38 protein-coding genes and 1 pseudogene are annotated in these 41,942 nt (G+C 66.5%); 14 read left to right on the forward strand and 25 right to left on the reverse strand.

Annotated elements, in window-relative coordinates; genetic code table 11:
- Both AC1DT6_RS35000 and AC1DT6_RS35005 read right to left on the reverse strand, forming a co-directional pair.
- The coding region (locus tag AC1DT6_RS35000; protein WP_477115344.1) for a class I adenylate-forming enzyme family protein at positions 1–1,438 on the reverse strand (1,438 nt) is incomplete at its 3' end.
- Between the two features lie 259 nt (positions 1,439–1,697).
- On the reverse strand, positions 1,698–2,156 hold the full coding sequence (locus tag AC1DT6_RS35005) for a PRC-barrel domain-containing protein (protein WP_428179531.1): 459 nt from the start codon (positions 2,154–2,156) through the stop codon (positions 1,698–1,700).
- Between the two features lie 342 nt (positions 2,157–2,498).
- Between AC1DT6_RS35005 and AC1DT6_RS35010 the strand changes: the two genes are divergently transcribed.
- A complete protein-coding gene (locus AC1DT6_RS35010; RefSeq protein ID WP_441633126.1) occupies positions 2,499–2,924 on the forward strand; it encodes an ElaB/YgaM/YqjD family protein in 426 nt (141 codons plus the stop codon).
- Between the two features lie 52 nt (positions 2,925–2,976).
- Here the strand turns inward: AC1DT6_RS35010 and AC1DT6_RS35015 are convergent, their stop codons facing one another.
- From AC1DT6_RS35015 to AC1DT6_RS35050, 8 genes are all read right to left on the reverse strand, one after another.
- Positions 2,977–3,288 carry a Dabb family protein gene (locus AC1DT6_RS35015; protein WP_045236571.1) on the reverse strand — a complete coding sequence of 104 codons (312 nt, stop codon included), beginning with the start codon at positions 3,286–3,288 and terminating at the stop codon, positions 2,977–2,979.
- Between the two features lie 19 nt (positions 3,289–3,307).
- Positions 3,308–3,610: a YciI family protein gene (locus tag AC1DT6_RS35020; protein ID WP_441633128.1), complete on the reverse strand. Its 303-nt coding sequence runs from the start codon at positions 3,608–3,610 to the stop codon at positions 3,308–3,310.
- 6 nt (positions 3,611–3,616) lie between these two features.
- Complete coding sequence (locus AC1DT6_RS35025) at positions 3,617–4,522, reverse strand: intradiol ring-cleavage dioxygenase (RefSeq protein WP_441633130.1); 906 nt, start codon at positions 4,520–4,522, stop codon at positions 3,617–3,619.
- Between the two features lie 56 nt (positions 4,523–4,578).
- Positions 4,579–5,544, reverse strand: a complete 966-nt coding sequence (locus tag AC1DT6_RS35030) for a sugar ABC transporter substrate-binding protein (protein WP_441633132.1) — start codon at positions 5,542–5,544, stop codon at positions 4,579–4,581.
- Positions 5,545–5,619: 75 nt separating this feature from the next.
- Complete coding sequence (locus AC1DT6_RS35035; protein ID WP_477104294.1) at positions 5,620–6,588, reverse strand: ABC transporter permease; 969 nt, start codon at positions 6,586–6,588, stop codon at positions 5,620–5,622.
- The gene (locus AC1DT6_RS35040; RefSeq protein ID WP_035870454.1) at positions 6,585–7,541 is read right to left on the reverse strand and encodes an ABC transporter permease; all 957 of its coding nucleotides are present in this window, start codon (positions 7,539–7,541) and stop codon (positions 6,585–6,587) included. Before AC1DT6_RS35040 ends, AC1DT6_RS35035 begins: the two co-directional genes overlap by 4 nt.
- A complete protein-coding gene (locus AC1DT6_RS35045; protein WP_441633137.1) occupies positions 7,534–9,042 on the reverse strand; it encodes a sugar ABC transporter ATP-binding protein in 1,509 nt (502 codons plus the stop codon). The genes AC1DT6_RS35040 and AC1DT6_RS35045 overlap by 8 nt, the downstream gene beginning before the upstream one ends.
- 151 nt (positions 9,043–9,193) lie before the next feature.
- Positions 9,194–10,525 (reverse strand): amidohydrolase family protein, encoded by a 1,332-nt coding sequence (locus tag AC1DT6_RS35050; RefSeq protein WP_441633139.1) that lies wholly within the window; start codon positions 10,523–10,525, stop codon positions 9,194–9,196.
- A 313-nt stretch (positions 10,526–10,838) separates the two neighbouring features.
- Here AC1DT6_RS35050 and AC1DT6_RS35055 point away from each other — a divergent pair, with 313 nt between their 5' ends.
- A complete protein-coding gene (locus tag AC1DT6_RS35055) occupies positions 10,839–11,753 on the forward strand; it encodes a LysR family transcriptional regulator (protein WP_045236578.1) in 915 nt (304 codons plus the stop codon).
- Positions 11,754–11,765: 12 nt separating this feature from the next.
- On the opposite strand, the gene AC1DT6_RS35060 is transcribed toward AC1DT6_RS35055, so the two are convergent.
- The 3 genes and pseudogenes from AC1DT6_RS35060 to AC1DT6_RS35070 form a co-directional block, all read right to left on the reverse strand.
- Positions 11,766–12,149 (reverse strand): NAD-binding protein, encoded by a 384-nt coding sequence (locus tag AC1DT6_RS35060; protein WP_441633177.1) that lies wholly within the window; start codon positions 12,147–12,149, stop codon positions 11,766–11,768.
- Between the two features lie 33 nt (positions 12,150–12,182).
- Positions 12,183–12,656: pseudogene (locus AC1DT6_RS35065) on the reverse strand (NAD(P)-dependent oxidoreductase); the annotation flags it as partial.
- A gap of 51 nt (positions 12,657–12,707) precedes the next feature.
- Complete coding sequence (locus AC1DT6_RS35070; protein WP_441633141.1) at positions 12,708–13,775, reverse strand: maleylacetate reductase; 1,068 nt, start codon at positions 13,773–13,775, stop codon at positions 12,708–12,710.
- A gap of 433 nt (positions 13,776–14,208) precedes the next feature.
- Here AC1DT6_RS35070 and AC1DT6_RS35075 point away from each other — a divergent pair, with 433 nt between their 5' ends.
- Both AC1DT6_RS35075 and AC1DT6_RS35080 read left to right on the forward strand, forming a co-directional pair.
- Complete coding sequence (locus AC1DT6_RS35075; protein WP_441633143.1) at positions 14,209–15,948, forward strand: nitrite/sulfite reductase; 1,740 nt, start codon at positions 14,209–14,211, stop codon at positions 15,946–15,948.
- Positions 15,941–16,492 (forward strand): DUF934 domain-containing protein, encoded by a 552-nt coding sequence (locus AC1DT6_RS35080; protein ID WP_441633145.1) that lies wholly within the window; start codon positions 15,941–15,943, stop codon positions 16,490–16,492. Before AC1DT6_RS35075 ends, AC1DT6_RS35080 begins: the two co-directional genes overlap by 8 nt.
- 10 nt (positions 16,493–16,502) lie before the next feature.
- Here AC1DT6_RS35080 and AC1DT6_RS35085 read toward each other — a convergent pair whose 3' ends face one another.
- The 5 genes from AC1DT6_RS35085 to mdlC form a co-directional block, all read right to left on the reverse strand.
- Entirely contained in the window at positions 16,503–17,357 is an 855-nt protein-coding gene (locus tag AC1DT6_RS35085; RefSeq protein ID WP_477104300.1) for an alpha/beta fold hydrolase, read from the reverse strand.
- A gap of 179 nt (positions 17,358–17,536) precedes the next feature.
- On the reverse strand, positions 17,537–18,910 hold the full coding sequence (locus AC1DT6_RS35090; RefSeq protein WP_441633149.1) for an MFS transporter: 1,374 nt from the start codon (positions 18,908–18,910) through the stop codon (positions 17,537–17,539).
- A gap of 83 nt (positions 18,911–18,993) precedes the next feature.
- Complete coding sequence (locus AC1DT6_RS35095; protein WP_441633179.1) at positions 18,994–19,947, reverse strand: ketopantoate reductase family protein; 954 nt, start codon at positions 19,945–19,947, stop codon at positions 18,994–18,996.
- A 78-nt stretch (positions 19,948–20,025) separates the two neighbouring features.
- Positions 20,026–21,477 (reverse strand): aldehyde dehydrogenase, encoded by a 1,452-nt coding sequence (locus AC1DT6_RS35100; protein WP_441633151.1) that lies wholly within the window; start codon positions 21,475–21,477, stop codon positions 20,026–20,028.
- A 58-nt stretch (positions 21,478–21,535) separates the two neighbouring features.
- On the reverse strand, positions 21,536–23,140 hold the full coding sequence (gene mdlC / locus AC1DT6_RS35105; RefSeq protein WP_441633153.1) for a benzoylformate decarboxylase: 1,605 nt from the start codon (positions 23,138–23,140) through the stop codon (positions 21,536–21,538).
- A 107-nt stretch (positions 23,141–23,247) separates the two neighbouring features.
- On the opposite strand from mdlC, the gene AC1DT6_RS35110 reads away from it, so the two are divergent.
- Together AC1DT6_RS35110 and nadC are read left to right on the forward strand one after the other, a co-directional pair.
- Positions 23,248–24,150: a LysR family transcriptional regulator gene (locus tag AC1DT6_RS35110; protein ID WP_441633155.1), complete on the forward strand. Its 903-nt coding sequence runs from the start codon at positions 23,248–23,250 to the stop codon at positions 24,148–24,150.
- A 302-nt stretch (positions 24,151–24,452) separates the two neighbouring features.
- Positions 24,453–25,286: a carboxylating nicotinate-nucleotide diphosphorylase gene (gene nadC / locus AC1DT6_RS35115; protein ID WP_441633157.1), complete on the forward strand. Its 834-nt coding sequence runs from the start codon at positions 24,453–24,455 to the stop codon at positions 25,284–25,286.
- A 101-nt stretch (positions 25,287–25,387) separates the two neighbouring features.
- Here the strand turns inward: nadC and AC1DT6_RS35120 are convergent, their stop codons facing one another.
- Positions 25,388–25,933: a MarR family winged helix-turn-helix transcriptional regulator gene (locus AC1DT6_RS35120; protein WP_441633181.1), complete on the reverse strand. Its 546-nt coding sequence runs from the start codon at positions 25,931–25,933 to the stop codon at positions 25,388–25,390.
- Between the two features lie 352 nt (positions 25,934–26,285).
- Between AC1DT6_RS35120 and phnN the strand changes: the two genes are divergently transcribed.
- Complete coding sequence (gene phnN, locus AC1DT6_RS35125; RefSeq protein WP_441633159.1) at positions 26,286–28,091, forward strand: phosphonate metabolism protein/1,5-bisphosphokinase (PRPP-forming) PhnN; 1,806 nt, start codon at positions 26,286–26,288, stop codon at positions 28,089–28,091.
- Positions 28,092–28,134: 43 nt separating this feature from the next.
- Positions 28,135–29,127, forward strand: a complete 993-nt coding sequence (locus tag AC1DT6_RS35130; protein WP_441633161.1) for a tripartite tricarboxylate transporter substrate binding protein — start codon at positions 28,135–28,137, stop codon at positions 29,125–29,127.
- Between the two features lie 329 nt (positions 29,128–29,456).
- On the opposite strand, the gene AC1DT6_RS35135 is transcribed toward AC1DT6_RS35130, so the two are convergent.
- Complete coding sequence (locus AC1DT6_RS35135; protein WP_441633163.1) at positions 29,457–30,473, reverse strand: 1-aminocyclopropane-1-carboxylate deaminase; 1,017 nt, start codon at positions 30,471–30,473, stop codon at positions 29,457–29,459.
- Positions 30,474–30,677: 204 nt separating this feature from the next.
- Here AC1DT6_RS35135 and AC1DT6_RS35140 point away from each other — a divergent pair, with 204 nt between their 5' ends.
- Positions 30,678–31,187: an Lrp/AsnC family transcriptional regulator gene (locus AC1DT6_RS35140; protein ID WP_045236588.1), complete on the forward strand. Its 510-nt coding sequence runs from the start codon at positions 30,678–30,680 to the stop codon at positions 31,185–31,187.
- Between the two features lie 16 nt (positions 31,188–31,203).
- Here the strand turns inward: AC1DT6_RS35140 and AC1DT6_RS35145 are convergent, their stop codons facing one another.
- From AC1DT6_RS35145 to AC1DT6_RS35165, 5 genes are all read right to left on the reverse strand, one after another.
- Positions 31,204–32,166 carry a Bug family tripartite tricarboxylate transporter substrate binding protein gene (locus tag AC1DT6_RS35145; protein ID WP_276290955.1) on the reverse strand — a complete coding sequence of 321 codons (963 nt, stop codon included), beginning with the start codon at positions 32,164–32,166 and terminating at the stop codon, positions 31,204–31,206.
- A 141-nt stretch (positions 32,167–32,307) separates the two neighbouring features.
- On the reverse strand, positions 32,308–33,480 hold the full coding sequence (locus AC1DT6_RS35150) for a mandelate racemase/muconate lactonizing enzyme family protein (RefSeq protein WP_441633165.1): 1,173 nt from the start codon (positions 33,478–33,480) through the stop codon (positions 32,308–32,310).
- Between the two features lie 157 nt (positions 33,481–33,637).
- Positions 33,638–34,342, reverse strand: coding sequence for an SDR family NAD(P)-dependent oxidoreductase (locus tag AC1DT6_RS35155; RefSeq protein WP_441633167.1), 705 nt, complete (start codon positions 34,340–34,342; stop codon positions 33,638–33,640).
- An 80-nt stretch (positions 34,343–34,422) separates the two neighbouring features.
- Entirely contained in the window at positions 34,423–35,364 is a 942-nt protein-coding gene (locus tag AC1DT6_RS35160) for a dihydrodipicolinate synthase family protein (RefSeq protein WP_441633169.1), read from the reverse strand.
- Positions 35,365–35,388: 24 nt separating this feature from the next.
- Positions 35,389–36,255 carry an IclR family transcriptional regulator gene (locus tag AC1DT6_RS35165; RefSeq protein WP_051648864.1) on the reverse strand — a complete coding sequence of 289 codons (867 nt, stop codon included), beginning with the start codon at positions 36,253–36,255 and terminating at the stop codon, positions 35,389–35,391.
- Between the two features lie 463 nt (positions 36,256–36,718).
- Between AC1DT6_RS35165 and AC1DT6_RS35170 the strand changes: the two genes are divergently transcribed.
- The 5 genes from AC1DT6_RS35170 (at position 36,719) to AC1DT6_RS35190 (ending at position 41,572) form a co-directional block, all read left to right on the forward strand.
- Positions 36,719–37,036: a hypothetical protein gene (locus tag AC1DT6_RS35170; RefSeq protein WP_441633183.1), complete on the forward strand. Its 318-nt coding sequence runs from the start codon at positions 36,719–36,721 to the stop codon at positions 37,034–37,036.
- A 102-nt stretch (positions 37,037–37,138) separates the two neighbouring features.
- Entirely contained in the window at positions 37,139–38,236 is a 1,098-nt protein-coding gene (gene pdhA / locus AC1DT6_RS35175) for a pyruvate dehydrogenase (acetyl-transferring) E1 component subunit alpha (protein ID WP_441633185.1), read from the forward strand.
- Positions 38,229–39,206: an alpha-ketoacid dehydrogenase subunit beta gene (locus AC1DT6_RS35180; protein ID WP_441633171.1), complete on the forward strand. Its 978-nt coding sequence runs from the start codon at positions 38,229–38,231 to the stop codon at positions 39,204–39,206. The genes pdhA and AC1DT6_RS35180 overlap by 8 nt, the downstream gene beginning before the upstream one ends.
- A 20-nt stretch (positions 39,207–39,226) precedes the next feature.
- Positions 39,227–40,330 (forward strand): dihydrolipoamide acetyltransferase family protein, encoded by a 1,104-nt coding sequence (locus tag AC1DT6_RS35185; protein ID WP_441633173.1) that lies wholly within the window; start codon positions 39,227–39,229, stop codon positions 40,328–40,330.
- A gap of 60 nt (positions 40,331–40,390) precedes the next feature.
- Positions 40,391–41,572: an FIST signal transduction protein gene (locus tag AC1DT6_RS35190; RefSeq protein ID WP_441633175.1), complete on the forward strand. Its 1,182-nt coding sequence runs from the start codon at positions 40,391–40,393 to the stop codon at positions 41,570–41,572.
- The last annotated feature ends 370 nt before the right edge of the window (positions 41,573–41,942 follow it).

Here is a 41,942-nt window from a genome sequence, read left to right on the forward strand (position 1 = left end):
CCCCGGCCCCTTCCCTACGCACCACAAACGCCACCGCCCCGGCCCCTTCCCTACGCACCACAAACGCCACCGGCGTCTCCCCCCATCGCTGCGATGGCACCCCTACCACGGCGCAGTCCACCACTTCGGGATGCTGCAGCAGAATGCCTTCGAGATCGCTGGGGTAGATATTGAAGCCGCCGCTGATGATCATGTCCTTCTTGCGGTCCATCAGCGTGAGGAAGCCATCTTCGTCAAAGCGGCCGACATCGCCGGTGCGGATAAAGAGCTTGCCGGTGGCGTCGCGCCATTCCGCGGCCGTGGTCTTTTCCGGCTGCTTGTGATAGCCCGCCATGATGATGTTGGAATGCCCGACAACCTCCCCGATCTCGCCCACGGCAACCTCGACGCCGTTGTCGTCGATCAGCCGGATGTCGTGCCCTTCCATCGGCTTGCCGACGGTATGGAGCTTGTTCGGGAATTCGTGCGCCGCCAGCACGCAACTGCCGCCGCCTTCGGTCATGCCGTAGTACTCCACCAGGCCGCCCGGCCAGCGCTTGAGGATCTCGCCCTTCAGCGCGGCCGCGAGCGGTGCGCTGGTGGAGAACTTCATCTTGAATGCCGACAGGTCGTATTCGCCGAAATCGCCGCGGGCCATCAGGCGCTGGTATTGCACCGGCACCAGCATGGTGTGCGTGACGCGATGCCGCGCCGCCAGTTCGAGATAGCGTTTCGCATCGAACTTTGGCATCAGCACCGCGGTGCCGCCCAGCGCCAGCGTGGGGATGAAACTCACCAGCGTGGTGTTGGAGTAAAGCGGCGTGGAGATCAGCGTGACCGCCTCGCGCCCGTAGCCGCCGCTTTCCTGGACACGGCGAATCTGGTTCCAGCGCAGGGCGTGGCCGTGCACGATGCCTTTTGGCGTTCCCGTCGTGCCCGACGAGTAGATGATGTTGAACACTTGCTCCGGCCTGACGGGATGCTCCCGCGGGCGGCTGCCTTGCGGCGCCAGCCAGGCTTCGAAGGACAGCCCGGCGGGCGCGCCGCCCAGGCCGACGAGCCGGGCCTGGATGTCGTCCCTGACCGGCGCGATCTCGCGCAGGACATCCGCATCGGCGAAGAGCAGCCGTGCATCGGAGTCCTGCACCATGCCCGCCAGGCTGGCCGGCGTGGAGGACGGCGCGAGCGGCACCAGGGCGACGCCGGCGCGCAGGCCGCCGATCAGGATCGCCGCGTACTCGACGGAAGCTGCCGCGCACACGGCAAGCGCAGCGCCGGGCTCCAGGCCGTCACGCTGCAATGCGGCCGCAACGCGGTCAACCAGTTCGTCGAATTCGGCATAGGTGAGCGAACGGCGGTCGTCGACCACCGCAACATGCCCGGGTTGCTCGGCCGCGTGCAGCCGGACGCAGCCGGCCAGGTTGCCAATCGGCTGCGCCAGAAGTTCTGTGATGCCCATGGGAATTTCCTGTCTCCACTTGACGTCGCGACCGGCCGTTCTGGAAGAGCGGCCGGTCGCGCGCAGATTTATTGTCCTGAACGGCCGGGCACCCGGCGTTCATCCATGTGCCCGCCGGTTTTACGGCTGGCCGGGGAGAATTCTCGCATGGACGCGGCAAGGCTGCCGCGGGTGATGCCCGGCGCGCGGCGGGACTGGGCGCATCCCCCGCACGCTTGCAGGAAAACAGGAACCTGTCGCGGCGCCTGATGCGCGGCGTTTAGAGCGGGCCACTATCCCCGATCCAGTATGGCGCGCGCCCATAGTACTCGTGCAGCGTGGCGCCCCACTGCGGGTCGGCCATGGACGGCCAGTTGTCCTTGTCGAAGCCCGGCGCGTCCTTGATCCGTTGCGCGGTCACGCCGATGCGGAAGCACTTCTCGTCGGCGTCCAGGGTGAGCGCGCCCCAGGGAATGGCGTGGAGGGTGTCGCCCATCCCGAGAAACCCGCCGCTGGTCAGCACCGCGTAGGCAATGCGGCCGCCACGTACGTCGAGCATGATCTCCGAAATCTTGCCGACATGCTCGCCGTCGGAGGAATAGACTTTGTCGCCTTCCAGCGTCGAGGCCGCCATGACGTCCGGGCCGGGGCCGTCGCCGATCCCGCCTCCGACAATGGCCGCGCCACGGCCGGCGGCGGTCGCGCCACGATTGAGTGCATTGCGATCGAGTTCATTCATGTTCGTCTCCTGATAAGGGTCGTGCCGAAGTGCGCGCAACGAACATGCCAGGACGGCGTTGCCGGCGGCATCGCCTTTCCGGCCTCCGGGTCACGGGAAGAATTACAAAGCCGGTAATTTTCCATGCCTTGCGCCGGCCCGGCGGCATGGCTGCCCACCGGCCTTGCCGGCGGCACGCGCGCCGCGTCACCAAGGCTGGCGCATGGCACGGAACATGCGCCGAGCATATGACCTCGCTTGCGCCGACCCAGGACGCGCAGGCGAATGAGCCGCCAGGTCCACGCTGCGTGCAGCGCACGCGGCACCCTCGCCCGAACGCCCCCCCTCTCAGGAGCACCACGAATGGAAACCCAAGGCAATACCCAATTCCCCGCCCAAAACGATTCGCCGGGTTTCGCCGGCAAGGTAGGCGCGGCAACCGCAAACGTCATGGACGCGGCTAAAGACGCCGGCAAACAGGTCGGCACGGTCGCACGGACCGAAGCCTACGGCCTGAAGCGGGAGCTCGATGACCTGATTGCCCGTATCCCCACCTTGTCGGGGGCTGCGCTGGATCAGGCCAAGGAAGAGTTCCTGAACAAGATGAACGCTACCCGGGACGCCGCGAAAGGCATTTCCGATAACGTGCGCCAGCAACTCTCCCAGCGCGCCGAAGACACCGCCGCCTACGTCAAGGCGCAACCCCTGCGCTCGATGGGCATAGCGGTCGGGGCCGGCATCATCCTGGGCCTGTGGATGTCCAACCGGAGCGGCCGCGCCACAGGCTGAAACCCGGACCACGCCCGCTTGCGCCCGGCCGGGCATCCCGTGCCGGGCGCCATCATGCGGACGCTTCGTAGTCCACCTGGTGCCGCGCGATGCGCAGGTCGCCAAGCTCGGCCTTCACGCGCAGGTGCTCCGGATGGCTGGCGTAGCCTTCCAGCGCCGATTGCGACTCGAACTCGGAGTACAGGACCACGTCGCAGGCGTAGTTGACCCTGCTGGCGTCCACGCCGACCTCCAGGTGGCGCAGTCCCGGGATCCGGCCGCGCAGCCCTTCGAAGGCAAGCTTCAGCCGGGCCACGCCGTCCTGCTTGTCCACTTCGGTTTCCCCGCGCAGGTTCCACATCACGATGTGTTTGACAATGGGCACGTCTCCTCCTTTCCGGATCTCAGGCCGGCGGAAAACCGGCCTTCTGCGGCCACAGGTTGGCAAAGGCATGGACGGTCGACTGCCCATACACACCGGCCTTGGTAAAGGGCTCGGCTTCCAGCCACGCCTGCGCTTCCGCCCGCGAGGCAAAGTCGATCACCAGCAGGCTGCCGACCATGGTGGCGCCGTCGTCGCCCAGCAGCGGGCCCGCAAAGGCGACGCTGCCCGCCCTGGCGCCCAGATAGGCCTTGTGCTCCGGGCGCACCCGGGCGCGCAGTTCGCCGGTGCCGGGCTTGTCGAGAAGATGGAATACAAACAACATGCGGGCTTACCTCCGTGTTGACGATGACGTTGACGATGAAGCCGGCGCCGACGGCGCCGGGTTGAGGATGAAATCGAAGTCCAGCGTGTAGAACGGCCTGGCGGATGCCGTACCGTCGGGCGCGATGCCGGGCTCATGCCGCACCCAGTCTCCGATCAGGGAACTGCGCACACCGAAGACCGCATCCGAATCCAGGTACTCGCCGCCCTCGCGGAACACATGGGTGATGAGCGTCTCGTACCCCGGTGCGGTGATCATGAAGTGCAGGTGGGCCGGGCGCCACGGGTGGCGGCCCATGGCGTCGAGCATGCGCCCCACCGGCCCGTCGTGCGGGATCGGATAGCACTCCGCGACGATCGACTTGAAGTGAAAGCCGCCGTTGGCGTCGGCGGTCAGCGCGCCGCGCCCCTGATGGCCGTCGCGCCCGCTCTGCTGCACGTCGTAGAAGCCATCGGAATCCGCCTGCCACACTTCCAGCCTGGCATGGGGCACCGCCTCGCCCGTCACGCTCCTGACCTGGCCGCTGACGTAACACGGCTCGCCGGTCATGCCGTTGCCCACATCGCCGCCCAGTTCATACTCCGGCGCGCCATCCACATAGAAGGGCCCGAACACCGTGGCCTCGGTGCAGCCGCGCGGCTTCTTGTGGTTCTGCGCCGTGACCAGCGTGGACAGGCCCAGCGTGTCGGACAGCAGGATGAACTCCTGCCGGCTGTCGGTGCAGGTATGGCCGATTTCGGTCAGGAACCTGATCCCTTCGGCCCATTCGGCCTCGGTGAGACGCACCTCGCGGGCAAAGGCGTGCAGATGCTGGACCAGGCTGGTCATGATCTCCTTGAGCCGCCCGTCCGGCATATCGGCGTGCCGCGCCAGCACCGCCTGGGTAATGGTTTCTTCGTCTAGATTGCGCATGGTGTCTGTTCTCTGGTTGTCGATCTGTCGATCGTCCGGGCGCCGGGCTGTGAATCTCAGGCCTTGGCCGCATCCTCCCAGCGCGGGCAGCTGCGCTTGCTCGCCGGGACATCGATCGATTGGTAGTTCGTCTTGTCCACCACCGTGGCCGGCAGCACGATGCTCTGGATGACCGGCATGCCGCGCAGCTTGCGAATGGCGGCCATCGTGCCCAGGCAGCCCTGGGCAAATCCATTGTAGTCACCGGTCGCGAGCAAGGTACCCGCCTTGATGGCATCGATCGCCTCCTGGGTGCCGTTGATGCCGGACACCAGTGCCTTGCGGTTGGCGCCCTGCAGCGCCTCGATGGCGCCGATGGCCATGGCGTCGTTGGCGGCGAAGATGCCGTCGATCTGCGGGTACGACTGCATCAGGTTTTCCATCACCTGCAGCGCCTGCAGGCGCTGGTAGTTGGCCGGCTGCGACGCCAGCAGCTTGACGCCGGGGAACGCCTTGAGCGCGTCCTGCATGCCCCTGACGCGGTCGATATTGGTCAGCGAGCCCTTGATGCCCTCGAGCAGGATAACGTTGCCTTTGCCGCCCATGGCCTTGAACAGGTGGGAGGCGGTCTTCAGGCCGAGGTCGTAGTCGCTCGCGCCCACGAAGGAGACGAAGTTGCCGACCTCGCTCTTGTCGGTGACGTTGACCACCGGGATGTTCGCCGCGTTGATCTTCTTCACGCCCGGCCCCATCGCCTTGTAGTCCACCGGAACGAAGACGATGGCGTCGGCCTTCTTGACGATCACGTCTTCGACCTGGCTCATCTGTTCCGGGATGCTGTCCGGCTTGGTCGGGATGTAGTGGGTGACGCGGGCGTTCATGCTCTTGGCCGCCGCGTCCGCGCCCTGGCGCACCACCTGGAAGAACGGATTGGTCTGGTTCTTGGTGAATACCGCGATGCGCTCGCCGTCCGCGTGGGCCGGCGCCGCCAGCATGCCGAGGGCCAGCACGCCTGCCAGTTGTTTCAGGTTACGTAGGTTCATGTTGTCTCCTTGGTTTTTGATGAAGGGCCATGCGCGGCGGCGCCCGCCGCCGCGCCGGCAGGATTGCGGCCTGACTTACGGCCTGACACCCAGCCGCTTGCGCGACAGCGTGTCCAGGAATACCGCCAGCACGACGATCACGCCGGTCACCAGGGGCTGCCAGTTGGCGCTCACGGTCAGCAGGTTCATGCCGTTGAGCACCAGCGTCAGGATGATGGCGCCGACCAGCGTGCCGGATACGCGGCCCACGCCGCCGAACAGCGAGGTGCCGCCGATCAGCACCGCGGCAATGGCGGGCAGCGTCAAGGCCTCGCCGATGTCGCCCTCGGCCGAGTTGAGCCGGGCCAGGAACACCAGGCTGGCGATGCCGGCCATCGCGCCGCTCACCAGATACACCAGCACCAGCCGCCGCTTCACCGGAACGCCCGAAAGCCGGGCTGCCACGGGATTCGCGCCGATGGCGTAGATCTCCTGCCCGTAGACGGTCTTCTGCGACATGGCGGTGCCGGCCACCAGGAACAGCAGCATCAGGTAGACCGGGACCGGCACACCCAGCAAGTAGCCGCTGCCGATGGCGCGGAACGCCGGCGGAAAGCCATGGATGGTCTCGCCCGCCATGAACCAGTAGGTGACGCCGTGCAGCACCCACAACATGCCGTAGGTGGCAATGAAGGGCGGGATGCGCAGCATGGCCACCAGCAGCCCGTTGGCCAGGCCGATCAGCGCGCCGGTGCCAAGCCCCGCGCCCACGCCGAGCGTGGTCGATCCCGTGGCCTTCATCACGGTGGCCGCCACGCAGGCCGACATCGCCACATTGGCGCCCACCGACAGGTCCAGCCCGCCGGTGAGGATCACCAGCGTCACGCCGGATGCCAGCAGGAACAGCAGGCTGGCCTGGCGCAGCACATTGAGGATATTGCTCAGCGTCAGGAATGCGTCGGACGCCACGGCAAGCAGCAGGCACAGCAAACCGAGCGCAAACAGCCGGTAGGCAAACGAGCGGGCATCCGCCGAGAGTGGCGGGAACAGAGTCGCCGTGTTCATGCTTTCCCCTTGAAGGATTCGATCAGCAGCACCACCAGCACCAGCACGCCGATCGCCGCCACCTGCACCGACGACTGCACGCCGACGAGGTTGAGCCCGTTGCGCAGCACGCCCACCGCCAGCACGCCCAGCACCGTGCCGGGCAGCCAGCCGTTGCCGCGGTCGAAGGTGGTGCCGCCCACCGCCACCGCGGCGATGGCATCGAACTCCAGCCCGATGGCCGCCGTGGGATGCCCCGCGTTCATGCGTGCGGTGAGCAGCAGCGCGGCCACGCCGGCCATCAGCCCGCCCAGCACATACACCGCGATGAGACAGACATTGATGCGCACGCCGGAGAACTTGAGCGCCTCGCGGTTGCCGCCCAGCGCGAACACATAGGCGCCGAAGCGGGTGCGGTACAGCAGCCAGTGGAACAGGCCGTAGAACGCCACGGCGATCCAGATGGGAAAGGGAATGCCCAGCAGTTGCCCGGAATAGATCAGCGGGATGGTGTCGCCGATGCCCACCACGCTCTGGCCATCGGTGGCCACCAGCGCCAGGCCCTGCGCGGCGCCGAGCGTGCCGAGCGTCGCCACGAAGGGCGGAATCTCCAGCCACGACACCAGCGCGCCGTTGAGCAGCCCGAACGCCAGCCCGGTCAGGAGCGCCGCGCCCAGCGCGAGCGGCAGCGATCCGGTGGACACCATCACCATGGCCAGCACCACGCCGCACAGCGTCAGCACGGCGCCCATCGACAGGTCCAGGCCTTCGGTCATGATGATCAGCGTCATCGGCAAGGCGATCAGCAGCAGGATGGTGGATTGCGTGCCGATGTTCAGCAGGTTGTCCACGCTCAGGAAGCCCGAGCCCGTGGCGCTGAATACCAGCGAAAGCAGCAGCAGCACCCAGACCGAGCCGGGCAGCTTGCCGAACGGCCGGCCCGGCTGCCGCGGTAGTGCGTTGGTATCAAGCATCGTTCATCCCCAGTTGCAGAATGCGTTCTTCGGTCATCTCGCCATGCGCGACCTCGCCGGCGATACGGCCGCCGCGCATGACGTAGGTGCGGTCGCAGACATTGATGATTTCCGGCAGTTCGGAACTGATCAGCAGCACGCCCGCGCCCTGCCTGACCAGGCTGTCGATCAGCGCAAAGATCTCCGCCTTGGCGCCCACGTCGATGCCGCGCGTGGGCTCGTCGAAGATGAACAGCCTGGCTTGCGCCACCAGCCACTTGCCGATCACGATCTTCTGCTGGTTGCCGCCCGAGAGGAATTGCGCAAGCTGGTCGCCATCGGGCGTGGCGATGCGCAGCCGCGCGATCTCGCGCGCGGCCAGCGCCTCGGCCTTGTCGGCGCGATACCAGCGCGAGGGAAACGCGCGCCGCAGGCCGGCCAGCAGCAGGTTGTCCCGCACCGTGCGGATCAGCGCCAGCCCTTCGGACTTGCGGCTTTCCGGGATCAGCGCGGCGCCCAGTTCGCGGGCGCGGTCCGGCCCCCCGGCGAGCCGCTGGCCGAAAATCCTGATTTCGCCCTGCCGGATCGGGTCGGCGCCAAACACGGCGCGCGCCACTTCGCTGCGCCCCGATCCCACCAGCCCCGCCAGGCCGACGATCTCGCCGGCGCGCACTTGCAGGTTGATCTCCGTGATGCCGCTGTCAGCGCTGACGTTGCGCACATCGAGCGCCACCTCGCCCGGCTGCGCGCCGCGCTCGCGGCTATAGCTCATATCGACCTTGCGGCCCACCATGCGCGCCACCAGCTCGTCCGGCGAGGCGTCGCCGGGCAGGCAGGCGCCCACCTTGCGGCCGTCGCGCAGGATGGTGATGCGGTCGCCGAGTGCGAAGACCTCGGCCATGCGGTGCGAGATGTAGATCATCGAGACGCCATCCGCCTTCAGCCGTGCGATCACCGCGAACAGCTTCTCGGTCTCGCGGTCGGACAGCGCGGCGGTGGGTTCGTCCAGCACCAGGATGCGGGCGTTCTGCGACAGCGCCTTGGCGATCTCCACCATCTGCTGCTGCGCCACGCCCAGTTCATGCACCGGCGTGCGCGTGCTCACCTCCATGCCGAGGATGTCGAGGATGCGGCGCGCTTCGGCGTGCATTGCGGCGGTGTCGACGGAGCCGGGAATGCGGCCTGCGGGCTCGCGGCCGAGGAAGATGTTCTGCGCGATGTCCAGGTAGGGCACCAGCGAGAATTCCTGGAAAATCACCGCAATGCCGAGCCGCATGGTGTCGGCCGGGCTGGCGATCGTCACGGGGTTGCCCTCGTGATAGAACTCGCCGGCATCGGCCACATAGACGCCGCACAGGACTTTCATCAGCGATGACTTGCCGGCGCCGTTCTCGCCCAGCAGCATATGCACTTCGCCGGGATAGATGGTGAACGACACGTCGTCCAGCGCCTTCACGCCCGGAAAGTGCTTGCTGATTCCACGCATCTCGAACAGCGGCGTGATTTCCGTGATGGCGTTCATGATGCGAGCCTGTGGATCGCGCCGGCGCCGATGCCGCGCGTGGCAGGTTGTCGATGCATGGTCTCCTCCTTTTCTGGTTGGTGGTTCTTCAGGCGCTGGTGGCGGATTGATGCGGCCGCCGTCCCTTTCGCCCCGGGACATCCCTTGTTCCCTACCGCCCCGCCGCCAGCCGTTCGCCGGACTCGCGCAGCCTCTCAAGCTTGCCCGCCAGCCCGTCCACCAGCAGCCGCCCGTGGCGCTTGCGCGCCCGGCCCGCCACGAACACGCTGTCGATGTTGGCCAGGCTCGCCTGCATCACGATGGCGCTGACGGGGTCGTGCAGCGGCATCATGTTGAGCTTGCGCGCGTCGATCAGGACCAGGTCGGCCTGCTTGCCCACGGCCAGCGAGCCGATGCGGTCTTCCATGCCGAGCATTCGCGCGCCGGCCAGCGTGATCCAGTCCAGCGCGTCGCGGCAGCTCGCCGCATGGGTGGGGCCGATGTCACCGTGCTGTTGCCGGTAGGCGGCATGGTCCAGCGCACGCTGTACGCCCAGCGCAATCCGCGCGGCAATGAACATCTCGCCGGACAGACCCGATTCCAGGTCCACGCCAAGCGACGGCGCCGCGCCCAGCCGCATCAGCCGGCCGGTGATCGGGAAGCCATGGCCCTGCGTCAGTTCGTTCTCCGGCGTCACGGAGAAACTCATCCCCAGGCCGACGAAACGGGCAAGCTGTTCGTCCGTCAGGTTGTTGCCGTGCACGATATTGATATGCGGCCCGAGCAGCCCCGCCCGCTCCAGCCGCTCCCACCCATCCGGCGTGCGCGCGCTGCCGCCGCCCTGGTGCAGGCTGGCCAGCAGGCCGAACTCGCGCGCCAGGGCAAAGTCGTGCAGCGCCACGTCCAGCGTCGAGTAGTGCGGGCCCAGGATGGCCAGGCCGAGGCTAAGCAAGGACGAGCCTTGCAGCCGCTTTGACAAGCGCTCCACCTCGCTGCGCGGGTGCGGCATTTCCCAGAACGGCATGGCGCCGGGCTTGGGGTCGGGCTTGGGCGAGCCGTGCAGGAAGGCCGCGCGGATGCCGGACTGCGCCAGCGCGTCCAGCGCGGCATCGCTATGCGCCGGGGTGGGATTGTTATGGCACCAGTCCACCAGCGTGGTGGTGCCGCAGTCCAGCTGGTTCCAGGCGCCGGCGAGCGTGGCGATGCCAATGTCTTCCGGTGTGAAGCGCGTGGCCAGCCCCGCGTGCATCTGCCGGAAATACCCGGTCAGCGTCCAGCCGGAAGCCACCCCGCGCAGCGCGGTCTGCCAGGTGTGCATATGCGCGTTGACGAAGCCGGGCGCCGCGATAAAGCCGCGCGCGTCGATCCGTTCCGCGTCACCCGCGTCGATGCGCGGCGCGATCGCGGCGATGCGCTCGCCTTCGATCAGCAGGTCGCCGGTGAACTCGCCAAGGGTGGGCTCCATCGTGACCAGGGTCGCCCCGCTTACCAGGATGCGTGACATGAGCGCTGTCCTCCTTAACGCGAAAGGCAAACAAGACGCGGGGGACAAGCGAAGCGGAATGCGAGCATGGAATGGTCTCCTTGGCGCGGCGGCGCTGCCGGTATCCGGCGCGCCACTCTGGCTTTCTTCGGGTGGGCTGTCGTGCCGTGCGCATTCGCCGCCAGCGGCGGAATCAAGCACCTGACATCCGTTGGAACAAACTCTATACTCCCGGAAAACGGAAAAAAACGACGGATCAGGAAATCTTCTTTCCACCTGGCGAGGGAATCCGGCCAGGACAAGGGAGGAGAAGCCGCACACGGGGAGACGCAAGATGGACCGCTGGACCGAATTCGAACTGTTCGTTCAGATCGCCGAACTGGGCAGCATCACCAAGGCTGCCGAGAGCCTGGACATTTCCAATGCGGCGGCAAGCCGCTACCTCGCTTCGCTTGAGGAGCGCCTCTCGGCGCGGCTGATCGAGCGCAACACGCGGCGGCTGTACCTGACCGACGTGGGGCACGAGTTTTTCCGGCGCTGCAAGGGTGTGCTGGCGGAAATGAAAGAAGCGGAGGCGGCCGTGAACGCCAATGTGCTGGAGCCGGGCGGCACGCTGACCATCACCGCCTCGCTGTCGTTTTCCATGAAACACCTGGCGCCGCTGCTGCCCGACTTCACCGCGCTCTATCCGAAGGTGGACGTCAATATCCTCGCGGCCAACCGCTACTACGACATCATGGACAGCGGCATCGACCTGGCCATCCGCACCCGCGAGTTCGAGCCCGACTCCGGCCTCACGGTGCGCCGGCTGGCGGAGACGCGTCGCATCCTGGCCGCTTCGCCGCGCTACCTGGGCCGCATGGGCACGCCGCGCGAGGTCGAGGACCTGCTGCGCCACCAGATGCTGATCTACTCCTACGCGAACCGGCCGCACGAGATGACCTTCACCCGCAACGGCGAGGAGAAATCAGTCACGGTGCGCAGCAAGCTGGAGTCCAACGACGGCCAGGTGATACGCGCCGCCGCGCTGGAAGGCCTGGGCATCCTGGTGCAGCCCAAGTACATCGTCTATGACGATATCGTTGCCGGCCGGCTGATCCCGGTGCTGGACGACTGGGACCTGCCCCGGCTCACCATCAATATCGCCTTCCAGAGCCGACGCTACCTGGCCGCCAAGGTGCGCTTGTTCATCGATTTCCTGGTGGCGCACTTCGAGCGCATGGACTACGAGCGCAAATGGACATCGTGAGGCCGCCGCGCGCTAGGCACTCACCGCCGGCAGGCCGGCGGTGAGCCGCGCCGACTTGATCACCGCCGCGTAGTCGTCGGCGGCCATGCCCTGCGCCGCCGCGCCCTGCAGCATCTGGCCGAGCAGCGCCGTGAGCGACAACGGCACGCGCAAGCTGGCGCCGGCGTCCAGGATCAGCCCAACGTCCTTGAGCATCTGGTCCACGGTGAACGTCGGCGTGTAGTCGTTCTCCACCAGTTGCGCCGACTTGGCCTTGACGATAGGCGCGGCCACCGCGCTGGCGGTGATCACGGACCACATGTCCTGCCATTTGAGGCCGCCCTTGGCGCCCAGCGCCAGCGCTTCGGCAAGCATGCCGGAGGTCAGGCCGATCATCAGGTTCACCACCAGCTTCATCAGGCGGGCTTCCTCGGCTTCGCCGAGGTAGAACTGCGTCGGCCCCAGGGTTGCCAGCAACGGGCGCGCTATCTCGTACGCCGCCGCCGGACCGGAGACCAGCGCCGTCAGTTGCGCGGCTTCCGCCATCTTGTTGTTGCCCGATACCGTCACGCGCAGGTATTGGATGTTCCGCTGCGCCAACATGGCGGCAACGCGGGCGGACGCTTGCGGCGACACCGTGCTGGTATCGATATACAGCGTGCCCGGCGCGGCCAGTTCAGCCAGCCGGGCACCGACCGCCTCGAAGGCCGCGTCGTGCGGCAGGGAGCTGATTACGACATCCTTGCCGGCGATTGCCTCCGCCAGCGAGCCTGCCACCCCGAGCCCTGCCTGACGGGCAGCTTCCAGCACCGCGGGGGACTGGTCGAAGCCTTCGACCGAGTGGCCGGCCGCGGCCAGGTGGCGTCCCATGGGCAAGCCCATCTTGCCGGTTCCGATGAAGCCGATCTGCATGGTTTGTCTCCAGTTCGTTGTGTGCTTGGCGTGATTGCGCGGCGGTTGCGCGCCGGTTGCGTCTCAGTCCGGGCGCAGGCCTTCAAAGGCAGCCTGCAGCAATTCGCGAATCGGCGCGCTTTCGATGGGGCGCGGATTCCAGTAAGGGTTGGCCAGCGCGATTTCGGCGGCACGGTCCAGGTCCTCTCGTTTCATGCCGATATCGCGCAGCGCGGTGGCCGCGCCGTGGCGGGCAGCCAGGTCATGGAGCCCGCGCGCCGCTGAAATGTGCTCGCTGCCAAGGGCACGCCGGATCCTCGCCATCGCTTCCGGCGCGGCACCGGCGTTATAGGCCATGGCGTGCGGCAGCACGACCGTATGCGTTTCGGCATGCGGCAGGTTGAAGCTGCCGCCCAGCGTATGGCACAGCTTGTGGTGCAGCGCCATGCCGACGCTGCCCAGCACCGAGCCGCAGAGCCACGCGCCATAGAGGCAATCGGCGCGGGCATCGAGATCGGACGGGACCTCGCAGATGCGGGGAATCGCGCTGGCCAGCGCCCGGATTCCCTCCTCGGCCATCAGCGACGTCACCGGGTTGGCATCTTCGGCATACAGGCCTTCCGCCGCATGGGCGATGGCGTTCAGCGCGCTGGTCACGCTCATGGCAACCGGCAGGCCGACGGTAAGTTCGGGATCGTAGATCACGGTGCGGGGCAGGACGCGCGGGTCGCGGCCGGTCTTCTTCAGGCCGGCATCGGTGATGCCGTAGATCGGCGTCATCTCCGAGCCCGCGTAGGTGGTGGGAATCGCCAGGATGGGCAGCCCGGAGGTCAGCGCGATCGCCTTGCCCAGCCCCGTGGTCGAGCCGCCGCCGATGGCGATCGCGCAATCCGCGCCCAACGCCTGCGCGTGCCTGGCAGCCGCGCGCGCGGTCTCGAGAGGCACGTGCATGATGGCGCCGGCGTAGATGCCKGCCGAGAGCGGCCCCAGCAATTCCGCAACGCGCAGCGCCTCCTCCGTCTGGTTCGGCGTGCACAGCACCAGCGCGCGTTGCGCACCCATGCGCTCCACCTCCTGCGCAACCTGGCTCAAGGTGCCCGCGCCGAACAGGACGCGCATGGGCTGGGCCGTATAGACAAACGACTTTGGCATAGGCTTGGTCTTCCTCCGGATCGGTCTGGATCTGCGCCCGCTCCGCGGGTCTTGCCCGCGCCGGGACCTGCAAGCGGGCAGGCGGCGCGCGCGGACTCCGCAGACTCGTTACGCACGTTAGCCTTCCGCGTGGCGGAAAGAAATGCCGGGAAGGGAAAACAGTCTTGACGGGAAAGGAAGAATCGCGGACACACGGCGCAGTTGCCAGGGATTGCGCGGGGACCGCATGGCCAGCGCGTTCGCCAATGCCGAGCGCACCAGAGCGCACCCGAACGCACATGACAGCCCGCGCCGCCGCTGCTCCGTGCCGAACGCGCACCAACTGATCCTGTTCGGCCCGCATCAGGGGCGCTAGCCTGATGGCTACCCACAAGCCCCTCGCCGGCGGCGGCGACATTGCCCGTTTCCCGCACGGCAAACCTGGAAGTGCCCCATGTACTTATATGATGAGATCGACCAGCAACTGGTCGACCAGCGCGTTACGCAATTCGCCGGCCAGACCGAACGTTTCCTCAGCGGCCAGCTCACCGAAGACGAGTTCCGCGTGCTGCGCCTGCAGAATGGCCTCTATATCCAGCGGCATGCGCCCATGCTGCGCGTGGCGATTCCCTACGGCATGCTGGTGTCCCGGCAACTGCGCAAGCTGGCCGAGATCTCGCGCCGCTGGGATCGCGGCTACGGGCACTTCAGCACACGCCAGAACATGCAGTTCAACTGGCCGCGCCTGGAAGACGCGCCCGCCATCCTGGCGGAGCTGGCCACCGTGCAGATGCATGCGATCCAGACCAGCGGCAATTGCATCCGCAACACCACCACCGATCATTTCGCGGGCCTGGCGCCGGACGAGGTCGTGAACCCGCTGGTGTGGTGCGAGATCATCCGCCAGTGGTCCATGCTGCATCCGGAGTTCGCCTTCCTGCCGCGCAAGTTCAAGATCGCCGTGAGCGGCGCCACCACGGACCGGGCCGCGGTCGGCGTGCACGACATCGGCCTGCAGGCGGTGGAGCGCGACGGCGAACTGGGTTTCCGGGTCTGGGTGGGCGGCGGCATGGGCCGCACGCCGATGGTCGGCAAGCTGATCAACGCCTTCGTGCACTGGTCCGATCTGCTGACCTACCTGCAGGCCACGCTGCGCGTCTACAACCTGCACGGGCGGCGCGACAACAAGTACAAGGCGCGCATCAAGATCCTGGTGAAAGACCTGACGCCCGGCGTGTTCGCGCAGCAGGTTGACGAGCAATGGCAGCGCATCCGCGGCGGCCCGGATACGGTCAGCACGGACTTCGTGAAAGGCGTGGCCAGCCGCTTCACCACGCCGGATTACGATCCCGGCGCGGCGGACGAGCCCGGCCCCGGCCCTGCCCTGACGGCGGCCCAGCCCCGCTTCGCCCGCTGGCTGCGCAGCAATGTGCATGCGCACCGCGTGCCCGGCTACGCCGCCGTGACCGTGTCGCTGAAAGCCACCGGCGCGCCCCCCGGCGACATCACCGCGGACCAGATGGATGCGGTGGCGGATATGGCGGACCGCTACGGCTTTGGCGAGCTGCGCGTCTCGCATGAGCAGAACCTGATCCTGGCCGACGTGCGCCGCAGCCAGCTGTACGCGCTATGGCTGGAGTTGGATGCCTTGCGCCTGGCCACCGCGAATATCGGCATGCTCACCAATATCATCGCCTGCCCGGGCGGGGATTTCTGCTCGCTGGCGAACGCCGTGTCGATTCCACTGGCGGAGGCCATCCAGCGCCGCTTCGACGACCTGGACTACCTGTTCGAAATCGGCGAGCTGGACCTGAACATCTCCGGCTGCATCAACTCCTGCGGGCACCATCACGTCGGCCATATCGGCATCCTCGGCGTCGACAAGGCCGGCGAGGAGTGGTACCAGGTCACCGTCGGCGGGCGCCAGAACGGCGCCGCCGGCCATGCCCTGCTTGACCAGCACAAGGGCGGGGGCGCGGCCATTGGCCGCATCATCGGCCCGTCCTTCGCGCGCGATGAAATCCCCGACGTGGTCGCGCTGCTGATCGACACTTACCTGTCCCTGCGCGACAGCGAGGCGGAGCGGTTTATCGACGTGGTCGAGCGCGTCGGCGTGGATCCCTTCAAGCAGGCGGTCTACCAGGACCCGAGGATCGTCGCGCGGCGGCAGCAGGCGGAGGTGGCCCGTGCCTGAAACCCAATTCCTGCCGCAGTCCGACAAATTGAACAACGTGATCCGCAACGGCCGGCTCGAAGCCGACATCTGGCGCGCCTTCGTGGCGGACGAGAGCGTGGCCGGCTCGACCATGCCGCCCGACGAAGATGGCTGGCTGGTCACGCTTGACACCTGGCGGGCCACCCGCGTCGCCTTGCGCGCGCGCCGCCATCCGGTGGCCGTGTACCTGGCGCCGGATGCGGAACCGGAAGACTTGCTGGACGCGGGCGCCACTGTCATCGATGCGACCGGCATCGCGCACCTGGCGATCGACTTCCCGGTCTATACCGACGGGCGCGGCTATTCGCTGGCCCAGTTGCTGCGCACGCAATACGGCTGGCGTGGCGAGCTGCGCGCGGTGGGCGACGTGATGATCGATACGGTGCACTACATGGCCCGCTGCGGCTTCGATGCGTTCGCCGTCAAGCCGAGCCACGACCCGCAGGCCGCCCTCGCCGCGCTGGGCACGTTCACGGTGCATTACCAGAAGACGTACGCATCCACGTCCACCCTGGCGGCATAGGCGCGGGACGCTATCTTGCCAGCCACCCGCCCAGCAGCGCGTTGACTGGCTCGTGCGCCTCGTACTGGACCCAGTGCCCCGCATCCGGGATGATGCGGCCCTGCCGCTGCACGCTGCCCTGCGTCATGGCCGCCACCGCCGCGGCCGGGTCGGCCGTCACATCGTGCTCGCCCCATGCAAGCAGCACTTCGCCGCCGAAGCGGTCCAGCGCGTCGCGCAGGCCGCCCGCGCGCGAGATGTTCTTGCTGCGAAAGCGTGTATGCCGGCATGACTCGGTGTGCGCGTACAGGGCCATGGCATCGACCCTGGCCGGGTCCGCGATCATGAACGCCTCCAGGTTGTAGCGCATCGCCTGCGCCAGCGCCGCGCCGTCCGCCGCCTTGCGCCAGTCCACCAGCGCGCGCTGCTGCCGGCGAATGCCGCCGTGCCCGGCCGAACCCAGCAGGGCAAGCCGGCGCACCGTGCCAAGCGCGGCGGCCACGTTCGCGGCGACCAGCCCGCCGAACGAGAAGCCGGCGAGGTCGATTTCGTCCGCGCAGCCGGGCAACTGTCGGATCGCCGCCGCGAGCGTGCCGGCCATGACGGACAGATCGCTGACGATGTCATCCGACTCGCCAAAGCCGGGCATGTCCGGCGCCCAGACCGTGCGTTGCGCAGCCAGCGCCTCGATATTGCGCACCCAGTGCAGCCAGCTGCCATGTCCGCCATGCAAGAGGATGACCGGGCGCCCTTCGCCGAAGCGACGCCAGACCACCCGGCAGCCGCCGGCACCGGTCACGATCCGTTCCGCCCGATGCGCCAGGGCGGCCGCCTCCGCCCGAGGCTGTTCCGGGTTGACAGGGGTATTGCTGCTTATCTGGGTCATGGGCATGGGCGCGCGCCGGCTTGCCTCCCGGCGCGGCCGATTGCCTTGGCGAACGTGGAGAAGCCGGCCGCGCGAGAAACGGTTCCGATCCCGGATCATAGCGAATTCCGGATGTACCCTCCCCGGCCAGGCGAAGCGACATCCGGGCAACCGGGCAACCGGGCAGGGCCAGCGTGCGGTCAGGAACGCGCGAGGGCTGCGTCGCCCCGGGCGGCGGGCCGCGCCGGCTTCGGGATATGCCCCTTGACCGCAAGCAGCGCCACCAGCACCGCGGCCATCGCCGCGCCAAGCATGCCGAGATAGGACGACGCGCCGCCTGCGGTGATCACCGCCGCGCCCGCGAACGCGCTCAGGATCGCCCCGAGGCGGCCGAAGGCCAGCGCCGATGCGGTGCCCGTGGCGCGCACCGCGGTGGGGTACACGAAGGCGCACAGCGCGTACATGGTCGACTGGACCGCATTGACGAACATGCCGTGCACGCCCAGGCCAAAGATCAGCAATCCCGTACTGTGGCGCACGTCCACGCCTTGCAGCAGCAGCGCGCTGGCCGCCCCGCCGGCGCAGCAGATCGCCAGCGGCCAGCGCGAGCCGAAGCGGGTGATGGCCACCGCGCAGCACAGCGCGCCGATGACGCCGCCGAGGTTGTAGGCCGTCAGGCCGGAACCCGCGACCGCCACGTTCAGTCCCTCCGAGGCCAGCATGGTCGGCAGCCAGCTAAAGGCGCTGTAGACCGCCAGCAGGCACATGAAGAAGGCGCACCAGATCGCCAGCGTATCGCGCGCCTGCCCAGGCGCGAACAGCGCGCCGAAGCCCTTGCGGCGCTCCGCATCGCGCTCGGCCAGGTCGGTGAAGACGGCGTCCGCCGGCAGCGGCCTGGACATGCGGCCGAGCAGCCGGCGCAGCTCATCCCAGCGGGCGGGACGGCGCACCAGGAAACGCGGCGACTCGGGCAGCACCAGCATCAGCAGCACGCCCAGGCCCAGCGGCAGGGAGCCGCCGATAAAAAACAAGCCGCGCCAGCCATAGGCCGGCAGGACAACGCTGGCGAACAGGCCGGCCAGCATGCCGCCAAGCGGCACGCAGACGATGGTGGCCGTCACCGCCAGCGTGCGGCTGCGCGCCGGGGTGAATTCGGCCGTCATGGTGGTGGAGCTTGGCAACGCGCCGCCAATGCCAAGCCCGGCGATCAGGCGCAGCACGGCAATCGTCGTGGTGTCCGGGGCAAAACCGATGGCGCAGGTGGCCGTGCCAAACAGGAAGACGCTGCCGATCACGGCCCACCTGCGGCCAAAGCGGTCCGCGAACAGGCCGGCGCAGGCGCTGCCGATGCCCATGCCCACCAGCCCCGCCGCCACCGCGGGTGCGAAGGCGCTGCGCGTGATGCCCCATTCCTTGATCAGCACGGGAATGGCGAAACCGATCAACTGGCCATCGAAGCCGTCCATCACGATGGACAGCGCCGCCAGCACCACGACGATCTTCTGCATGGTGGTGTAAGGGCCGTCGTCTAGTACGCGTCCCACATCGATCGACGCGCCGGCTTGGGTATGCATGGGTGTCTCCTGTCGATTGGCGTCCTGGCGGGCGCCAGCGCCTTTTGCTCTTGTATCGGGTTTCAAGAGTGGCGTGCCGCCACTCAGTGCAGGACCGGACTGGCATCCAGCCCGTGGCCGCCCGCCCGGGTCTCGATCAGCCGGACGAGTTGCATCAGGGCTTCGGTGCGCGGCACGGGCACCCCGTGCCGCTGCGCCGCGGCCACGACGGCGCCGTTGATCGCATCGATCTCCGTGCGCCGGGCGGCAAGGATGTCCTGCAGCATGGATGGCTTGTGGCCAATGTGGTACTCGATGGCGTGCAGCACGCTGGCACCGACCTTATCCGCATCGACAGCCACGCCATGGCTCCTGGCCACGGCCAGCACCTCGCCCACCACCGCGAAGGCGAGCGCCGGACCATCCGGGATGCTGCCCAGCTGGTCCACCGTGCTGCCGGTGACCGCGCACAGGGGATTCAGCGCGGCATTGAACGCCACCTTTTCCCAGATCGCGGCCCACACGTCGGCATCGGCCTTGCAATGCATGCCGGCGCGATCCAGTGCCGCTACGGTCCCCGCCACGACGGACCGGTCCACGCCATCGGCGCTCATCATCCGGATCACGCCCTCGCCATGCGACTGCACGTGCCCGGGGCCAACCAGGTCGGCCGGCCATGTGGTGATGCCAATCAGCACCCGCTGCACGGGCACGAACCCGCAAATCGTCTCGACGCTGCCCAGGCCATTCTGCAGTGTCAGCACAATCGTCTCCGGCCCCAGCAGGTGACGCACGCCCGCCATCGCGGCGCGCGTGTGCATGGCTTTGGTGAAGACGATCAGCAGGTCGGGAATGGCGCCGGTCTGCTCCGGGCGCACGGCCTGCATGCCGTGCACCCGCCGGTCCGCCTCATCGGTCTGCAGGCGCAGGCCGTGGCGGCGGATCGCGTCGAGATGCGCGGCGTTGATATCGAGCAAGGTAACGTCATGGCCCGCTTCGGCCAGGCGTGCGCCAAACAGCGAGCCCATGGCCCCTGCCCCGAGGATTGCGATCTTGATCATTGGCTTGGCGGCCGCGGCGCGGCGCTGGTTGCATGGATGCGTTCGTGCGAGGCGGCAAGCCCCGCTGCCTGGAGACTAGAACGGGTAGTGGCGCGGCGTCGTCTGCACCGTGACCCAGCGCAGGTCGGTGAACTCGGCGATGCCGGCCTGCCCGCCAAAGTGGCCAAACCCGCTGCCCTTCACGCCGCCGAAGGGCATCTGCGCCTCGTCGTGCACCGTCGGGCCATTGACATGGCAGATGCCGGACTGGATACGCCGGGCCACATTCATGGCCCGCGCCACGTCGCGGCTGAACACGGCCGACGACAGCCCGTACTCGTTATCGTTGGCGCAGGCAATGGCCTCGGCTTCGCCGTTGACGCGCACGATGGCCTTGACCGGGCCGAACGACTCTTCCGCGTAGATCCGCATTCGCGGCGTGACGTGATCGAGCAGCGTCGCCGGCATCAGGGTGTTGTCCGCCTTGCCGCCGCACAGCAGCTTCGCCCCTTTGGCGAGGGCGTCGTCGATCAGGGCATTGCAGCGCTCCACGGTGCTCATGCCCACCACGGAGCCCAGCACGGCCGGTCCCTTGCGCGGATCGCCCAGCGGCAGCGCGCTGGCCTTGGCCGCCAGTTGCGCGACAAAGGCGTCGGCAATCTTGTTGTCGACGATGATGCGCTCGGTCGACATGCAGATCTGGCCGGAATTGGCGAACGCGCCAAAGGCGGCGGCGGCCACGGCGGCACCGATATCGGCATCGTCCAGCACCAGCAGCGGAGCCTTGCCGCCCAGTTCAAGCACCACCGGCTTCAAATGCCTGGCGCAGCTTGCGGCGATGACCTTGCCCACCCGGGTGGAACCGGTGAAGTTCACGCGGCGCACCGCGGGATGGGCGATCATGGCTTCCACCAGTTCGCCCGCATCGGCCGGCGCATTGGTGACGAAGTTCACCACGCCCTTGGGCAAACCCGCTTCCCGCATGGCTTCGATGATCAGCCCGTGCGTCGCGGGACAGATCTCCGACCCCTTCAGCACCACGGTATTGCCGCAGGCCAGCGGCAACGCGATGGCACGCACGGCCAGGATCACCGGCGCGTTCCACGGCGCCATGCCCAGCACCACGCCGGCCGGCTGGCGCACGCCCATGGCCAGGCTGCCCGGCACGTCGGACGGAATGACCTCGCCGTGGATCTGCGTGGTCAGGCAAGCCGCTTCGAGCAAGCCGGCCGCGGCCAGGTGCACGTTGAAGCCGGCCCACATGGCGGATGCGCCGGTCTCGGCGGCCATCGCGGCGGCAAAGGCTTCGCCCCGGGCTTCCAGCGCGTGCGCGGCCTTGGTCAGCAACGCGCGGCGCTCGCCCGGGCCGGTGGCGGCCCAGGCGTCGAAGGCCGCGGCGGCGGCGTCCACCGCCGACAACGCATCGGCTACCGTGGCGGCCGGGGCAACGGTGGCCACCTTGCCGTCCAGCGGATTGCGGCGCGCGAAGGTGGCGCCATTGGCCGCCTGGCGTGGTTGGCCGTCGATCAGCAACGAAATCGTCTGCATCCTTGTCTCCTTTGTTTGTTTTCTTGCGGCTTGCTTTCCTGCGGGTCAGGTTTGTGTTTCAGGCAACCTCGACTTCAACCAGCTTCGGTACCGGCGAGCGCAGCCCGTCGGCCAGCGCGTCGCGCAGCAGCGCAGCGTCCCGCACGCGTACGCCTTCGCAGCCCATGCCTTTCGCCAGCGCCACGAAATCGATCCCCGGCAGGTCCGTGCCCTGCACCGGATCAGTCGGTGCAAAACCAAACTCCGGCGCGAAATCCTGCAGCGCGGCGTAGCGCGCGTTGTTGAGGATCACGAAGGTGATCGGCAGCTTGAGCCGGACCGCGCTCCAGATGGCCTGGATCGAGTACATGCTGGAGCCGTCGCCGATCAGCGCGACGACACGCGCCCCCGGCCGCGCCAGCGCCACGCCAACGGCGGCGGGCATGCCGTAGCCCAGGCCCCCGCTGTCCATGGTGTAGAAGGTGCCGCTCTGCGTGAAGGACAGGTAGCCCTGCATGACGGGACGCGCGCTGGGCGCTTCCTCCACCACGATGTCGGCGGCATCGCGCACCTCGGCCAGGGTCTGGAGCACGTAGGCGGTGGACATCAGCCGCGTAGGTTCGGCACGCGGACGAGGCTGGCGCGGGGCGGGCAACGGGCGCGCCCCGGGCGCGGGACGCGCCAGCAGGTCGAGCACGCCGAGCCGGATATTGCCCACCACCGAGCTGCCCACCGGTGTCCAGGCCGCGATGGCGGGATCGTCGATCAGCTGGTACAGCGTTGCGCCGGCCGGTACATGGGGACCGGCGCCTTCCACATGGTAGGTAAAGGCCGGCGCGCCCAGTACCAGGATCAGGTCGTGCCCGCCCAGCTGGCCGACGATCTTCTCGCGCATGGCAGGCAGGAAGCCGCCGAACAGGCGATGGTCTTCAGGGAAGCCGCAGCGCCCGGACATCGGCGCCACATAGACGCGCGCGTTGTGCGTCTCGGCCAGGCGCACCACCTCGTCCCAGGCGCCGGCACGGTCGACTGCGCCGCCGACGACAAAGGCCGGACACTCACAGGCATCCAGCTGGGCGCCGATGCGCCCGATCGCCACCGGGTCCGGCCGCACCTCGGCGCTGACCGCGCGCGCAGCCACCAGCTCGGCCGGCTGGTCCCAGTCGTCCACCGGGATCGACACCAGCACCGGGCCGCGCGGCTCCTGCATCGCCACGTAATAGGCCCGCGCCATGGCCAGCGGCACATCCGCGGCGCGTGCCGGCTCGATGCTCCATTTGACGTACGGCCTGGCCAGCTCGGTGGCTTGCGTGGACGACAGGAAGGGATCGAACGGCAGGATCGAGCGCGCCTGCTGGCCCGCCGTGACAATCATCGGCGTGCGGTTCTTGAACGCGGTGAAGATGTTGCCCATCGCATTGCCGACGCCCGCCGCCGAATGCAGGTTCACCAGCGACGCGTTCCGGATGGCCTGCGCAAAACCGTCGGCCATGCCCACCACCACCGCCTCCTGCAGGCCGAGCACATAGCGGAAGTCGGCGGGGAAATCCCGGAACATCGGCAGTTCGGTCGAGCCGGGATTGGCGAACACCGAGGTGATGCCGAACTGGCGCAGCAGGTCGATCACGGCGTCGCGCACGGTGATGGCCGCGGAACCTGCAACGGAGTTGGTACTACCGGTCATGCCTTCTCCCAATGAAGCGGTTGAGTCGATTGAACGATTCGCAAAGTATCGGCGCCCCACCCTTACTTGAATATTGCCTTTTCCATAAAAAGGCATTACGTTTGCGCATGACTTTCGATCTGCGACAACTGAAGGCCTTCACCACCATCGTCGCCAGCGGCAGCCTGGGCCGCGCGGCCGAAGCGCTGCATGTCACCCAGCCCGCGCTGAGCCGCGCGATCAAGCGCCTGGAAGACGAACTGGGCGCCCCGCTGTTCGAGCGGCACTCCAAAGGCATGCAGCTCACGGCGGTAGGTAGCGCGCTGCTGCCGCATGCCGCCTTGCTGCAGCGCGAGGCCGAGCATGCGCGCGAGGAGATCGATGCCATGCGGGGGCTGGCCAAGGGGACCATCAAGGTGGGCGCGGTGGGCAGCATTGCGAGCCTGGTGCTGCCGCTGGCGGTCGGCCGGGTGACCAAAGCGTGGCCAAACCTGCGGGTGGAGATTACGGAAGGCGTGTGGGACCGCCTGGCGGAGGGCCTGATCCGGCATGAGATCGATCTCGCGCTGAGCATCCGCGCGCCCGATACTGACGAAATCGAGGCCATCGCCGATTGCCGCTGGGAGGACAGCAGCTACGTGGTGGCGGCGCCGGACCATCCGCTGCGGCGCAAGCCGGGACTATGCCTGGCCGACACGCTCGAACAGCAGTGGGCCATCCCGCCCAGGGGCACCGGCCCGTTCGAGCATATGCGGGACGTGTTTGCAGCCCAGGGGCTGGGCCTGCCGAATATCGTGGTGGAAACGCGCTCCGTTACCGCATTGAAGAGCCTGGTTGCACGCTCGGGATTCCTGAGCTGGATGGCCGAGCCGATGGTCGACGCCGAGCGCAAGGCCGGCGTGATCGATATCCTGGACATTCCGGGCGGGGTCGGCAAGCGCACGCTGACGGCGTTCCGCCGGCGTCAGGGCATCTTGCCAGGCCCAGCGGTCAAGCTGCTGGAAGCGCTGCGCCAGCTGACCGCGGCCTGACCGGCCTGCGCCTGAATCGACCTGGCCATATCGCCGGCCATGATCAGGCCGCTGCCCGCCCGGAGCTGCCGCCAAAGCAGAGCGCCACACAGCTCGCTCATCTCACGCCCCTTCAACTCCCGGCCGAGCCGGGCGCCCCAGTCCCTCCATGTGCGGTCGACGGCGCTAGAGTGCATGCGCTCGCCTAATTTATCTTAGATCTCGAATAATTCTTGACAAGACGCAGGCAACCGCTAGTATTACGCCATGTACTTCGATCTCTAAGATCTCTGGGTACAGCAACCACCTTTAGGAGCCTTTACATGTACGACATCTTTGCCACTGACAAGCTGATCGACCTCTGGCTGACCGAAGACATCGGGATCTGCGATTTGACGGTCCAGACCATGATCGAACCGGGAGAGACCGGCACCTTCTGCATGAACGCCCGCGAACCGATGATCATCGCTGGTATCGGCGTGGCAGCACGAATCTTCGCCCGTTACGATCCCACGCTGGCTATCGATGTGCGGGTCGCCGATGGCGACAAGGTTGAGAAAGGCGCGGTGCTCATCAATGTGAGCGGGAATGCGCGAAGCGTCCTGACAGCTGAGCGCACCGCTCTGAACATCATGCAGCGGCTGTGCGGCATCGCCAACCACACGGCAACATATGCCCAAGCCATCGCGCATACCAAGGCTCGCCTGATCGACAGCCGCAAGACCACGCCGGGCCTGCGCGCACTGGAAAAGCACGCGGTTACCTGCGGCGGTGGACTGAACCACCGGCTTAGCCTGGACAACGGCGTGATGATCAAGGACAACCACATCGCCGTGTGTGGCAGCATTGCTGCCGCCGTGGCACGCGTGCGCCGGAAGCTCCCCGTGCTGACCAAGCTGGAAGTGGAATGCGATCGGCTGGAACAGGTGCACGAGGCACTGGCAGCCGGTGTCGACGTGATCATGCTGGACAACATGTCGGTGCCCGACATGAAGGAAGCCGTGCAGATTGTCAATGGCCGCACCAAGGTCGAGGCTTCGGGCGGCATCCGCCTGGAAACGATCCGAGCCGTGGCGGAAACAGGCGTGGACTACATTTCCACGAGCAAGATTACACAGTCCGCCCCTGCCGTTGATATCGGTCTCGACGAAGCCTGACACCTGCGGAGCCTGGCTCCCATATAACGATTCGCACCCTCTACCGAGTGCTTCACACTCGCCGGCCGGCCCGGCGAGTTTTTTTTGCATAAGGGTGCCGTCTACAGATCCGAGAGCAGCCGCCCCACTTCCTGCGTAGAGGGAACACGCCGGCCATGCTCGGCCGAGGCGACTTCGTCAGCCACCAATCGCTCCGCGATCGTAATCAGCACGCGGCGCGTGGTCCGCACGTCGTCTTCACTCACACCCTCCACGCTAAGTTCATTCACCTCCGTAGCCAGCGGCTCCAGCTTGCGGCGCAGAGCGCTTCCGGTCTTGCTCAGGAACACGTGCACCTTTCTCTTGTTACCGGGGAGATGCGTACGTTCTACGTAGCCCAGCGCCTCCAGCGCCTTGACTGCCGCAAACGTGGTCGGCTCGGTCACACCGGCCCGTTCGCTCAACTCTCGTTGCGACAGACCATCGTGACGCCAAAGGATGCGCAGGATGGTCCAGTGGCCGTACGACACAGAATGTTCCGCCAGGCGCAGTTGTAGCGCCCGGATATAGGCGCGGGCAGCGTCCTTCACCAAGTGGGCGAGCCGTTCTTCATCGGCCTCATCCGAAGGGCTGATTGTGACCGGAGTACCCAGCTTTCTTGTAGCCATAGTCTTGACCGAAAATGAAACGTATACATACGACACCGGCGAATCGGTGCGAGCGACAGCGCACATGATAGCGCCTCTGGCGATCGCACGCCCGACACTCCGTCCCTGGCTTCCCGGCATCTCCATGTAGCGTTCACTACATTAGTGCACCATGCGCTCAATCACTGCATGGGGCACCACCACCGCGCACACCGTTTGTCCGTGTTTTCCCCTACAAGCACACGAATCCCGCGTACACACTGGATTTGCGGGCGTTGGCCCATTGCTTGCATTAGCTTAGACATCGAACATCTCTTGACACCCTTATGGCCGGTGCTAGCATAACCGTATAACTTCGACATCTAAGGTAATTATGAAAGCGACCGGCACATTCTTTTTTGTTGTAGGGCCCAGTGGCGCTGGCAAGGACTCCCTGATCGACGGTGCACGTGCAACGCTCGGTGACGACTATGTTTTTGCACGGCGCGTTATCACGCGTCCTGGCGGGTCAGCGGGCGAAGAGCACGAGGGCGTCTCCGATACCGAGTTCACACGACGTGAGCGAAGCGGCGAGTTTTTGGCAACTTGGGATGCGCACGGTCTCCGCTATGGCTTGCCCATGTCGCTGCTGCTCGAGCTCGACCGCGGGCGGAATGTCGTGGCCAATGGCTCGCGCGGCGTCATCGCGGAGCTTGCCGCCCGATTACCACGTTTCGTGGTCGTCCTGGTAACGGCACCGCATGGTGTGCTTGCACAGCGCATTGCAGCGCGCGGGCGCGAGTCGGGCGACCAGGTTGCCAAACGCGTTGCACGAACGGGAGCACCGGTGCCACCAGGCGTTTCGTGTATCACGGTGTCAAATGACAGCACGCTGGAGGTGGGAATGGCACGCTTTGTCGGCGCTCTGCGAAATAGCACCGAGGCATCCTCCGCCGAACAGCCGGCCAGCCGCGCCAACCTGATGGCCAAGCTGCGCGGTCAGCCGCTCGACGAAGCTGCCTACGCCGCTGTGCTGCAAGATGCAATTGCCGGACGGTACACCGAGGCAGAGCTGACAGAGTTCCTCATTGCCGCAACCCAGACGCTGACGGACGACGAAGTGGTGGCACTGGCACGCGCACGTACGGCCTTCACACCCCGTATCGACTGGGACGAGCCGCTTGTCGTCGATAAGCATTCGATGGGTGGCGTTCCCGGCAGCCGCATCACGCTGATTGTGGTGCCGATAGTCGCGGCCTACGGTCTGGCGATGCCCAAGACATCGTCGCGCGCAATCACCTCTGCCGCCGGCACTGCCGATGCAATGGAAACAATCGCACGTGTAGACCTGACGCAGGAGGATGTGCGCCGGTGCATAGCTCAGGCACGCGCATGCATTGCGTGGAACGGACATCTGAACCATTCCGTGATCGACGATGTCATGAACGCAATCACCCGGCCACTTCGCCTTGATTCGCGCCGATGGTCGGTAGCGTCGATCCTGTCGAAAAAATACACTGCCGGCGCTACCCACGTCATCGTCGACCTGCCCTACGGGCCGGAGACCAAGCTGGCAACACGCGCCGACGCCGAAGCGCTTGGCGCACTGTTCGAACGCGTCGGCAAGGGACTGGGCCTGCACGTACGCGCGCTGGTCACGGACGGCAGCCGCCCGATCGGCCGTGGCATTGGCCCCGCACTGGAAGTGCGCGACGTCCGCCTGGTGCTCGACAACGATCCCGATGCGCCCGCAGATTTGCGCGAGAAGGCCCTGCGCTTTGCCGGCGAAATCATCGCATTCGATCCCCGCGTGGGCTCGCCCGAACAAGGCATGCGAATTGCAACAGCACTTCTGAACGAAGGCAAGGCGAAGGCCGCATTCGATCGCATCGCCGCCGCGCAGGGCGTTCGCCCCGATCCAGTGGTGCCGGGTGCGCATACGCAGGTAGTGGCTGCCACGACGCAGGGACAGGTGACGGCCATAGAAGGCTTGCAAATTTCCGGTGTGGCGCGTGCTGCCGGGGCACCGCGCGATGCCGGTGCAGGCATCGACCTGCTGTGCACGATCAGCGCACAAGTGGCGCCGGGGCAGCCCCTCTACCGCATCCACGCCGACTCGGCTGAAGCACTTAGGGCGGCCGCGGCACTAGTCCGCGTCGGTGGCGAGTGCCACCAGGCAGTGCGTATAGACCCCGATTGACCAACCCTTCCCTTTCCCTCACCCTAACCGACAAGGCATATCCATGAGACACCTATCCGTCGTCAGCAGTCTGGCATCGCTTCTGTTTGTCGCAGGCAGCCTGAGCACCCTGCCCGGGCGCGCCGAGGCCAATATCGCGAGTACCTTCCCGCAAAAGCCCATCCGTATGGTGGTGACGTTTCCGGCCGGAGGCGGGACCGATACACTCGCGCGCCTGATCGGCACCGACATGAGCAAGTCGCTGGGCCAACCGGTGGTAGTCGACAACCGGCCCGGCGCCAGCGGCAATATTGGCGCCGAGTTCGTGGCCAAGAGCCCTGCCGATGGCTACACGCTGCTAATCGTCAATAGCAGCTTCGCCATCAACCCGAGCATCTTCAAGAAGCTGCAGTTCAATCCGAAGTCCGATTTCAGCGCGGTCATCACATTCGCTTCGGTGCCTTCGGTGATCTCCGTGCCATCGCAATCGCATATCCGCACGTTTAACGACTTGCTGGCGGCGGGCAGGAGTGCCTCGCCRCCAAGCTATGCGTCGTGCGGTAACGGCACGCCGCAGCATCTGGCCGGCGAATTGCTGAAGGTCTCGGCAAAAATCGAGATGCTTCATGTGCCGTATAAAGGTTGCGCGCCCGCCATCGCCGACGTGCTTGGCAACCAGGCCGACGTCAGCGTCAACACGCTGACCAACACGATGCCTTACCTGAAGAGCAACAAGCTACGTGCGCTGGCCGTCACGTCAAAGGCGCGCTCACCGTTCCTGCCCGACGTGCCGAGTGTGAGCGAGCTTGGCGTCCCCGGCTATGACGTAGAACAGTGGTTCGGCATCCTCGCCCCGGCGCATACGCCGCCCGAGATCGTGCAAAAGCTGAACACGGAAATCGCCAAGGCCATCGCCAAGCCCGAGATCAAGGCTTCGCTGGCACAACTCGGCTTTGCCTCGACCACGAGTACGCCTGCCGAATTCCAGAAGCTGGTCACCACCGACATCGATCGCTGGCAGAAATTCGCGACAAAGATCAATCTGCTCGTGGACTGATCGTCCGGGGAACCGGCCAAAGCAGGCAGCTCCCCCCATTCCCCGTTTTACATCGTTGCCACACGGGCGCAAGCCAGCCCTCGTGAGAGCGCGTTCGTCCCTGCGTCCTGAAGCCATCCGTGATGACGTTGGCCGCCCGCGCTGATCGAAACGCTTCGTAGAACCACGTTCACTCGCTGCTCGTGTGATTGAGCGACGGGGCAGACGGGGGCAAAGCGAGACCAGGCGTGCTGCCGATCAGGCGCCCCTTGATTCCGGCGTTGAACGACCGGCATCAAGGGGATACATCAAGGAGATCGTCACGTGCGCAGGCAAGTGCGCAGGCGGGTTCAGCCGTTCCTGAACGGGAAGCTATAAGCACTCAGCGCCGGGGCGCCGCCCAGGTGGGCGTAGAGCACCTTGGAGCCTTCCGGGAATTCGCCGCGGCGGACCATGTCGATCATGCCCTGCATCGATTTCCCTTCATAGACCGGGTCGGTCATCATGCCCTCGAACCTGGCGCTCAGCCGGATGGCTTCGAGCGTATCCTCGGACGGCAAGCCATACTCCGGCCCGCCGTAGCGCGTGTCGAGCACCACGTCTTCGCCGGTGATATCCCGGCCGAGGTCGACCAGATGCGCGGTGTTCTTCGCAATGCGCAGGATCTGCGCACGGGTCTGCTCCGGCTTGGCCGATGCGTCAATACCGATCACGCGGTTGGCCCGGCCATCGGCCGCGAAGCCGACCACCATGCCAGCCTGCGTGCTGCCGGTGACCGAGCAGACCACGATGTAGTCGAACTTGAAGCCGAGTTCGGCCTCCTGTGCGCGCACTTCTTCGGCGAAGCCGACAAAACCCAGGCCGCCCAGCGGATGTTCGGAGCACCCTGCCGGAATCGGGTAGGGCTTGCCGCCGGCCTGGCGCACGCTTTCCATGGCATCTTCCCAGCTCTTGCGGATCCCGATATCGAAACCATCGCTGACCAGGCGCACGTCGGCGCCCATGATCCGCGACATCTGGATATTGCCAACGCGGTCATAGACGGCGTCCGAGTAGTTCACCCAGTTCTCCTGCACGAGCACGCACTTCAGGCCGAGATGCGCCGCCACGGCGGCGACCTGGCGAGTCTGGTTCGACTGGATGCCACCGATGGAGACGAGCGTGTCGCACCCCTGGGCGAGCGCGTCCGGAATGATGTATTCGAGCTTGCGCGTCTTGTTGCCGCCGAACGCCAGGCCGCTGTTGCAGTCCTCGCGCTTGGCATAGAGGTCGACCTTGCCGCCGAGATGTGCGCCGAGTCGTTTCAGCGGCTGGATGGGCGTGGGTCCGAACGTCAGTTGGTGGCGGGGAAAGCGTTTGAGATTCATGCTGGCGACTCCTGGGTTGAGGGCGGGGATCCAGGCATCAAGACTGGCGAAGAACACTGGCATGTGGAACCGCCTTTCGTTGATGCTGCATGGCCTCAATCCTAGAAAAAAATGCGCGAAACATGGTTGCAAATATCGTTCTGTTTATGCACTATAAAAAATATCGATCCAATTTTTTGACCTGTTTATTTTTTAGAAATAGCCATGGACGAAACAAAATTGCGCACCAAATCAGAGCATTCCGCGCCACTTTCCGAGGCATTGGACCGCACCGATAAAGCCATCCTGCGCGCGCTTCAGCGCGACGCGTCCGTCTCTAATGTGGCGCTGGCAGCCAAGGTCAGCCTGAGCCCGCCAGCGTGCCTGCGGCGCGTGGAGCGGCTGAAGGAACTCGGACTGATTCGTGGCATCGTGGCGCTGCTGAACCCCGCCGCGCTCGACGCGGGGATGCTGGTGATGATCGGCGTGGTGCTGGACAGGTCCACGCCGGAATCCTTCTCGGAGTTCGAGAAGGCCGCCCAGAAGGTCTCCGGATGCATGGAGTGCCACGTGGTGACGGGCGAATTCGACTACTTCATGATGCTGCGGACCAAGGACAGCGAGAGCTTCAATCGCCTCCATGCGGAGCAACTGCTGTACCTGCCGGGGGTCCGGCAGATACGCTCGTTCATGGTACTCAAGCAGGTGCTGTCGACGACGCAGTTTCCGATCTGAAGCGCCGCGGGGTGGGCTACTCCGCGCGGATCTTCGCTTCCGCGACGATCTTGGCGGAACGGGCCATATCTTCCTTTTCAAACCGCGCAAAGTCTTCCGGCGTGCCGGGCGACAACAGGTAGCCCTGTTCGGCCAGCCTGGTGCGCAGGTCCGAAGCCAATGCCTTGTTGACCTCGGCGTTGATCCGCTTGATCACTTCCGGCGGAAGCTTGGCCGGGCCCCACAGCCCGTACCACGAGTAGAACTCGTAGCCCGGCACGGTCTCGGCAACGGTTGGCACATCGGGCATGGAGGGCAGCCGCTCCTTGGAAGTCACCGCGACCACCCGTACCATGCCGCTCTTGTGGTACGTCAGGGCGCCAAGCACCGGATCGATAAAGCCGTCGATGGCGCCACCGATCAGGTCCTGGTAGGCAGGCGCCGAGCCCTTGTACGGCACCACCAGGTAATCGATCTTGCTCGTGCGCTTGAGCAGTTCCGTCGACAAATGCCCGGCGGAGGCCTGCGAGCCGATCGCGAACGACATCTTGCCCGGGTGCGCCTGTGCGTAGGCGATCAGTTCCTTGATGTTCTTGATGGGCAGGTTCTTGTTGACCGACACGGCCAGCGGGCCCTTGCCGACCAGCGCGATCGGCACGAAATCCTTCGTCACGTCGTAGGGAGACGATTTCAGTGTCATCGGCGTGGTGGTGAAGGTGGAGGCGCTGAACAGCAGCGTGTAGCCATCGGCGGCCCCCTTGGCCACCGCATCGGCGCCAATGATGCCCTGGCCGCCGGGCCGGTTGTCGACGATAAAACTCTGCCCGGTCTGCTCGGACAGCTTTTGCGCCAGCATGCGGCCAACGGTGTCGGTGGGCCCGCCGGGCGGGAACGGGATGATGACGCGCACGGCCTTGTTCGGGTAGGTCTGCGCGGAAGCGGCGGCGGCGCACAGCAGCAGCGCGCCCGCGGCACAGCGGAAGAATCGATGGAACAGCATTGTTTGTCTCCTGTCTCGACTGCAGGTCCGCCCCTTGAGGGCGGTTCTTTGTCCGGGTGCACGGTTCAGGTTTGCTCCCTCTCCCCCTGAGGGGGAGAGGGAGCAACCGCCGCCGTCATTTCAAACGGCTCTGGCGCATCTTCAAGGCTGCGCCAGCGCCGCCATCTCCGCATAGAGATCCGCCTTGCCCTCGAAACCAATGCCCGGCAACTCCGGCATGGTGATGTGCCCGTCGATCACCTTGACGCCATCGGGGAAGCCGCCATAGGGCTGGAACAGGTCGGGATAGCTTTCGTTGCCGCCCAGACCCAGGCCGGCTGCGATATTGAGCGACATCTGGTGGCCGCCATGCGGAATGCAGCGGCTGGGCGACCAGCCGAAAGTCTTCAGCACTTCCAGCGTGCGTTCGTACTCGACGAGGCCGTAGGACAGCGCGCAATCGAACTGCAGGTAATCGCGGTCGGCGCGCATGGCGCCATAGCGGATCAGGTTGCGCGCGTCCTGGTGGCTGAACAGGTTCTCGCCCGTGGCCATGGCGCCGGGGTAATACTCGGCCAGCGTGGCCTGCAGGTGGTAGTCCAGCGGGTCGCCAGCCTCCTCGTACCAGAACAGCGGATAGTCGCGCAGCATCTTGGCGTAGGCGATGGCGGTATCCAGGTCGAAGCGGCCATTGGCATCGACCGCGAGCTGCGCGTCGGTGCCGATCTCCTGCAGCACGGCCTCGATGCGCGCGCTGTCTTCTTCCAGGCTGGCGCCGCCGATCTTCATCTTGACCACGTTGTAGCCGCGCTCGAGGTAGGAGCGCATCTCGGCGCGCAGCGCGGACAGGTCCTTGCCGGGGTAGTAATAACCACCTGCGGCATAGACGAAGACACGCGGGTTGGCCTTGACGCCGTGGCGCTCCGCCAGCAACTGGAACAGCGGCTTGCCGGCGATCTTGGCCACCGCATCCCACACCGCCATGTCGATGGTGCCGACCGCCACCGAGCGTTCGCCGTGGCCGCCGGGCTTCTCGTTGGACATGGTGGCTGCCCACACGCGATTGGGATCGAGGTTGGTGCCTGCGTCGTCCAGCAGCGAAGCCGGATCGGCCGCCAGGATGCGCGGCGCGAAACGCTCGCGGATCAGCCCGCCCTGGCCGTAGCGGCCGTTGGAGTTGAAGCCATAGCCGATCACGCGCTTGCCGTCGCGGAAGGCATCGGTCACCACGGCGACGAGACTGCTCGTCATCTTCGAGAAATCGATATAGGCATTGCGGATGGGCGACGAAATCGGTTTCGTCACTTCGCGGACGTCAATGATGCGGACGGACATTGCTTGTCTCCAGTGTCTTTGGTGTTCGGTGTTCGGTGTTCGGTGTTCGGTGTTCGGTGTTCGGTGTTCGGTGTTCGGTGTTCGGTGCTCGGTGTTCGGTGTTCGGTGTCTTCGGTGTCTTGAATGCTTCGGTAATTCGATATATCGGCCGGGCGCCCTACAGCGAGCCGCCGCCACAGATCACGATCTGCTGGCCGGTGATGGCCCCGGCATCCGGGCCGAGCAGGAAGCTCACCATCCCGGCCACTTCGCCGGGCTGGATAAAGCGCCCGATGGGCGGGGTGCGCGGCGGCGTGCCCTTGCGGCCGGGATCGTTAAGCATGGGGGTCTCGGTGGCGCCCGGCGCCACCACATTGACCGTGATGCCGCGCGGCGCCAGTTCCGCCGCCCATGAGCGCGCCATGCCCACCAGCGCGGCCTTGGTCGCTGCGTACTGGCTGCGCCCCGGCGCGCCCGCCGCCGTGCGGCTGCCGATCAGCACGATGCGGGCGCCATCCGGCAATGTCGGCACCAGCGCGTTAGCCAGCACGGCGGCGGCTTCCACATGGATGCGCCACATGCCCTCCCCGTCCCCGGCCTTCAGTTCGCCGAGAACCGCCGTGCGCATATAACCGGCGGCATGGACGATGGCGTCGACACGCGGCAGGGCGGCCACGGCGGCGGCGAGTTTCACCGCGTCCGTCAGGTCTACCTCGATCGCACTGAAGCGCTCGGCGCTCTCCGCCGGCGCGCGGTCAAGACCGGTCACCCGCCAGCCCGCGGACAGCAAGCGCCGGGCGATGGCGGCGCCGATGCCGGAACTGGCGCCCGTGACAAGGGCATGCCTTGCGAGTGGCGCGTCGGCTTGCATGGATTGGCTCATCGAAGCCCCTTTGACATGCAGTTGCTGGCGGCCCGGCCTCGCGCGCTGGTTGCGCGGCGCGAGGCCGGACCCGTTCAGGATCAGGCTACGGCCTTCTGGGTGATGCCGGCCTGTTCCAGCGCGGCCTTGATGGCGGCCAGTTCCGCGGCCGACGGGGCATGGGTCGGCGGGCGCACGGTGCCATCGCTCAGGATGCCGGCCAGCGCCATGGCGGCCTTCATGCGGCCGTGCGCTTCGCCCGTGGGTTCACCGGCGCCATACACCGCGTCCTTGAGCGGATTGATCAGGGCCTGCACGCGCATCGCTTCATGCAGGTCGCCAGCCTTGACCGCCTTGAGCAGATCGTTGATCAGGCCGGGAATCAGCGAGGCAAAGCCGACCAGCGCGCCGTCGAGACCCTGCACCAGCGACGCCAGCAGGTATTCGTCATGGCAGGTCATCAGCACCTTGGTGGGATCGGCGGCGCGGATTTCCTTGATATCGCGCGCGTACTTGTTCATCTCGCGCTCGCCCATCTTGAAGGCCTTCACATAAGGCAGCTTTGCCAGTTCGGCGAGCAGTTCGGACGAGTAGGAGCCGCGCGTCCAGGCGGGGTAGATATGCACCACCAGGGGCAGCCCGCTGGCCTTGCCGATGGCGTTGAAGTAATCGAGGCAGTGTTCCGGCTTGAAGCCAAAGCGCAGCCAGTGATGCGGCGGCATGATATCGAGTCCGGCGGCCCCGGCTTCCCTGGCCCAGCCCGCCTGCTCCACGGCATCGTTGATGCCTTCGCAGACCACCGACGAGATCACCGGGCAAATGCCCTTGGTGGCGTCGGCGGTGATGCGGGTCACTTCGGCGCGCTCGCGCGGGGTCAGCGAGAAGACTTCACCGGTATGGCCATTGGTCATCAGGGCGGTCACGCCCTCCTGCCCGCCCAGCCACCTGGAGAAGCGGCGCAACTCCGGTTCGTTGATGCTGTAGTCCGCATTGAAGGGGACTGCAATGGCGGGAATGATGCCGCGGAAATTGATATCAGACACGTTCGTCTCCTGGTAAGGCTTGCGCTATCTGCGCAATACGGTGGTGGTCAGGGTGGGAGGAATGAATCCTCCGGAGGGTTGCAACGCACGGGCCAGTTCGGTGGCCGCATGCACTACCGCCGGGGCCGTGGTCGATTCGAAATCTTCAAGCGAGGTGTTCATCGCCGGCGCCGCCACGCTCAGGCCCGCAACCGGCACGCCGTCGACATCCAGCACCGGGGCGGCGACCACGTAGAGGCCCGATACAGTCTCCTGGTCCGACAGCGCATAACCCTTGGCGCGCACGGTCTTCAGGCGTTCAAGAATGGTGCCGAGATCGGTCAGCGTGTGGTCGGTCAGCTTTTGCCGCGGCTGGGCATCCAGCACGCGGGCCTGCATGTCCTCGGGCAGCCAGGCCAGGATGGCGTAACCAACAGCGGTGGAATAAGCCGGCACCCGGCTGCCGATGCGGATATCCACGCCGAGCCGCGTCAGGCCCGCCTGGATACGCTCGGCGTACAACACATCCGGGCCATCCAGCACGCCGATGGAAGCGGCTTCGTTGATCTCCCCCACCAGCGCGCGCAGGATCGGCCTTGCCCGCGTGCGCAGGTCGGAATGGGCGATGGCGTCGAAGCCAAGGTCCAGCACCTTCAGCGACAGCCTGAACAAGCGCGTGTCCGGCACGCGCTGCACATAACCGATATCCACCAGCGTGTTGAGGAAGCGGAAGGCGGTCGCGTTGTCCAGCCCGGAGCGCCGCGCCACTTCCGCCATGGTGAGTTCGGGCTCCTGGGCCGAGAACGCTTCGAGAATGCGGAAGCCCTTCGCCAGCGACTGCACCGTGTTCTTGGATGCGTCGCCCGCGCTGCTTGCTTTCGATGCGGAACGGACAGGGTTCTCGGTAGCCATATTCAATCTCCACGGTTAGTTCAGGTGCGAACCCGGCTTGAGTTCGGATTCCGAATTTTAATTCGCTGAACTGACAGAGGAAAGCCCTCGCTCATGACTGGTGGATGAACGCCGGCATCGCGGCCGGCCCTTTGGAATTCGGATTGCGAATTTTTATTCGCAACTTAAATCTGAAACAAGGCGCCGCATCACGGCACCTCTTGTTCCTGTCCGGGTCTTGGGGACCCTTGTTGTTTATTCGGATTGCGAACTTGTATTCGCTATATGAAATAGTTTAGCCCTCGCTTCCGTGCATGAGCAAGCCCGATTTTCCTAGGGTTTTCACCAGGAACAGATCTTGGAGGTAAGACAGGTCAGGCTGCAAGCTACCGGACGTTACCCCACATTGCCGCACTCCCCTCAATCGCCCCAACCACTGCAATAGGATTACACTGAAAACGAGACAACCCTCCGGAGTGGCATGATGGACGGCATTGACCCTCAACGCACCTTCCGTGGTCTTCCCCTGACCCCGGAACAGGATGCGGAAGTCAGGCACTACATCAAGAAGCAAAAACAACGTAGTGCGCCATGGGATACACCTGAGCTGGCCGCGATGCTCGCGGATATGTTGCGGCCGCCGAGCAACGAGGACGAGGACTTCGAGCCCGACGACGGTGAAGGGAAAGCGGCCGCCGAGCGCGCGGCGGGTGCGGTCGACGACGAGATGGATCCGATCGAGGCCGGCGAGGAGCGGATCGCGGCCATGGAAGCCGAGGCGATGAAAGGCCCCAAACACTGAATCGCAGTTGGAGCATGCGCATCGTGGCTCGTGGCCGGGACGCGCACCGGAAGAAGACAGCCCCCAGTGCAACCACTGGAACACAAGAACAAAGGGCATGCCATGGCGACCGTCGCGACATTCGAAATCGGGTACACGCAGTTTCTCGACCCACAAGGTGAGCCGACCCAGGCGCTACCGGCCTTTGCGCTCGATCCCGAGGCGCTGGTGCCGCTGTACCGGGCCATGGTGCTGACGCGCCAGTTCGACCTGAAGGCCATTGCACTGCAGCGCACCGGCCAGATCGGTACGTTTGCCTCCGCGCTGGGCCAGGAGGCAGTCGGCGTCGGCGTGGCCAGCGCGATGCGGCCGGAGGACGTGCTGGTGCCGTCCTACCGCGATCATGCCGCGCAGTTCCAGCGCGGCGTCTCGATGACCGAGAGCCTGCTGTACTGGGGCGGCGACGAGCGCGGCAATTTCTTTGCGGCGGCGCCGCATGACTTCCCCAACTGCGTGCCCATCGCCAACCAGGTCTGCCATGCCGCTGGCATCGCCTATGCCATGAAGCTGCGCGCGGAGCCGCGCGCAGCGGTCTGCCTGCTCGGCGACGGCGGCACCTCGAAAGGCGATTTCTACGAAGGCATGAATATGGCCGGTGCCTGGCACGCGCCGCTGGTGCTGGTGGTCAACAATAACCAGTGGGCCATCTCCATGCCCCGCAGCCAGCAGACCGCCGCGCAAACGCTGGCGCAAAAGGCCATCGCGGCCGGCATCCCCGGCCTGCAGGTGGATGGCAACGATGTCGTCGCAGTGCGCCAGATGACACTCGAAGCGCTCGAACGGGCGCGCGCCGGCGGCGGGGCCACGCTGATCGAGGCGATCACCTACCGGCTCGGCGACCACACCACGGCCGACGATGCCTCGCGTTACCGCGAAAGCGATCAGGTCAGGCAGCACTGGCTGCTCGAACCGGTTGCCAGGCTGCGCAACTACCTGTTGCGGCTGGGCGCCTGGGACGCGGCGCGCGAAGAGCAGCTAGCCAAGGCTTGCGCGGGCGAGGTTGCCGCCGCGGTGGAGGCCTACCTGGCGATCCCCCCGCCGGACACGGCAGCAATGTTCGATTACCTCTATGCCAGCCTGCCCGAAGCGCTGGATACGCAAGTGGACACGGCGCGGCGCTTCGCACCGAACGCGCCGGCAAGCGAGAGCGATCATGGCTGAAATCCATCTTGTCGAAGCCGTCAACCATGCGCTGGCCTATGAACTGGAGCACGACCCGCGCGTGGTGCTCCTGGGCGAGGACATCGGCGTCAACGGGGGCGTGTTCCGCGCGACGGCCGGGCTGCAGGCGCGCTTCGGCGCGCAGCGCGTAATCGACACGCCGCTGGCCGAGTCCGCCATCGCCGGCGCCGCCGTCGGCATGGCGGCGATGGGCCTGGCGCCGGTGGCGGAAATCCAGTTCACCGGCTTTATCTACCCCGCCATCGACCACATCATCAACCACGCCGGTCGCCTGCGCCACCGCACGCGCGGCAGGCTGAGCTGCCCGATGGTGCTGCGTTCGCCTTTCGGGGCTGGCATCCACGCGCCGGAGCATCACTCGGAGAGTCCCGAGGCGATGTTCGCGCATATGCCGGGCCTGCGGGTGGTGATCCCGTCGTCGCCGGCGCGTGCCTACGGCCTGCTGCTGGCGGCCATGCGCGACCCCGACCCGGTGGTGTTCCTCGAACCGACCCGGCTCTACCGGCTGTTCCGCCAGGAGGTGCAGGACAACGGCGAGGCGCTGCCGCTCGATGTCTGCTTCACGCTGCGCGACGGCGACGACATCACGCTGGTGAGCTGGGGCGCGATGCTGCAGGAGACGCAGGCCGCCGCCGACCTGCTGCTGGACGAAGGCATCTCCGCCGCCGTCATCGACGTCGCCACGCTCAAGCCGCTCGACATGGGCACCATCCTGGAGTCGGTCGGCAAAACGGGCCGCTGCGTCATCGTCCACGAAGCGCCGCGCAGCGCCGGCTTTGGCGCCGAGATCGCGGCGAACCTGGCCGACGCCGGGCTGTATTCGCTGTCCGCGCCGGTGCAGCGCGTCACCGGCTACGACACGGTAGTGCCGATGGCCAGGCTCGAATACCAGTACCTGCCCAGCGTGGCGCGGATTGCCGACGCGGCGCGCAGGGCCATGGCCGCCTGAAGTCGTTCCTGGGAGCTTCGATGAAAATCTTCAAGTTGCCCGACCTGGGCGAAGGCCTGCAGGAAGCCGAGATCACCGAGTGGCACGTCAAGCCCGGCGACACGGTGGCCGCCGACCAACCGCTGGTTTCGGTCGAGACCGCCAAGGCCATCGTCGAGATTCCCTCTCCCTACGCCGGACAGGTCGCCAGGCTGTTTGCCGCGGCCGGCGAGATCGTGCATCTCGGCGCGCCGCTGGCCGGCTTCGAAGGCGCGGGCGAGCCGGAGGATGCGGGCGCGGTGGTGGGCGACGTCAAGGTGGGCACGCAGGTGGTCGCGGAAGCGCCCGCCGCCCTGGGCCGCGGCGGCGGCGCGGTGCGGGCAGTGCCAGCCGTGCGCGCCCTGGCGCGGCAACTCGACGTGGACCTGGCGATGATCACCCCTTCCGGCGCGGATGGCGTCATCACCGCCGCCGACGTGCGGCGCGTGGCCGCGACGCTGGCGGACCTGGGGCCGCCGGAAGTCTTGCGCGGCGTGCGGCGCGCGATGGCGCAGAACATGGCGCGCGCGCAAAGCGAGGTCGCGGCGGCGACCGTGATCGACGATGCCGACATCCACGCCTGGGCGCCCGGCACCGACACCACGATCCGGCTGGTGCGCGCGCTGGTCGCCGGATGCCGCGCCGAACCCGGCCTCAATGCCTGGTACGAAAGCCAGACCGGCCGCCGCCATGTCCCGAAGCGGATCGACGTAGGCATCGCGGTAGACCTGCCCGAAGGCCTGTTCGTGCCGGTGCTGCGCGACACCGGCAACCGCGACGCGGCCGACCTGCGGCGCGGCCTGGACCGCATGCGCGCGGACGTGCGCGCGCGCAAGATCGCGCCCGAGGAAATGCGCGGCAACACCATCACGCTGTCCAACTTCGGCATGATCGCCGGCAAGTACGCGGCGCCCATCGTGGTGCCGCCAACGGTGGCCATTCTTGGCGCCGGCCGCATCCACGACGCGGTGGTGGCATCCGGCGGCGTGCCTGCGGTGCACCGCATCCTGCCGCTCAGCCTTACCTTCGATCACCGGGTGGTCACGGGCGGCGAAGCCGCGCGCTTCCTGGCCGCGGTGATTGCCGACCTGGCCTTGCCGGTATAGGCCAGAACACATCTTGCAGGCCGAGGCCCGGCAGCTTGCCGGCCTGGCCGCGGAGCGACCATGTCCGATGCTTCTTTCATCCATGCTCACGCAGCCCATGACGACTGGCGGGAGGCGCTGGCCCAGTGCCGGACGCAACTTGACGCGCAACTGGCGGCCCGCCAGGCAGCGCCGGGCGGCGGCGCCGCGCTCACGCTCGGGTGGTGTTACCTCAGCGACTATTACGCGCCGTCGGCCGAGGACATACTCACCGCGCTGCGGGAACACTGGCCAGGCGTGGCCTGGGTAGGTACGGCCGGCGTGGGCGTCTGCGCGGGCGGCGTCGAGTACATCGACGAGCCCGCCATGGTGCTGATGGCGGCGTCGTTGCCGCCCACCGCGTTCAGGCTGTTCTCCGGGCTGCAGCCGCTGCCCCCCGCCTCCTCCGCCTTCGTGCCCCATACCGCGCTGGTGCATGCCGAAGGCAGCACGCCGGATGTCCAGGACCTGCTGCACGAACTGAGCGAGCGCACCGCCACCGGCTACCTGTTTGGCGGCCTGTCATCGGCGCGCAACCGCACCCTGCACATCGCCGACGGTGTCTTCTCCGGCGGGTTGTCGGGTGTGCTGTTCGACGCCGGGATCGGCCTGATCTCGCGGGTGACGCAGGGCTGCAAGCCGATCGGGCCGGTGCGTATCGTCACCCGTGCCGCGCATAACCTGCTGTTCGAACTGGACGGCGAACCCGCGCTCGACTGCGTCCTGAAAGACCTGGGGCTGGGCGGCGATGTGCCGGAGGAAACCTTGTCCAGCGTACTGTCCGCCACGCTGGTGGGCCTGAGCACCGGGGGCGACGATGCACCCAGCGTGCCCGGCAGGTTCGGCGTGGAAACGCTGGTGCGGCATGTGCTCGGCGTGGACATGCAGCATGGGGTGCTGGCGCTGGCGGATGTGGTGGAGGACGGAATGCGGCTGGCGTTCTGCACGCGCAATCCCGCCGCGGCGCGGGCGGATCTGGTGCGCGTGGCTACCGAGATACGGGCTGAACTGGAGAGCGGCGCGGCTGGCCATGCCCTGGGGGCGCTGTATATCAGTTGCTCGGGGAGGGGCGGGCCGCATTTTGGGGCGCCGGGGGCGGAGTTGAAGATGGTGCGGGAGGCGTTGGGGGATTTGCCCTTGGCGGGGTTTTTTGCCGGGGGGGAGATTGCTCGGGATCGGCTTTATGGATATACGGGGGTGTTGACGGTTTTTACTGGGCGGTGAGGGGGCGTTGGGGGTTTTGTGGGGCAGCTTTTGAGGCTTTGGGCTACCGGTTATGTGGGTGGGCGGTATTTTGGCGCTTCTAGCTGCTGGCGCGGCTGTACGGGGTTGGCCGTTTACGCACACGGAGGTGTCACTTTTCTTTACTCGTAAAGAAAAGTAACCAAAAGAAAGCGATCCTTGCAGGAGGCTGGCTTGTCGGGCTTGCGCAGCCCATTGGTTTCGTCGTCAGGCCCCGGGTTCTAATAGCCTCATGCCGTTACCGGTTTGAATGACCACGATCCTGCCAATGGCGCTGGTTCCGTAGTGAGGCCCCCGGTAGCGGCTCCCTGCCCATTCGCCCATCTGCCGGTACCGGCACGGAGCATCACGA

This window comes from Cupriavidus sp. 01L45, from assembly GCF_056399885.1.

What these genes read in the sequence shown, in the direction of transcription:
- mdlC (WP_441633153.1), bottom strand. Translation starts at nt 23,140, where the DNA reads ATGACCGGTAGTACCAACTCCGTTGCAGGTTCCGCGGCCATCACCGTG.
- AC1DT6_RS35100 (WP_441633151.1), bottom strand. Translation starts at nt 21,477, where the DNA reads ATGCAGACGATTTCGTTGCTGATCGACGGCCAACCACGCCAGGCGGCC.
- phnN (WP_441633159.1), top strand. Translation starts at nt 26,286, where the DNA reads ATGAAAGCGACCGGCACATTCTTTTTTGTTGTAGGGCCCAGTGGCGCT.
- AC1DT6_RS35145 (WP_276290955.1), bottom strand. Translation starts at nt 32,166, where the DNA reads ATGCTGTTCCATCGATTCTTCCGCTGTGCCGCGGGCGCGCTGCTGCTG.
- AC1DT6_RS35110 (WP_441633155.1), top strand. Translation starts at nt 23,248, where the DNA reads ATGACTTTCGATCTGCGACAACTGAAGGCCTTCACCACCATCGTCGCC.
- AC1DT6_RS35155 (WP_441633167.1), bottom strand. Translation starts at nt 34,342, where the DNA reads ATGAGCCAATCCATGCAAGCCGACGCGCCACTCGCAAGGCATGCCCTT.
- AC1DT6_RS35055 (WP_045236578.1), top strand. Translation starts at nt 10,839, where the DNA reads ATGGACCGCTGGACCGAATTCGAACTGTTCGTTCAGATCGCCGAACTG.
- AC1DT6_RS35010 (WP_441633126.1), top strand. Translation starts at nt 2,499, where the DNA reads ATGGAAACCCAAGGCAATACCCAATTCCCCGCCCAAAACGATTCGCCG.
- AC1DT6_RS35165 (WP_051648864.1), bottom strand. Translation starts at nt 36,255, where the DNA reads ATGGCTACCGAGAACCCTGTCCGTTCCGCATCGAAAGCAAGCAGCGCG.
- AC1DT6_RS35140 (WP_045236588.1), top strand. Translation starts at nt 30,678, where the DNA reads ATGGACGAAACAAAATTGCGCACCAAATCAGAGCATTCCGCGCCACTT.
- AC1DT6_RS35075 (WP_441633143.1), top strand. Translation starts at nt 14,209, where the DNA reads ATGTACTTATATGATGAGATCGACCAGCAACTGGTCGACCAGCGCGTT.
- AC1DT6_RS35020 (WP_441633128.1), bottom strand. Translation starts at nt 3,610, where the DNA reads ATGTTGTTTGTATTCCATCTTCTCGACAAGCCCGGCACCGGCGAACTG.
- AC1DT6_RS35035 (WP_477104294.1), bottom strand. Translation starts at nt 6,588, where the DNA reads ATGAACACGGCGACTCTGTTCCCGCCACTCTCGGCGGATGCCCGCTCG.
- AC1DT6_RS35190 (WP_441633175.1), top strand. Translation starts at nt 40,391, where the DNA reads ATGTCCGATGCTTCTTTCATCCATGCTCACGCAGCCCATGACGACTGG.
- AC1DT6_RS35180 (WP_441633171.1), top strand. Translation starts at nt 38,229, where the DNA reads ATGGCTGAAATCCATCTTGTCGAAGCCGTCAACCATGCGCTGGCCTAT.
- AC1DT6_RS35185 (WP_441633173.1), top strand. Translation starts at nt 39,227, where the DNA reads ATGAAAATCTTCAAGTTGCCCGACCTGGGCGAAGGCCTGCAGGAAGCC.
- AC1DT6_RS35030 (WP_441633132.1), bottom strand. Translation starts at nt 5,544, where the DNA reads ATGAACCTACGTAACCTGAAACAACTGGCAGGCGTGCTGGCCCTCGGC.
- AC1DT6_RS35045 (WP_441633137.1), bottom strand. Translation starts at nt 9,042, where the DNA reads ATGAACGCCATCACGGAAATCACGCCGCTGTTCGAGATGCGTGGAATC.
- AC1DT6_RS35025 (WP_441633130.1), bottom strand. Translation starts at nt 4,522, where the DNA reads ATGCGCAATCTAGACGAAGAAACCATTACCCAGGCGGTGCTGGCGCGG.
- AC1DT6_RS35150 (WP_441633165.1), bottom strand. Translation starts at nt 33,480, where the DNA reads ATGTCCGTCCGCATCATTGACGTCCGCGAAGTGACGAAACCGATTTCG.
- AC1DT6_RS35135 (WP_441633163.1), bottom strand. Translation starts at nt 30,473, where the DNA reads ATGAATCTCAAACGCTTTCCCCGCCACCAACTGACGTTCGGACCCACG.
- AC1DT6_RS35085 (WP_477104300.1), bottom strand. Translation starts at nt 17,357, where the DNA reads ATGACCCAGATAAGCAGCAATACCCCTGTCAACCCGGAACAGCCTCGG.
- pdhA (WP_441633185.1), top strand. Translation starts at nt 37,139, where the DNA reads ATGGCGACCGTCGCGACATTCGAAATCGGGTACACGCAGTTTCTCGAC.
- AC1DT6_RS35090 (WP_441633149.1), bottom strand. Translation starts at nt 18,910, where the DNA reads ATGCATACCCAAGCCGGCGCGTCGATCGATGTGGGACGCGTACTAGAC.
- AC1DT6_RS35060 (WP_441633177.1), bottom strand. Translation starts at nt 12,149, where the DNA reads ATGAAGCTGGTGGTGAACCTGATGATCGGCCTGACCTCCGGCATGCTT.
- AC1DT6_RS35040 (WP_035870454.1), bottom strand. Translation starts at nt 7,541, where the DNA reads ATGCTTGATACCAACGCACTACCGCGGCAGCCGGGCCGGCCGTTCGGC.
- nadC (WP_441633157.1), top strand. Translation starts at nt 24,453, where the DNA reads ATGTACGACATCTTTGCCACTGACAAGCTGATCGACCTCTGGCTGACC.
- AC1DT6_RS35005 (WP_428179531.1), bottom strand. Translation starts at nt 2,156, where the DNA reads ATGAATGAACTCGATCGCAATGCACTCAATCGTGGCGCGACCGCCGCC.
- AC1DT6_RS35170 (WP_441633183.1), top strand. Translation starts at nt 36,719, where the DNA reads ATGGACGGCATTGACCCTCAACGCACCTTCCGTGGTCTTCCCCTGACC.
- AC1DT6_RS35120 (WP_441633181.1), bottom strand. Translation starts at nt 25,933, where the DNA reads ATGGCTACAAGAAAGCTGGGTACTCCGGTCACAATCAGCCCTTCGGAT.
- AC1DT6_RS35050 (WP_441633139.1), bottom strand. Translation starts at nt 10,525, where the DNA reads ATGTCACGCATCCTGGTAAGCGGGGCGACCCTGGTCACGATGGAGCCC.